This is a genomic window from Bacillus sp. AFS053548, from assembly GCF_002575105.1.
Lineage (GTDB): Bacteria > Bacillota > Bacilli > Bacillales > Bacillaceae_G > Gottfriedia.
Map to the genome: position 1 here is coordinate 1 of NZ_NUHI01000035.1, position 57,671 is coordinate 57,671.

The 57,671-nt window shown below is 33.0% G+C and carries 59 protein-coding genes and 1 pseudogene (1 of these 60 running past the window's edge); 15 read left to right on the plus strand and 45 right to left on the minus strand.

Annotated elements, in window-relative coordinates:
- Positions 1-167: 167 nt before the first annotated feature.
- A complete protein-coding gene (locus CN946_RS18055; RefSeq protein ID WP_098862404.1) occupies positions 168-1,097 on the minus strand; it encodes a DMT family transporter in 930 nt (309 codons plus the stop codon).
- A gap of 187 nt (positions 1,098-1,284) precedes the next feature.
- Here CN946_RS18055 and CN946_RS18060 point away from each other — a divergent pair, with 187 nt between their 5' ends.
- On the plus strand, positions 1,285-2,202 hold the full coding sequence (locus CN946_RS18060) for an NAD(P)/FAD-dependent oxidoreductase (RefSeq protein ID WP_098862405.1): 918 nt from the start codon (positions 1,285-1,287) through the stop codon (positions 2,200-2,202).
- A 131-nt stretch (positions 2,203-2,333) separates the two neighbouring features.
- Here CN946_RS18060 and CN946_RS18065 read toward each other — a convergent pair whose 3' ends face one another.
- The 3 genes from CN946_RS18065 to CN946_RS18075 all read right to left on the minus strand — a co-directional run bounded on the left by CN946_RS18065 (position 2,334) and on the right by CN946_RS18075 (position 4,885).
- Positions 2,334-2,711 carry a hypothetical protein gene (locus CN946_RS18065; protein WP_098429367.1) on the minus strand — a complete coding sequence of 126 codons (378 nt, stop codon included), beginning with the start codon at positions 2,709-2,711 and terminating at the stop codon, positions 2,334-2,336.
- 666 nt (positions 2,712-3,377) lie between these two features.
- Positions 3,378-4,142 carry a MerR family transcriptional regulator gene (locus CN946_RS18070; RefSeq protein WP_098862406.1) on the minus strand — a complete coding sequence of 255 codons (765 nt, stop codon included), beginning with the start codon at positions 4,140-4,142 and terminating at the stop codon, positions 3,378-3,380.
- Between the two features lie 242 nt (positions 4,143-4,384).
- Positions 4,385-4,885, minus strand: coding sequence for a hypothetical protein (locus CN946_RS18075; RefSeq protein WP_098862407.1), 501 nt, complete (start codon positions 4,883-4,885; stop codon positions 4,385-4,387).
- A 249-nt stretch (positions 4,886-5,134) separates the two neighbouring features.
- Between CN946_RS18075 and CN946_RS18080 the strand changes: the two genes are divergently transcribed.
- Positions 5,135-5,569: an SET domain-containing protein gene (locus CN946_RS18080; RefSeq protein WP_098862408.1), complete on the plus strand. Its 435-nt coding sequence runs from the start codon at positions 5,135-5,137 to the stop codon at positions 5,567-5,569.
- 36 nt (positions 5,570-5,605) lie between these two features.
- Here CN946_RS18080 and CN946_RS18085 read toward each other — a convergent pair whose 3' ends face one another.
- Genes CN946_RS18085 through ggt form a run of 3 tightly spaced genes read right to left on the minus strand, consistent with a single transcriptional unit; the run spans position 5,606 to position 8,349 of the window.
- Entirely contained in the window at positions 5,606-6,133 is a 528-nt protein-coding gene (locus tag CN946_RS18085; RefSeq protein ID WP_098862409.1) for a chromate transporter, read from the minus strand.
- Positions 6,130-6,711: a chromate transporter gene (locus CN946_RS18090; RefSeq protein ID WP_098862410.1), complete on the minus strand. Its 582-nt coding sequence runs from the start codon at positions 6,709-6,711 to the stop codon at positions 6,130-6,132. Before CN946_RS18090 ends, CN946_RS18085 begins: the two co-directional genes overlap by 4 nt.
- 21 nt (positions 6,712-6,732) lie before the next feature.
- The gene (ggt, locus tag CN946_RS18095; RefSeq protein WP_286133975.1) at positions 6,733-8,349 is read right to left on the minus strand and encodes a gamma-glutamyltransferase; all 1,617 of its coding nucleotides are present in this window, start codon (positions 8,347-8,349) and stop codon (positions 6,733-6,735) included.
- A 235-nt stretch (positions 8,350-8,584) separates the two neighbouring features.
- On the opposite strand from ggt, the gene CN946_RS18100 reads away from it, so the two are divergent.
- The gene (locus CN946_RS18100) at positions 8,585-9,265 is read left to right on the plus strand and encodes an N-acetylmuramoyl-L-alanine amidase family protein (protein ID WP_176525980.1); all 681 of its coding nucleotides are present in this window, start codon (positions 8,585-8,587) and stop codon (positions 9,263-9,265) included.
- Positions 9,266-9,373: 108 nt separating this feature from the next.
- On the opposite strand, the gene CN946_RS18105 is transcribed toward CN946_RS18100, so the two are convergent.
- The gene (locus CN946_RS18105) at positions 9,374-10,612 is read right to left on the minus strand and encodes a DNA polymerase IV (RefSeq protein ID WP_098862411.1); all 1,239 of its coding nucleotides are present in this window, start codon (positions 10,610-10,612) and stop codon (positions 9,374-9,376) included.
- Positions 10,613-10,765: 153 nt separating this feature from the next.
- On the opposite strand from CN946_RS18105, the gene CN946_RS18110 reads away from it, so the two are divergent.
- The 3 genes from CN946_RS18110 to CN946_RS18120 all read left to right on the plus strand — a co-directional run bounded on the left by CN946_RS18110 (position 10,766) and on the right by CN946_RS18120 (position 12,202).
- Positions 10,766-11,284, plus strand: a complete 519-nt coding sequence (locus tag CN946_RS18110; RefSeq protein ID WP_098862412.1) for a VOC family protein — start codon at positions 10,766-10,768, stop codon at positions 11,282-11,284.
- Between the two features lie 124 nt (positions 11,285-11,408).
- On the plus strand, positions 11,409-11,786 hold the full coding sequence (locus CN946_RS18115; protein ID WP_025672250.1) for a globin domain-containing protein: 378 nt from the start codon (positions 11,409-11,411) through the stop codon (positions 11,784-11,786).
- A 17-nt stretch (positions 11,787-11,803) separates the two neighbouring features.
- A complete protein-coding gene (locus tag CN946_RS18120) occupies positions 11,804-12,202 on the plus strand; it encodes a thiol-disulfide oxidoreductase DCC family protein (RefSeq protein ID WP_098862413.1) in 399 nt (132 codons plus the stop codon).
- A gap of 68 nt (positions 12,203-12,270) precedes the next feature.
- On the opposite strand, the gene CN946_RS23575 is transcribed toward CN946_RS18120, so the two are convergent.
- Positions 12,271-12,435, minus strand: coding sequence for a hypothetical protein (locus tag CN946_RS23575; RefSeq protein ID WP_175403474.1), 165 nt, complete (start codon positions 12,433-12,435; stop codon positions 12,271-12,273).
- Positions 12,436-12,696: 261 nt separating this feature from the next.
- Here CN946_RS23575 and CN946_RS18125 point away from each other — a divergent pair, with 261 nt between their 5' ends.
- Positions 12,697-12,981, plus strand: coding sequence for a YiaA/YiaB family inner membrane protein (locus tag CN946_RS18125; protein ID WP_098847085.1), 285 nt, complete (start codon positions 12,697-12,699; stop codon positions 12,979-12,981).
- A gap of 66 nt (positions 12,982-13,047) precedes the next feature.
- On the opposite strand, the gene CN946_RS18130 is transcribed toward CN946_RS18125, so the two are convergent.
- The 3 genes from CN946_RS18130 to CN946_RS18140 all read right to left on the minus strand — a co-directional run bounded on the left by CN946_RS18130 (position 13,048) and on the right by CN946_RS18140 (position 15,151).
- The gene (locus CN946_RS18130; RefSeq protein WP_098862414.1) at positions 13,048-14,388 is read right to left on the minus strand and encodes a glycosyltransferase family 2 protein; all 1,341 of its coding nucleotides are present in this window, start codon (positions 14,386-14,388) and stop codon (positions 13,048-13,050) included.
- Positions 14,389-14,562: 174 nt separating this feature from the next.
- Positions 14,563-14,757, minus strand: coding sequence for a helix-hairpin-helix domain-containing protein (locus tag CN946_RS18135; RefSeq protein WP_098862415.1), 195 nt, complete (start codon positions 14,755-14,757; stop codon positions 14,563-14,565).
- A 196-nt stretch (positions 14,758-14,953) separates the two neighbouring features.
- Positions 14,954-15,151 carry a hypothetical protein gene (locus tag CN946_RS18140; RefSeq protein WP_098862416.1) on the minus strand — a complete coding sequence of 66 codons (198 nt, stop codon included), beginning with the start codon at positions 15,149-15,151 and terminating at the stop codon, positions 14,954-14,956.
- A gap of 208 nt (positions 15,152-15,359) precedes the next feature.
- Between CN946_RS18140 and CN946_RS18145 the strand changes: the two genes are divergently transcribed.
- Positions 15,360-15,956, plus strand: a complete 597-nt coding sequence (locus tag CN946_RS18145) for a DedA family protein (RefSeq protein ID WP_098862417.1) — start codon at positions 15,360-15,362, stop codon at positions 15,954-15,956.
- A gap of 356 nt (positions 15,957-16,312) precedes the next feature.
- On the opposite strand, the gene CN946_RS18150 is transcribed toward CN946_RS18145, so the two are convergent.
- Genes CN946_RS18150 through mce form a run of 3 tightly spaced genes read right to left on the minus strand, consistent with a single transcriptional unit; the run spans position 16,313 to position 19,417 of the window.
- Positions 16,313-17,431 carry a M20/M25/M40 family metallo-hydrolase gene (locus tag CN946_RS18150; RefSeq protein WP_098862418.1) on the minus strand — a complete coding sequence of 373 codons (1,119 nt, stop codon included), beginning with the start codon at positions 17,429-17,431 and terminating at the stop codon, positions 16,313-16,315.
- Positions 17,432-17,469: 38 nt separating this feature from the next.
- Complete coding sequence (locus CN946_RS18155) at positions 17,470-19,011, minus strand: acyl-CoA carboxylase subunit beta (protein WP_098862419.1); 1,542 nt, start codon at positions 19,009-19,011, stop codon at positions 17,470-17,472.
- The gene (mce, locus tag CN946_RS18160; RefSeq protein WP_098862420.1) at positions 18,998-19,417 is read right to left on the minus strand and encodes a methylmalonyl-CoA epimerase; all 420 of its coding nucleotides are present in this window, start codon (positions 19,415-19,417) and stop codon (positions 18,998-19,000) included. Before mce ends, CN946_RS18155 begins: the two co-directional genes overlap by 14 nt.
- 424 nt (positions 19,418-19,841) lie before the next feature.
- Between mce and CN946_RS18165 the strand changes: the two genes are divergently transcribed.
- Positions 19,842-21,503, plus strand: coding sequence for a M4 family metallopeptidase (locus tag CN946_RS18165; RefSeq protein ID WP_098862421.1), 1,662 nt, complete (start codon positions 19,842-19,844; stop codon positions 21,501-21,503).
- 250 nt (positions 21,504-21,753) lie between these two features.
- Entirely contained in the window at positions 21,754-21,846 is a 93-nt protein-coding gene (gene prli42, locus CN946_RS23580; RefSeq protein WP_176547375.1) for a stressosome-associated protein Prli42, read from the plus strand.
- Positions 21,847-21,900: 54 nt separating this feature from the next.
- Here the strand turns inward: prli42 and CN946_RS18170 are convergent, their stop codons facing one another.
- Both CN946_RS18170 and CN946_RS18175 read right to left on the minus strand, forming a co-directional pair.
- Entirely contained in the window at positions 21,901-22,416 is a 516-nt protein-coding gene (locus CN946_RS18170; protein ID WP_098862422.1) for a L,D-transpeptidase, read from the minus strand.
- Positions 22,417-22,428: 12 nt separating this feature from the next.
- Positions 22,429-23,388 (minus strand): aromatic acid exporter family protein, encoded by a 960-nt coding sequence (locus tag CN946_RS18175; RefSeq protein WP_098862423.1) that lies wholly within the window; start codon positions 23,386-23,388, stop codon positions 22,429-22,431.
- Between the two features lie 213 nt (positions 23,389-23,601).
- Between CN946_RS18175 and CN946_RS18180 the strand changes: the two genes are divergently transcribed.
- Positions 23,602-24,126, plus strand: a complete 525-nt coding sequence (locus CN946_RS18180; protein ID WP_098862424.1) for an acyl-CoA thioesterase — start codon at positions 23,602-23,604, stop codon at positions 24,124-24,126.
- A gap of 69 nt (positions 24,127-24,195) precedes the next feature.
- On the opposite strand, the gene CN946_RS18185 is transcribed toward CN946_RS18180, so the two are convergent.
- From CN946_RS18185 to CN946_RS18215, 7 genes are all read right to left on the minus strand, one after another.
- A complete protein-coding gene (locus tag CN946_RS18185) occupies positions 24,196-25,746 on the minus strand; it encodes a solute symporter family protein (RefSeq protein WP_098862425.1) in 1,551 nt (516 codons plus the stop codon).
- Entirely contained in the window at positions 25,743-26,087 is a 345-nt protein-coding gene (locus CN946_RS18190) for a DUF485 domain-containing protein (RefSeq protein ID WP_098862426.1), read from the minus strand. The genes CN946_RS18185 and CN946_RS18190 overlap by 4 nt, the downstream gene beginning before the upstream one ends.
- Before the next feature lie 343 nt (positions 26,088-26,430).
- Positions 26,431-27,153 (minus strand): amino acid ABC transporter ATP-binding protein, encoded by a 723-nt coding sequence (locus tag CN946_RS18195; protein ID WP_098428771.1) that lies wholly within the window; start codon positions 27,151-27,153, stop codon positions 26,431-26,433.
- On the minus strand, positions 27,146-27,805 hold the full coding sequence (locus tag CN946_RS18200) for an amino acid ABC transporter permease (RefSeq protein ID WP_069034049.1): 660 nt from the start codon (positions 27,803-27,805) through the stop codon (positions 27,146-27,148). Before CN946_RS18200 ends, CN946_RS18195 begins: the two co-directional genes overlap by 8 nt.
- A gap of 77 nt (positions 27,806-27,882) precedes the next feature.
- A complete protein-coding gene (locus CN946_RS18205) occupies positions 27,883-29,223 on the minus strand; it encodes an aspartate aminotransferase family protein (protein ID WP_098862427.1) in 1,341 nt (446 codons plus the stop codon).
- A gap of 97 nt (positions 29,224-29,320) precedes the next feature.
- Positions 29,321-30,076 (minus strand): transporter substrate-binding domain-containing protein, encoded by a 756-nt coding sequence (locus CN946_RS18210; RefSeq protein ID WP_098862428.1) that lies wholly within the window; start codon positions 30,074-30,076, stop codon positions 29,321-29,323.
- A gap of 452 nt (positions 30,077-30,528) precedes the next feature.
- Positions 30,529-31,011 carry an NUDIX hydrolase gene (locus tag CN946_RS18215; protein ID WP_286133976.1) on the minus strand — a complete coding sequence of 161 codons (483 nt, stop codon included), beginning with the start codon at positions 31,009-31,011 and terminating at the stop codon, positions 30,529-30,531.
- Between the two features lie 155 nt (positions 31,012-31,166).
- Between CN946_RS18215 and CN946_RS18220 the strand changes: the two genes are divergently transcribed.
- Entirely contained in the window at positions 31,167-31,361 is a 195-nt protein-coding gene (locus CN946_RS18220) for a hypothetical protein (RefSeq protein WP_098862429.1), read from the plus strand.
- A 104-nt stretch (positions 31,362-31,465) separates the two neighbouring features.
- Here the strand turns inward: CN946_RS18220 and CN946_RS18225 are convergent, their stop codons facing one another.
- The 13 genes from CN946_RS18225 to CN946_RS18285 form a co-directional block, all read right to left on the minus strand.
- Entirely contained in the window at positions 31,466-31,903 is a 438-nt protein-coding gene (locus tag CN946_RS18225) for a BrxA/BrxB family bacilliredoxin (RefSeq protein WP_098862430.1), read from the minus strand.
- Between the two features lie 110 nt (positions 31,904-32,013).
- On the minus strand, positions 32,014-32,325 hold the full coding sequence (locus CN946_RS18230; RefSeq protein ID WP_098862431.1) for a hypothetical protein: 312 nt from the start codon (positions 32,323-32,325) through the stop codon (positions 32,014-32,016).
- Positions 32,326-32,416: 91 nt separating this feature from the next.
- Complete coding sequence (locus CN946_RS18235; protein WP_098862432.1) at positions 32,417-32,665, minus strand: hypothetical protein; 249 nt, start codon at positions 32,663-32,665, stop codon at positions 32,417-32,419.
- Between the two features lie 131 nt (positions 32,666-32,796).
- Complete coding sequence (locus CN946_RS18240; RefSeq protein WP_098862433.1) at positions 32,797-34,047, minus strand: MDR family MFS transporter; 1,251 nt, start codon at positions 34,045-34,047, stop codon at positions 32,797-32,799.
- 172 nt (positions 34,048-34,219) lie between these two features.
- Positions 34,220-34,696 (minus strand): GNAT family N-acetyltransferase, encoded by a 477-nt coding sequence (locus CN946_RS18245; RefSeq protein ID WP_098862434.1) that lies wholly within the window; start codon positions 34,694-34,696, stop codon positions 34,220-34,222.
- A gap of 509 nt (positions 34,697-35,205) precedes the next feature.
- Complete coding sequence (locus tag CN946_RS18250; protein WP_098862435.1) at positions 35,206-36,513, minus strand: dihydrolipoamide acetyltransferase family protein; 1,308 nt, start codon at positions 36,511-36,513, stop codon at positions 35,206-35,208.
- 27 nt (positions 36,514-36,540) lie between these two features.
- The gene (locus CN946_RS18255) at positions 36,541-37,524 is read right to left on the minus strand and encodes an alpha-ketoacid dehydrogenase subunit beta (protein WP_025671106.1); all 984 of its coding nucleotides are present in this window, start codon (positions 37,522-37,524) and stop codon (positions 36,541-36,543) included.
- Positions 37,525-37,540: 16 nt separating this feature from the next.
- Positions 37,541-38,545, minus strand: coding sequence for a thiamine pyrophosphate-dependent dehydrogenase E1 component subunit alpha (locus CN946_RS18260; protein WP_098428781.1), 1,005 nt, complete (start codon positions 38,543-38,545; stop codon positions 37,541-37,543).
- A 97-nt stretch (positions 38,546-38,642) separates the two neighbouring features.
- Complete coding sequence (gene lpdA, locus CN946_RS18265; RefSeq protein WP_098862436.1) at positions 38,643-40,064, minus strand: dihydrolipoyl dehydrogenase; 1,422 nt, start codon at positions 40,062-40,064, stop codon at positions 38,643-38,645.
- 19 nt (positions 40,065-40,083) lie between these two features.
- Positions 40,084-41,184, minus strand: a complete 1,101-nt coding sequence (gene buk / locus CN946_RS18270; protein WP_176547376.1) for a butyrate kinase — start codon at positions 41,182-41,184, stop codon at positions 40,084-40,086.
- A 118-nt stretch (positions 41,185-41,302) separates the two neighbouring features.
- Complete coding sequence (gene bcd / locus CN946_RS18275) at positions 41,303-42,397, minus strand: branched-chain amino acid dehydrogenase (RefSeq protein WP_098428784.1); 1,095 nt, start codon at positions 42,395-42,397, stop codon at positions 41,303-41,305.
- A 30-nt stretch (positions 42,398-42,427) separates the two neighbouring features.
- Positions 42,428-43,333: a phosphate butyryltransferase gene (yqiS, locus tag CN946_RS18280; protein ID WP_098862438.1), complete on the minus strand. Its 906-nt coding sequence runs from the start codon at positions 43,331-43,333 to the stop codon at positions 42,428-42,430.
- A gap of 209 nt (positions 43,334-43,542) precedes the next feature.
- Complete coding sequence (locus CN946_RS18285) at positions 43,543-45,615, minus strand: sigma-54 interaction domain-containing protein (protein WP_098862439.1); 2,073 nt, start codon at positions 45,613-45,615, stop codon at positions 43,543-43,545.
- Between the two features lie 188 nt (positions 45,616-45,803).
- Here CN946_RS18285 and CN946_RS18290 point away from each other — a divergent pair, with 188 nt between their 5' ends.
- A complete protein-coding gene (locus CN946_RS18290; protein ID WP_069034062.1) occupies positions 45,804-46,052 on the plus strand; it encodes a DUF2627 domain-containing protein in 249 nt (82 codons plus the stop codon).
- An 84-nt stretch (positions 46,053-46,136) separates the two neighbouring features.
- On the opposite strand, the gene CN946_RS18295 is transcribed toward CN946_RS18290, so the two are convergent.
- Positions 46,137-46,871: a glycerophosphodiester phosphodiesterase gene (locus tag CN946_RS18295; protein ID WP_286133978.1), complete on the minus strand. Its 735-nt coding sequence runs from the start codon at positions 46,869-46,871 to the stop codon at positions 46,137-46,139.
- Positions 46,872-46,954: 83 nt separating this feature from the next.
- On the opposite strand from CN946_RS18295, the gene CN946_RS18300 reads away from it, so the two are divergent.
- Both CN946_RS18300 and bacA read left to right on the plus strand, forming a co-directional pair.
- On the plus strand, positions 46,955-47,122 hold the full coding sequence (locus tag CN946_RS18300) for a YycC family protein (RefSeq protein WP_098862440.1): 168 nt from the start codon (positions 46,955-46,957) through the stop codon (positions 47,120-47,122).
- A 229-nt stretch (positions 47,123-47,351) separates the two neighbouring features.
- Positions 47,352-48,152 (plus strand): undecaprenyl-diphosphate phosphatase, encoded by an 801-nt coding sequence (bacA, locus tag CN946_RS18305; protein ID WP_098862441.1) that lies wholly within the window; start codon positions 47,352-47,354, stop codon positions 48,150-48,152.
- 929 nt (positions 48,153-49,081) lie between these two features.
- Here the strand turns inward: bacA and spo0A are convergent.
- The 7 genes and pseudogenes from spo0A to CN946_RS18340 all read right to left on the minus strand — a co-directional run.
- The gene (gene spo0A, locus CN946_RS18310) at positions 49,082-49,870 is read right to left on the minus strand and encodes a sporulation transcription factor Spo0A (protein ID WP_098862442.1); all 789 of its coding nucleotides are present in this window, start codon (positions 49,868-49,870) and stop codon (positions 49,082-49,084) included.
- A 643-nt stretch (positions 49,871-50,513) separates the two neighbouring features.
- Positions 50,514-51,623: pseudogene (gene spoIVB / locus CN946_RS18315) on the minus strand (SpoIVB peptidase); the annotation flags it as partial.
- Positions 51,624-51,934: 311 nt separating this feature from the next.
- Positions 51,935-53,665 carry a DNA repair protein RecN gene (gene recN / locus CN946_RS18320; protein WP_098862444.1) on the minus strand — a complete coding sequence of 577 codons (1,731 nt, stop codon included), beginning with the start codon at positions 53,663-53,665 and terminating at the stop codon, positions 51,935-51,937.
- A 32-nt stretch (positions 53,666-53,697) separates the two neighbouring features.
- Positions 53,698-54,150 carry a transcriptional regulator AhrC/ArgR gene (gene ahrC / locus CN946_RS18325; RefSeq protein ID WP_069034068.1) on the minus strand — a complete coding sequence of 151 codons (453 nt, stop codon included), beginning with the start codon at positions 54,148-54,150 and terminating at the stop codon, positions 53,698-53,700.
- Between the two features lie 180 nt (positions 54,151-54,330).
- Entirely contained in the window at positions 54,331-55,158 is an 828-nt protein-coding gene (locus CN946_RS18330; RefSeq protein WP_098862445.1) for a TlyA family RNA methyltransferase, read from the minus strand.
- A 15-nt stretch (positions 55,159-55,173) separates the two neighbouring features.
- Positions 55,174-57,054 carry a 1-deoxy-D-xylulose-5-phosphate synthase gene (gene dxs, locus CN946_RS18335; RefSeq protein WP_098862446.1) on the minus strand — a complete coding sequence of 627 codons (1,881 nt, stop codon included), beginning with the start codon at positions 57,052-57,054 and terminating at the stop codon, positions 55,174-55,176.
- Between the two features lie 560 nt (positions 57,055-57,614).
- On the minus strand, positions 57,615-57,671 hold the 3' portion of the coding sequence (locus CN946_RS18340; protein ID WP_098862447.1) for a polyprenyl synthetase family protein. The gene runs 831 nt beyond the window's last position; only the last 57 of its 888 coding nucleotides appear in the window; the start codon falls outside the window, past its right edge; its stop codon occupies positions 57,615-57,617.

Below are 57,671 nucleotides of genomic sequence, written 5' to 3' on the forward strand. Positions count from 1 at the left end.
CTCTTTTTGCAAGTATCAATGGTTTATTCATATTATTAAGAGTTTGTTCAGTTCCACCGATCGAATTAACTTTCAAATTACTCACCTCATGTATTCTATATAAACACAATGAGTGATTTGCATTTATAACAAATTGTGATGTTTTTATAAACTTTTATAAATTTAAATTAACAGTTGTTAACCTCTTTTCGATCAGCCATTGGTAAAATGACAATCGTACTTATAATACATAGGCTACCTATCCAGTCTAGTATTTCAAAATTTACTCTTAGCCAAATGGTGGATAGTACCGCTGCTGATAATGGTTCCACACATGCAAGTAAGCTAGATTCGGAAGCATTAATATACTTTAAACTCTCTAAATAGCAATAAAAGGCAATTAACGTTCCAAAAATAACAATAAAAATTACTACGAAATATGCTCTCATCGACCAATGACCTTGGAAATTAAAAGGTGAATGTATGAAGCTAAAACAAATTCCACCGATTAGCATTCCCCAACCTACTACGATTGTCGACCCAAATTTTTTCAAAAGATTTTGAGGCTGTATTGAATAAAATGCTAAAGCAAAAGCTGACGCTAGCCCCCAAAATAATGCCCATCCAGTAATAGACAATCCTTTAATCGTTCCATGGGTTACCAATAAAAATGTCCCTGCAAGCGCTAAAATGACAGCCAGTACTTCTTTTCTAGTTGGTACTTTTTTGTAAAGCATTGCTAAATAGCATGTAATAATGACGGGTGCCAAATATTGTAAAATTGTCGCTGTAGCAGCATTTGAAGCTTTTATTGCGGCGAAGTATGTATATTGAACTGCTAAGATCCCAAGAATACTAAATAACAACAAACTTAAGACATCCTTCTTATCCTTCCATATTTTTGATAGATTTCTTTTTTCTTTCAGACTAGCAAAAATTAATAGGATGACTCCAGAAAACAATAATCGAATAACGACTAACCATTCTGGACTAAAATGATTTCTTTGAAATACAAATTGTGTAACAGTTCCAGATATGCCCCATAATATTGCCGCAGTTAATACGAGAATAATTCCCTTCATTCTAGAATTTGTTAAGGCAATCTTATCTGCACTCATTCTTACTCCCTCCACAAAAAACAACAAATTAAAATATGCTAATAGAAAAATCGTACCTAAGTATTCAGAATATATCAATCAAAAATCTCTTAATTTTCAACAATAAGAGAAATTGTGATTAGAAATTGCTTAATTGGAAAAATTGAACATATACGATTTTGTATTAAATGATTTAGGAGACAAGTCTATGGATGAGTTATATGAATGTATCATAGTAGGGGGAGGTTTCGCAGGTTTACAGGCATCAATTCAGCTTGGTCGATACCAAAGAAATGTACTCGTAATTGACTCAAATTATGGGCGCTCAACATTATGTAAAACATATCGTAATATTTTAGGTTGGCCGAATAGTATAAGTGGACAAGAGTTAAGACAGCTAGGAAGAAAGCATGCTGAAGTTTATGGTGTATCATTCACCCAAGATAAAGTAATAAGTATACAAAACGTAAACAATCAATTCCTAATAGAGACGAAAGTAGGAAAATCTTATTCTGCTAAAACAGTCTTACTAGCAACTGGACTAATTGATCGAATTCCCCAAATCAAAAATCTAGTCGATTGTCTTGGATCGACAATTTTTGTTTGTCCAGACTGTGATGGATATGAAATTTTAAATAAAAGTGTTTTAATACTTGGATCTGGTAACACTGGTGCAAATCTTGCCATCACATTAGCTTATTGGTCAAAACAAATTACATATATTAATCACGAAGGACATGACCTTGATTCCAAATTAAATGACCAACTACATAAAATTGGAATTCACTATCGAAAAGAAAAAATTAAGGAAGTACTAAAAGAAGACGATTCCACTTTTAAAGGAATTTGTTTACAAAGTGGTGAAATAATTTATGCGGATCGAGCTTTTATTGGTTTTGGTGGAAATGAAGTACAAAACAATCTTGCTATCCAACTAGGAGTAAATCTTTTTAATGATAAGCATGTTATTGTAGACCCACGGACAAAGGAGACGAATGTTCCAAATGTATGGGCAGCCGGCGATCTAGTAGCCCATTCTCAACAAGTCACAATAGCAATGGGCGATGGTACCCAAGCCGCTGTTTGGATTCAAAAAAGATTATTAGAAATGAGTGTAAAAGATTGATAAACAACTTTAAGCGATTTGCCCCTCACCCTATCCATTCTCTAACTAAGTTACTATTTAAGCTCAAAAAAAAGTATTACATCATTTAATGAAGTAATACTTTTTTACTGTTTTCATCTTATCAAATCGTTTTAGAAAAATACTTTTAATAAAGTATACATGGTGACGATTGCTAAAATAAACACTAAAATTGGTATTAATATTCGGATGAAAGTTGAAGGCATTCGATATCTTCTATAAGTATCCTCAATACAAATAATACATAGTAAATAGATTAATCCTGATATGATAGCTCTAGCTAAATCAAAATTCCCAAGTGATTTAATGGTGTGATTAACATGCTGAAATATATAAAATTGTACAAGATTAAAAATTAAAAATAATAAGAAATAATAAAATATACTTAATATGTAAGTACTAAATTTTATTTTTTCATGTTCTATATTTTGACGCTTTCTAATAAAACGCTTCTTATGTCGCTCTTTCCTCGGTATAAATTGTTCGTCCATTTTAGTACATCCTTAGTTTAAAAATTGAATTATTTAAATGAAATTCTTACCTATATTGTACATAAACATTCCATTATTTAAAAATTTATAATACTACTCTACAAAATTTACATCAAACTATATAATCATAAGAATAATTATACCAAATTTCATTGAATACATTTACTATTTTTTTCCAAAAAAATATAAAAAAAGTGTACTTAGATTAAATCAGAGTACACTTTTTTACGCTGTTGAAAAACAACCTTGTCAATTAAATTACCAAATTTTCGTAAAAGGAGTAGAGTGATGTTGATTTCCATGGGACATGAGAGTTTGACAACATCTTCTTTTTTTTTATCTCATAAACCTTTTATAAGTAAGGTATATTCTTATTATTGCTGTTTTACTTCCTCATGAACCCTTCATGCGTCACCTTTTTTCTTATTTTTGCTGTCTTACTTACTTATGAACCCTTCATGTGGTACCTTTTTTCTTATTTTTGCTGTTTTACTTCCTCATGAACCCTTCATGAGTCACCTTTTTTCTTATTTTTGCTGTTTTACTTACTCATGAACCACTCATGAGGAACCTTTTTTCTTATTTTCGCTGTTTTACTTCCTCATGACCCTTTCACGAAATATGAGCAGGTGTACTTAGAACTTGCCTAAGTACACCATCCCCGACTTATTTTTTATGTTGCGTGTAAATATGAATTGCATCTCTTAAAAATTCAGCAGTTCCAGGTTGTTCTTTATCGTAATGTGCTCTAAAACGCTCATCGTCTACATACATTTGTGCTAAGCCTGCGTGCGCTTCCTTGCTATATTTGCTCCAATAAAATGTTAACCATTGTTTATGCAAATCAGCTGCTTTTTGGGCAATTTCACTTGATGGATCACCCGTTTTAAATGCTTCAGCTAATGTTTTTGCTAATTCTTCAGCAAGGCGCGTTACTTCTTTATGATTTTCTTCTGTCATATTCATTACTTTTTGATTTGCTTTATTAACTGCTTCATCTCCATATTTTTCACGTGCTTCTTTTCCATATTTCTTTTCATTTTCTTCGATCATATCTTTCTTAAAGCCTTCAAATTTTTCTTTATTTGACATTGTAATTCTCCCCTCTGTTAGAGCAATTGACTTTTCAACGTTTGAAATTAATAAATCCAATTGCTTTCTTTTATCAAGAAGCTGCTCCCGATGCTCAGTTAACGCCTTGGCACTATTAAAATCAGGTGATGTGATAATTTCTTTAATGTTTTCTAAATTCATACCTAGTTCTCTATAAAATAAGATTTGTTGTAAGCGATCTACTTCCGCTTGACCATAAATCCGATATCCTGATGAGTTAATTCTTGCCGGCTTAAGAATCCCAATCTCATCATAATATCTTAAAGTCCTAGTGCTGATTCCTGCTAGAAGTCCAAGCTTTTGTACTGTATATTCCATTGCGACTACCTCCTGACATCTTTACAATACACCTTTACGCAACGTTAAAGTCAATTCTATAATTTTAATCTTTTAAGATTTTTTTCGGAGTAAGCTACATGCCATCCTGTTCAAAAAATATTGCTTGATACAACATACTTTACATTTAATTCCTACCTATCGTTTTGCAACATTCATTACAAGACATAAAAAAATCCCCTCTGCTATAGGGGATTACATCGTGTAGGCAAACTACAAAATAATTATTTACCTGTAAATACTTTCATACCATTTATACCATCAAATGGTTTACCACCAGGAGCGTGCAAATGACGAACTGCTAGTTTAAATCGCTTATTTGAAGGTATTTCTTGTTTAAAGGTTAACAAGAATGAATTGTTATCTCCTTGTACCTTTGTAATTGTAACTTGATTATTCGATAAAGCATTCCTTGCATTAAATTGACTTTTGCTTCCTAGTGATGCAATTCCGGTAGGGATTTTATCAGATAAACTTTGAATCCAATAAAATGAAGCTTTTGTTCCTAAATAAATATCAACTTGTGAATCAAAAGTTACTAGGATCTGATTTGTCGAAACCTGGAAAATATTAGCTAGACTAGGAATTTTGTTTACAGTTTGATTTGGCTTATATCCTTCAATTCGCAGTAATTCCTTTTTGCTAGTTGCATTTACCTGCTTATTTCCTGGAAGAATAGAAGACATTACAATCAATAAAATCATAATCTTATTAAAAAATTTCATTATAATCTGCCTCCCTATATATATATAACAATTTTATAATTTGATGTTTTGGCAAAATATATACTTAGATTTTTTTAATTTTATCAGTTTTAAATCTAATAGTAGACTTGTCCTAGTTATACTACTTCCTTCGATCGAAAAAGAGACGTACTTTTATGTGAATAACGCTAAATAGATAAAAAAATTGATTTATATCTAAAATAGTGGCAAACTATCTATAAGACTTAAGAGAGAATTATAGGTGTAATTATGATTGAAATTAAAACTTCTACGTTAAGTGACGGTGAATTTAATCGTGGTGTCTTTGCAACACGTGATATTGCAAAAGGTGAGCTATTACATGAGGCGCCAGTTATTTCTTACCCGAACGAGGAACATGAGCATATCGAGAAAACTTTATTAGCAGATTATGCATTTGAATATGGTATTAATCATTCAGCTATTCTTCTAGGATACGGAATGCTATTCAACCATTCTTATGATGCAAATGCAACTTACGATATTAACTTTGATAATCACACATTTGATTTTTTCGCTTACAAAGACATTAAAGCTGGCGAAGAAATTTTGATTAATTATAATGGTGAAGTTGATAATATGGATCCACTTTGGTTTAATAAAGATTATGAAGAAGTTATGAGCAAACGAAAAGAAGAAGAAGAAAAAGAAAAAGAAACCAATTAATTCAATTGAATTAGTTGGTTTCTTTTCTTTTTTATATTAAAGATTAATGGCCCCATAAATTAATGTACCAAGAACTACAAAAGCAGGATGAATTTTAAATTTTTCCATTAAGAAAAATGTACAAACTGCAATAAAAATAACTTGGAATGTTCCAATATCATGAAACGAATCAGAAAAAGATTGATATGTAAGCTGGCCTAAAAGGACAACAATTGTCGGTTTTACATATGCTGTCATTCTCTTCACTCGAATTGAGTCACGATTTTTATAAAGTAACCCAATTAATAGTATCATTAGCAATAATGAAGGAAATACCGTTGCAAATACTGCTATAAAGGAACCAAAGATTCCTCCGATTTTGTATCCTATATAACCAGCCATTTTAGTTGCGATAGGACCTGGTAAGGCATTCCCCATTGCAAACGCTTCATGAAATTCTTGCCCTGTTAACCAATGATTTTGTGTAACAACATCATTTTGAATTAATGGGATCGTAGCAGGTCCCCCACCATATCCTAAAAGATTCGTTATTAGAAATGAAAGAAATAATTTCCAATAAATCATTCGTTTGTACTCCCCTTCCTCGTCTGATGATCATTTGAGGAAGTTGCTTTTACTGGTTGGAAGATTGCAAATATTAGTAAACCACCAATTATAATCGCTGGGTGTATGTGTAAAAATTGAATTAGAAGCAAACCGACAACTAAATGAATTAATATTGTTGGTGTTTTCAATCCTTTTTTTGAACTTTGATAAAATTGCCATGTTAATACACCTAACATTACCCCTACAACAGGCACAATTGATTCCTTCATCCCATTAACCCATTTAATATCTTTAAAAGAAGATAATGAAGTTAAAAGTATAATCATTAAAAGGATTGTCGGTAAGATCGATGCAATGATCGCATTAAGCATTCCGATAATGCCACCAATACGATAACCGATATAACCTGCTAATTTTGTATTGATTGGACCTGGGAGCATATTTCCTATTGCTAAAATTTCAGAAAACTCTTCGTCTTTCATCCATTTATACGTATCGACGACTTCTTTATAAACTAGAGGAATCGTTGATGGTCCTCCTCCATATCCTAAAATACTACTTCGAAAAAAAGCGATGAATATTTCTAATTGTTTCATTAAATCAATTCCTTTTCATATTTACCAACTTGCTATACAACCGTCCGTTCTTGATTCTGTACCACCCATTAAAACGCCAGAATCTTCATTTCTCCAAATAATTTGGCCACGCCCGAAACTTCCAGTATCCTTTGCAACCTTAATTTCATGACCTTTAGCCTGCAACTCTTTTATAATCTCTTGAGGAAAACTAGGTTCGACTTCAACTATTTTCCCTTCAATCCATTGCCATCTAGGAGCATCTAAGGCTTCTTGTGGATTTAAATGAAAATCGATGCTATTCATGATTACTTGAACATGTCCTTGAGGCTGCATATAACCACCCATTACACCGAATGGTCCAATTGCTTTATTATTTTTTGTTAAAAATGCCGGAATAATCGTATGATATGATTTTTTTCCACCAATTAAAGCGTTGGCATGTTTTTCATTTAAGCTAAAATCACAACCCCTATTTTGCAATCCAATTCCAGTTCCAGGAATCACTATACCTGACCCAAAACCCATATAATTACTTTGAATAAAAGAGACCATGTTTCCATCTCCATCAGCTGTCGCTAAATAAACAGTGCCTCCACTAGCCGGTCTTCCTGGTAATGGTGTATGAGCAGTTTCCTTGATCCCTGAAAAGCGTTCTTTTCCATATTGATCACTTAATAGACTTTCAACCGAAGTCTTCATAAACTTTCGATCTGTTACATATTCCTTTCCGCAAGCAAACGCTAACTTCATTGCTTCAAATTGTTTATGATATGTAGTTATGTTCTCTTTGTCATCAAACTGATCATTTTTTAATATATTTAAAGCCATCAGTGCGACAATTCCTTGACCATTAGGTGGAATTTCCCACACATCAAAGCCTCTGTAATTTATACTAATTGGATTTACCCATTCCGGTTTAAAAGACTCTAAATCTTCTTGTGTTAAAAAACCACCATATTGATTTGAAGAAGCAATAATTTTATCTGCAATTTCACCTTTATAGAAATCTTTTCCATTTGTTTCGGCTATTTTTTCTAAAGTTATTGCATGATCTAGTGAAGACCAAATTTCTCCTACTTCAGGAGCTCTTCCATTTGGAGCAAATGTATCAAACCAAGCAACAAACTCCTCAGAGTTTAACTCCTTTTTGTATATTTCATAAGCCTTCTTCCAAAACTTACCTAATGTTGGTGAAATCGGAAAACCTTCACGAGCATATTCAATTGCCGGTTGTAGCACTTCCTTTAACGAAAGTCTCCCAAACCGATTCGATAATTCTACCCAAGCAGCCGGAGCACCAGGGACAGTTATTGGAATCCAACCATATTTAGGCATTTTTTCATACCCTAAATTTTTTAATTTTTCAATCGATATATTTTTAGGTGCTGGTCCACTCGAATCTAAACCGTATAACTTTTCGTTCATCCAAACTAATGCAAAAGCATCTCCACCTATACCGTTTGAAGTAGGCTCTACTACTGTAAGGCAAGCAGCTGTAGCGATCGCAGCATCTACTGCATTACCACCCTTTTTTAAAATATCTAGGCCCGCTTGTGCAGCCAATGGTTGGGAAGTAGCGACCATTCCATTTCTAGCATACACCACATTACGATGTGATGAATAAACATGTTCATTCGCTTTCATTTTTGTATACATACACTTTCCTCCTTGGCTTTTTGCAATAGTTACATTGGATAACAAAAACACTTAATCTTTAAATTCGACAATATTTTAGTATTCCCCTACTTAACTATCAATCTAAATAAAAGAATCTATTAGAATGAATGTCTAATTCAACTAAATATCTTAAATTTGGTTATATACATTAGATGCTTGTCCATTTCAACTAAAGGCTACTTTGAATACTTTATCATTAGGAGGGATTAGTTTAATGTTGAAACTATATTTAGATCCAGGGCATGGTGGCTCTGATTCAGGTGCAGTAGGAAATGGTTTAAAGGAAAAAGACCTAACTTTGGATATCGCATTAAGAATAAGAGATTTATTGAATAACTATAATGACGTTGAGGTTAGAATGAGCAGATCTACCGACACTGATCGTTCTTTATCTGAACGTACTAACGATGCAAACTCATGGGGTGCCAGCTACTTTTTATCTGTTCATATCAATTCATTTAATACATCAGCGTCTGGTTACGAGGATTATATACATGATAGTTTGTCAGATACATCTACTTCAGCACAATATCGAAACGATTTACATCCAGAAATCGTTAAGCTTAATGGTCTAACTGATCGTGGTAAAAAGAAAGCTAATTTTCATGTATTACGAGAATCAAATATGCCAGCAATCCTGACTGAAAATGGATTCATTGATAATGCAAGTGATGCTGCAAAACTAAAAGATCCAAATTGGCGTCAAAAAGTAGCTCAAGGGCATGTAAATGGATTAGTAAAAGCATTTAACTTAACAGCTAAGACTAAGTCTGAAATGCATAGAGTAATCGTAGACGGAGTACAAGTCGGTGCATATCAAGATGATCAAAATGTACTGAATGCAGTGGAACAATATCTTCCAACAGCAACTAAAATTATTATTGAGAAAGTTTAAACGATTATATTAACTATTTTAAGACTGTCTAATGAATAGACCGTCTTTTTTTCGTAAAAAAATGAAGGCAACTTAAAAAGGACCTTCGATTGAAAGCCCAGCAGCTATTTACTCTGTAGATTTCAATATATCTAATATATTGTTTGAGTCAATTTTCTTTTTTTGTCTTCCTAAACTAATAACTTGTTCTCCATATTTATTTTGCAATTTATGTAGTGTTTCAAACAATGGTTCTTGTTTGGCATCCTTTTCAAAAGAAAATAGGTCCAATTGCTTTGATATTTCATCTTTTGGATTTAATTGTGATGCAGTTACTCCGATTAAACGTAATGGTTCTCCGTTCCAATTTCTTTTCCATAGATCAAATGCCTCTTTAAAGATTTCATTAGCTTGTTGTACAGGTGTAGAAAGTTTTTTACTTCGATTAATTGTTTTTCGGTCACTAAATCGAAGTGTAATTGTCACAGTATCAGCAACTAAACCCTTCTTAATTAATCGTTCAGCTACCCGTTTTGATAGAGCTTCAAATTTTTCTGCAATCATTGGTTCCTCAAAAACATCAAATGAAAATGTCGTTGATTGGCCAATTGTCTTATGTGAAAGCATACGACTAGGATCGACTTCTCTCTCATCTATTCCATTCGCCTTATTTCTTAAAGAATTACCATTTACACCTAATAATTCTTGTACTTGTTTCTCATTACTTTTTGCCAAATCTTCTATTGTAATGATGCCAATTTCATTTAATTTTTCTTCAGTTTTCTTACCAACACCATGCATCTCTCCTACTTTTCTAGGCCATAAAATAGTAGGAACATCCCTCTTACGAAGAACAGTAATTCCAAGTGGTTTCTTCATATCTGAAGCTGTTTTCGCAAGAAATTTATTTGGACCAATACCGATACTGCATGGCATATCAAGATCTTCTAACAATATTGACTGGATCAATTCAGCTATTTTAATTGGATGACCTAGTTTTTCATCACAATCAGTTATATCAATATATCCTTCATCAATTGATGCCACTTCAATTTTAGGACTTATTGCACCTAATTTTTCAAATATTTGTCTTGAGACTTTTCGGTAAGCTTCAAAATTTGGAGTTTTCACAATCATCTCAGGACATTTTTTTCGCGCTTCCCATAATGGCATTGTTGCCCGAATTCCATAAGCTCGAGCTTCATAACTAGCAGTTACAATAATTCCCCTGCGCTCTTTTTCATTGCCGGCCACAACTACTGGTTTACCTTTTAATGATGGATCATTCGCTATTTCAACCGAAGCAAAAAATGAATTCATATCAACATGTAAAATAACTCTTCCGCTCTTTGGTGCCCATTGATTCATTGACTCACCTCCTATGCTAGTATAATTTCATTTTTTTATATTTCCTATTAACGTGTATTAATGTTGAATATAGTTAAAACTTATAAAGTTTGAATCATATCTAAAACCAATATCTAATTATTATAAACGTTTTTGGATTAAAGGAGAAAAGCTATGCAAAGTAAAATTCAAAAAATATCAACGAATTTATGGTTTGATACACAAGCCGAAGAAGCCGTAAATTATTACACTTCTATATTTAAGAATTCAAAAATTGAAAGAATCACACGATACGGAAAAGAAAGACATGATCCAAACAGTATGGAAGAAGGTGCGGTTATGACCATTCAATTTAGCTTAGAAGGGCTAGATTTTGTTGCGTTAAACGGTGGACCTCACTTTAAATTTACAGAAGCAATTTCATTCATCGTTCATTGTGACTCCCAAGAAGAAATAAATTATTATTGGGAAAAATTATCAAAGGATGGAGATAAAAAAGCTCAAGCATGTGGTTGGTTAAAAGATCAATTTGGTGTCTCATGGCAAATTGTTCCGACCATTTTACCTGAACTATTAAATGACTCTAATCTAGAAAAATCTGAACGAGTAATGAAAGCTATTCTCCAAACTAAGAATAAAATCAATATAAACAACTTAATTGAAGCTTATGAAGGAAACCCCTCTTCTAATTAGAATAGGGGTTTTAATAATAAATTACATTAACCTAATGTTCCTATTTACTTCTCATAAAGTCCAAAAAGAGATAAAATAAACCTATCTAAATTGTATTTTTTGAAATTAATGGAGGTATTTTCTTTTGAGTAACGAAAATCAATCAATGTATGATTATATAGGGAAAGAAAAATTAGAAGAGCTAGTGGATACTTTTTATTCTTATGTTTCAAAGCATGAGAGACTTTCACCAATATTTCCAGGTGACTGGGAAGAAACAGCACGTAAACAAAAACTATTTTTAACACAATTTTTAGGTGGACCACAATATTATAGTATGGAACGTGGTCATCCAAGAATGCGCGCGCGTCATTTGCCTTTTCCAATTACAATTGAATTAGCTCATGATTGGTTGGATTGCATGGGAAAAGCTATGGATGATGTCGATTTAGATGAAGAAATTAAAGAACCATTATTACAGCATTTAAGAAATGTTGCTTACCATATGGTGAACCAAGAATAGTCTTTAGGGGATATATTATGAGTGAGAGGCCAATTATTTTATTTGATGGTGAATGTATTTTGTGCAATGGAGCCGTTCAATTTATTATTAAACATGACCAAAAAGGATTTTTTCATTTTGCCGCATTACAATCTACATTTGGCGAAAAGCTTAAGAAGGATCACCCCGAACTTTGTTCAATTGATTCAATTATTCTTGTACAAAATGGAAAAATAAAAATTGAATCTTCAGCTGCACTTTCTATTGCAAAAAATTTAGAAGGTTGGCCAAAATTTTTCTATGCCTTTATCATAATCCCAACAACAATACGAGACTATTTATATAGACTGATCGCAAGAAATCGTTTTAAATTTTTTGGAAAAAACGAATCGTGTATGATTCCATCAAAAGAAATTAGGGATCGATTTTATTTATAAAAGTCCTCTTCAATTGAAAGAGCCACAAGGTTATCATTTCCCCTTGTGGTTCTTTTTTAGTTCCCGAATTAACTTTTTATTAGAAATCTTGTTAAAGCGAGCCCTAAAAATCCAACACCCATTCCAATTAGCCAACCAGAATGTGGTTCATGTAATAAACTTCCAATTCCTCCGCCTAGAAACATACATCCTACAAACACGATTCCTCCAATACCAGCACCTCTATTACTCAAAATCTGACCATCCTCTCCAAATAAATATTTTCTATCTATTTGTGATTAGATACCTTTTAGTATTTCTCTATTTTTTATTTAGCTTTTTCCTAAAAAATTCCAGTAATATTTTCCAATTAACTAATTTATTAGAATTTTATTACTATTTAATAACAAATTTTATATAATGATAATAGACGTTAAGAATTTTTTTGAAATCATATATACCTTCTTAATTGTATTTTTTAACGTCAAACAATTATGTCCGGAGCGTGATTAAATTTGCAGAAGCACAGACGTAGAAACACACCAGCGTTTACTGTTTTAGCTTACTTTACTTTAGTAGCAGGAGTATTTTTGTTTTGTATCGGACTTTATAATGCAGATATGGAGTTAAACGAAAAAGGTTATTATATTGCAGTTATGCTATTAGTAGCAGTAGGCTCAATTTTAACCCAAAAGGTTGTTCGTGATAATGCCGAAGATGATGATATTATCGCGGATCAAGAAGTTCAATTAAAGATGAAGTTAGATAGCTCAACAAAGAAAGAAACAAATAATTTATAAAAACATAAAGGGGATCACAAAAAGTATTTTTACTTTTGTGATCCCCTTTTTATGAAAATAAAGTTTTTATTCCCAAACTCGTTTTAATTTAAAGAATTCTTGAAGATAGCCATAAAGTGAAACTGGCGACATAATCATTTGATAGCATAATAGGAAGAATAGAAATCCTATACGATTATTTCTTATTCTTAAATTTAAATTACGGAAAACATAGTTTTTCTGGTAAAAATAAAGGATTGAATAGCTAATGAATGTTAATGGGAGAACTAATAAAGTCATTGGTCCAACAATAAAGTTGATTCCAAAAAACGCTAAAATCAATCCAGGAATCCAACATAAAGTGTAAATAAGATCTAAGTAAACCATCAATAGGTTAATACCAGTTAAATACTTTGTATAAACTTGTGGTTGTTGCCAAGGTTTTATTTCAATTAGTCCTTCAACCATCCCTCTTGCCCACCTTGATCTTTGTTTAGCAAAATGACCAAAGGTAGTAGGTGCATCAGTAAATGCTACTGCTAAAGGTTCGAAATATACCTTCCATTGCTTTTGTAAAAGTCTCCATGTTAGAACGATATCTTCTCCAATTGCATCTGGCCAACCATTTACTTCCTTAACACAATCAGTTTTATATAAACTAAACGCCCCTTGTGCAACTAGTGTTCCTTGATATAATCCCTGAAGTCTTTTTATAGAAGCAATTCCTAAAAAATAGTCCCATTCTTGGATCTTAGTCCAAAATGTTTCACGACTATTACGAACTAACATTGAGCCAGCAACAGCACAAACATCGGTAGGGCTACTTTTTATTCTTGAAACTAAGTATCTTACTGCGGAAGGATGAATTAATGTATCTGCATCTAATGTAATGACATATGTTGTTTTTACATACTCCAAACCTAAATTAAGTGCATGAAACTTACCTGGTTTTGATTGATGTAATAAACTAATATTTGAACTTAACTCTTTTTTCGCCCTCATTACTTCACGATCTGTACCATCAGTTGAGTTATTATTAATAACGATAACGGTTATTTCACCAGTATAGTCTTGATCTGAAATATATTTTAACGTATTAAAAATAGCGCCTTCTTCATTATAAGCAGCTACTAATACAGTTACCGAATCATTTGGGAATTCATTTTTAAAATTCGGTTGTTTATCAAGTAGTAAACTTATGACTAAAAAAGTGCTCATATAGCCCGGTATATAGGCAATACCACCTATTATGATGATTGCTACTGGCGTAGTAACAACGTCAGATAAGTCCTTTACCCAAGGAATTGATAAATAAATTGAAAAAAGTAACCAAGAAAATGAAATAAAATGGCTAAACCAAAATTTTCTATTTACAGTAAAATAATATCGGGTTCCTTTTTTTTGTATAGGAGACAAGTTTGGTTTCAATAGTCTCCCCCCTTTTTTATGAAATTTAGACGATAAGAATCATTATATCACTATAATATACATTGATATCCTAGCAACTTTTGGTAAAAATAAACGAACTAGAAACACTTTAATAACATAAAAATACCCAAATAAAAAAGAACTGAAATTAGATCAGTTCTTTTCATATAAGTATTAATTTTTAAATGATAAACCTTTCACTTCCAATGCATTTTTAATTGTCGTAATTGCCTTAGGTCCCATCCCATGTAATTTTAATACTTCCGCTTCACTTAATTGTGTGAATTGCTCCAAATGTAAGTAACCTGCTGAAGTTAATGCTCTAATAGCTGGTTTTGCTAATCCATTTGGTAATGAATTTTCACTCATATAATATCCCCTCCTTTTTAAAATTTTTATCAAGCCAATTGATTATGCCGTTTTTCATACTACCTGTGAACATATGATTTACAGCCTTATATTATTTCCACTTGCAATAAAACCACCCATTGAACTACCTAACAGAATCGTATTTTCTTTTTGTAAATTAAGCTGATGTATCATTTCATCTTCTTCATCAATTGTTTCAAATATTGACTTCCAAAAAATATGATTGTAAAATCTCTTGATCGAAATGGTTATTTAGAGCTTGTCTCGAATCATGGTATTTAATTTCGGGAATAACTACTTTAAATCCTAATTCAGATAGCTGCGATTCAATCGTTGAACCCCAACCATGAAACATGATGATTGTTTCTTTCCTACTAATTGGGGTTTTTTTCATAATAATTAATCATTTTCCCCACCTAAATTTCTTTATTTTCTATAGTAGTATTAAATCATTCTAATAATAACAAAATTATTTGAATTTTGAATTGCCATATTTAAGAAAATGCTATAAAATACTTTTGTTTGTATACAATGATATTATCTTTAAAATAAATTTTTGCCTATTTACTTCACGCGGAAAAAATCGAGGATGTGTATGATCAATGGTTCAACATTTAAACTTAATAATTAGTCACTATGGTTATTTAGGCATCATTATAGCATTAATAGGAGGAATTATTGGGTTACCACTACCAGATGAAATTCTTTTAGTATACATAGGTTATAATGTATTTATAGGTAGATTGTTATATTTACCTTCAATAGCTTGTGCGATTATTGGAATCATTTGTGGAATCTCATTAAGTTATTTACTTGGATACATATTTGGTTTACCTTTACTTAATAAATATGGACCAAAAGTGCATATTACAGAGAAAAAAATTGAAATGACAAAAAGCTTATTTACAAAATTTGGACCATATATTCTTATAATAGGATTTTTTATACCAGGAGTCAGGCATTTAACTGCTTATTTTGCTGCCATTAATAAATATTCTTATAGAAAATTTGCAACGTTTGCATTTATTGGAGCAATCCTTTGGGGATTCACTTTTATAACATTAGGAAAAATTTTTGGTGAAGAATGGGATAAAGTGGCGTCTATTTTTGCAAAGTATAGTTTAGTCATATTTCCATCTGCCTTATTGATTGCGATTGTTTTCTTTTTCCTATATAGAAAACGTTTAACTACAAATTAGCGTTAGTTTTTAGATTTCTTAACTATTAAAAAGACGAAGCATTGTGTTTCGTCTTTTTTTGTTGAAAATGAGTATGTCAAAAGCTGATTTCCACTGCAGGGTGCTCCTTTTTATAGGGCATGAGCTAAAGTCTTGTCGTTCCTGAGGGGTTATTCGTCATCCCGAAGTGGCTTGCACATAAATTCTGAAAATCGCAATTAAAATTGGCAAAACTGCAATTAAAATCTGAGAATCTGTTCTGTTTAGATACCCTTCTCATTACACGATAGTACGTTGTTTATATTATTTTACAATATAAAAAGAGGGCGCCTATTCATCAGTTAATCTGACAGATAGTACAGCCCTTTTTTACTTAATTATTTTGCAACTTCTTCTACAATTGCAATGACCATTTCAGCAGTTTTTACTAACTCTTTAATTGGCATTCTTTCATTTGTAGTGTGGATTTCTTCATAACCAATCGCTAAGTTTACAATTGGGAAACCATGACCTGCGAATACGTTCGCATCAGATCCTCCACCACTTTGTTTTAATGCAGGAGTACGTCCAATTTTTTCTGCTGCACGTTTTGCAACTTCAACAACGTGGTCTCCTTCACCAAATTTAAATCCTGGGTACATAATTTGAACTTCTACTTCAGCACGTCCACCCATTTCAGTAGCTGCTTCTTCAAAAGCAGCTTTCATTTTAGCTACTTGAGCTTCCATTTTTTCACCGATTAATGAACGAGCTTCAGCTAAAATATTCACTTGATCGCATACGATATTTGTTGCACTTCCACCTTCGAAACGTCCGATATTAGCAGTCGTTTCTTCGTCGATTCGCCCAAGTGGCATTCTTGCAATTGCTTTAGAAGCAATCGTAATCGCTGAAACGCCTTTTTCAGGTGCAACACCTGCATGTGCTGTTTTACCAAAAATAGTAGCAATTACTTTAGCTTGAGTTGGAGCTGCTACGATAATGTTACCTACTTCTTCATCGCTATCTAATGCATATCCAAATTTAGTAGTGATTAATTTTGGATCCATTGCTTTAGCACCATGTAATCCAGATTCTTCACCAACTGAGATAATAAATTGGATTTCACCATGCTCAATATTTTGTTCTTTAATGATTTTTACTGCTTCTAAAAATGCTGCTATACCAGCTTTATCATCTGCACCTAGAATTGTAGTTCCGTCAGTAACGATATAACCATCTTTGATTGATGGCTTGATTCCTTTACCTGGAGTTACTGTATCCATATGACAAGAGAAGAAAATACCGTCAACGCCGTCTTTAGTAGCAGGAATTGTAGCAACAATATTTCCAGCACCGTGACCTGTAACACCCATCGTGTCATCTTCAAAAACATTCATTCCAAGAGCTTCTAATTTTTGTTTTAAAACCTTTGCAATTTCAGCTTCAAACTTAGTTTCAGAGTCTACTTGTATTAATTCTAAAAATTCTTCGACTATACGTTGTTCATTAATCATTTCTGTCATGCCTCCAAATTGTATATGTAAAAAAATGTCTACAAAGGTATATTACCATGTTTTTTTGCTGGGCGCTTTTCATTTTTGTATTTTAATACTTCTAAAGATTGAATAAGCTTTTTTCTAGTCAACCTTGGATCAATAACATCATCAACTAGACCGTATTTTGCAGCAACATAGGGATTAGAAAATTTCTCTTTATATGTATTCATCCATTCTGATCTTAACTCATCTGGTCGATTACTTTGAGAGATTTCTTTTCCGTATAAAATATTTACAGCACCTGCAGCACCCATTACAGCGATTTCAGCGTTTGGCCATGCAAATACTAAATCCGCTCCAATCGATTTACTATTTAATGCAACATATGCTCCACCAAATGCTTTTCTCGTAATGACTGTAACCTTTGGAACTGTTGCCTCAGAATACGCGTATAAAAGCTTAGCACCATGCCTTATTATACCTCCATGCTCCTGTTTTACACCAGGGAAAAACCCTGTCACATCAACAAAAGTGATGATTGGTATATTAAAACTATCACAAAAACGTATAAATCTTGCCCCTTTATCAGCTGAATGTAAATCTAATCCTCCAGCCATAAATTTAGGTTGATTACAAACGAGTCCTACTACTTCACCATTTAATCTAGCAAATCCTACAACTAAATTTTTAGCAAAATCTTTTTGAACCTCAAAAAATGAATCATCATCTACAATCATTTCTACTATTTTTTTCACATCATAAGGACGACTACTTTCATCAGGTATTAGCTCCATTAAATCATCTAGATCTTTTTCAGTTTTCATTTTAGTAGGTGCTTTTTCTTCCCAATTAGCCGGTAAATACTCCATTAAATTTCTAACGAGCTTAAGGGCTTCTTCTTCCGACTCAGCTTGAAAATGAGCATTTCCACTTATCTCATTATGGACTTTAGCTCCACCTAAATCCTCTGCAGAGATTTTTTCACCTGTTACACTTTCGATTACTTTTGGTCCAGTAATAAACATTTGGCTAGTTCCATTGACCATGATAACGAAGTCAGTAATTGCTGGAGAATAAACTGCACCACCTGCGCAAGGCCCCATAATAACTGAAATTTGTGGTACGACTCCAGAATAAATCGTATTTCGGTAAAAAACATGTCCATAACCATCTAATGAAAGGACACCTTCTTGGATTCTCGCACCACCTGAATCATTTAAACCAATAATCGGAGCCTTACACTGTACTGCCATGTCCATTAATTGACTAATTTTTTTCGCATGCATTTCACCTAAAGCACCGCCGAACACAGTAAAATCTTGCGAAAAAACAAACACCGTTCGATCGTTAATTTTTCCATAACCTGTGACAACTCCATCACATGCACCATTTTGTTCATCCATTCCAAAATCTGTACAACGATGCTGAACAAAACTAAATAACTCAACAAAACTTCCTTCATCTAATAGCATGTCTATTCTTTCTCGTGCTGTAAACTTTCCACGTTCATGTTGTTTCTCAATCCGTTCAAATCCTCCACCTTGCTCTATTTCAGATTTTTTTTCGTATAGTTTATAAAGATCATCATACTTGCTCATTAAACTCCCCCCTTTTTTGAACAATTTCGATTAATACTCCGAATTGTTTAGGGTGTATAAAGGCAACTTTCGACCCCTCACTCCCATTACGTGGTGAATGATGGATTAAATTGAACTGGCGTTTTTTTAGCTCTAATAGAGATTTTTCGATGTCATCTACTTGAAAAGCAATATGATGCAATCCTTCACCTTTTTTTTCAATATATTTATGTACAGGATTCGTTGATGTAAGTGGTTGGATTAATTCAATATTAATTTTATTTGTTTTAAAAAATGCGACTTCTACACCTTGGTCATCTACTATTTCTCGATATGAGTATGATAGACCTAAATCATCCTCATACTTTTTAATACTATCGTTTAAATTTTTTACACAGATTGCCATATGATCTATATTTGTGAACATTTTTTTGCCCTCTCCTTCAAATCAATGCTTTTTTTAGAAACAAGTGCGATTTTTTAAGTACTGTAATCTGTTCAAATGTACATAAGCTATTATTTAAACAATATTCAAGAAAGTGGACAAACATGATTAAAAACCGTAGCTATTTACAACCGTATTTTAAGAGATAACAATGAAAATGAAGATATGATTTTGTTTCATAGAACAACAAGAAATTAAAAAAGTTCGACGGCATTCCCCTCTTTTTTCTCTTTTAATAAAACAATATGACTACTTATCAATCGTGTAGTTAAATAGACTCGATATAAAAGACTTATTTTTCCAAAAAAAAATGCAATTATTGCAGTTTTTTGTAGTTTGTAAATCTACTAGATTGCATGATAATATTAGCTCGTTATCACTATTTGTTAACTAGGGAGGAATTTATGTGAACAAAAAAGTTTTAGCAGTTGGGTTATCTTTAGGATTAGCAGCAAGTAGTTTTTCTGTAACAAATACATATGCGGCACCAAAAAATGTTTTATCAAGCTACAAATATAATGAAACTGTAGGATCGCCTGAGTTTGTTTCAGGACAGTTGACAAAGTCATCAACTAAAAGTCCTGAGGGGATTGTATTTGGTTACGTCAATGCTAACAAAGATAAATTCAAACTCGGTTCGAAATCCTCTGAAGAATCATTCATCATTAAGTCAAGCAATAAAGATATGTTAGGTACCGCTCTTCGACTACAACAAGTATATAATGGTGTACCTGTTTGGGGTTCTACTCAAACTGCATTGGTTGCGGACGATGGAGTTCTAACAACTTTCTCTGGTACCGTATCTCCTAATCTAGATACGAAAAAAGGACTTAAATCTGAAAAGAAAGTAAATGCTAACAAATCAATTAAAATTGCACAAGCTGACCTTGGTTATACTCCTATCTATGAAAAAGACCCTACAGCAGATCTAGTAGTTTACACGAATGGTGATGAAGCAACTTACGCTTACCTTGTAAACTTAAACTTCCTTTCTCCTAAACCTGGAAACTTTAATTATTTCATTGATGCATCAACAGGAAAAATCTTAAATAGCTATAACAATTTAGATGAAGCAGATAGTAGTGCCCCTGCTGCTAAACCAGGTGGTACAGCAAGTAGTACGAATACAACTGGAACAGGAGTTGGCGTACTTGGTGATACCAAAACCCTAAACATGACCTTATCAGGTTCAACTTATTACTTACAAGATAATACGAGAGCATCAGGTGGTATTTTCACTTATGATGCGGCTAACAAACAACGTCTTGCTGGTACACTTTGGACAAGTCCTGATAATCTTCTAAATAGCACTTATGATGCGGCTGCAGTTGATGCACATTATTTTGCAGGATTAACATTTGATTATTATAAAAATGTTTTTGGACGCAATTCCTATGATAATAAAGGCGGTGCACTAAAATCGAGTGTCCATTATAGCCGTAATTACAACAATGCGTTTTGGAACGGTACGCAAATGGTTTATGGCGATGGTGATGGTACAACATTTATTCCATTATCAGGTGGAATTGACGTAGTAGCACATGAGTTAACTCACGCTGTAACAGAAACTAGTTCAAATTTAACTTATCAGAATGAATCTGGTGCACTTAACGAAGCAATTTCTGATATTTTTGGAACATTAATAGAGTTCTATAATAATAAAAATCCTGATTACCTGATTGGTGAAGATATTTATACGCCAAAAGTTGCTGGTGATGCACTTCGTTCGATGAGTGATCCAACTAAATATGGAGATCCAGATAACTATGCAAATCGTTACACTGGAACATCTGATAATGGTGGAGTTCATACGAATAGCGGTATTATTAATAAAGCTGCTTATTTAATGGCTCAAGGTGGAACTGCTTACGGCGTGACTGTTACAGGAATCGGAAATGATAAACTAGCTAAAATTTTCTATCGTGCAAATACTGTATACTTAACAGCTTCCTCTACTTTCAGTCAAGCTCGTGCAGCATGTGTGAAAGCAGCTTCTGACCTTTTCGGTACCAGCTCCGCTGAAGTAACTACAGTAAATAAAGCATTTGATGCGGTTGGAGTTAAGTAAAATTTCAATTACATTTTGAGTAAAAAAGAGTGTCTCTTAAGCTAAAAATGCTTATGAGGCCCTTTTTTTTATTTAGGTAAAAGACAGCATATTTATTAGAATCTGATGAATCACGTATAATCAAGACAGTTTCAAAAAAGAAGCTTAGACTGTTAAAATTATCCTACTTATGCTAAAATAGGACAACACTTGTATTATTCTTAAATAATAATTAATAATTTGTAATTCTTTAATATAAGGTGGTAATCACATGAGAAAAAAAACACAAAAAGTAGTCGTTATGATTATGTTAATTTCAATGCTTGCTACTACATTACTTGCAGGTATCGCTGCTATGTTTTAATAGGAAAACTAAAAGAGGATTCACCATGAAGATCTTGATGGTGAATCCTCTTTTTTATCTAATCGCACCTTGTTCACGAGCTAGTTGTTCAAATGAACTTGAAGATGTTGTTATGTACACTTTTGTTCCAAATGGGATTTTATCATAAAGTTCATTTACATCATTTGTGTACATTCTTACACATCCATTTGATATATATTTACCAATCGTAGATGGGTCATTATTTCCATGAATACCATAAATCGAACCATCCGTACCTAATGCGTCAAAACCAATCCATCTAGTTCCTAGAGGATTTTTAGGATCCCCTCCCGGAATATTCTTTTTTCGCCAATATGGATCTTTGGCTTTATATGTAATATTAAAAATTCCTTCAGGAGTTAAATCTGCTGTTTTTCCGGTAGCAATTCGATAAATCCTTAGGACTTTACCATCTTCTATATATGCCAAATTATTTACTTCTTTATTAATAATAATAAATGGTTCGCCTACCCTTGGATTTTGTCCAAGTGGCCATACTGGACCAATTACTAAAATTAGTGATAGAACTAGTTTAAGCAAATAAAGCAACTCCTTTTTATTTCACTTAGCGTATTTTCCCTTAAACTTTGATTTCATAATCAAAAAACTTTCCATTTCATTGATGATCGTTAATATCGACGCTCTAGTTTCAAAATCCTCAGATGTTTGTGGTAGTGGCATTGCACGAAACATATGATAGATTTCTTCTAGCTGATATAAACATATCGCTCCACTTATGATCGGGTTTATTGAAAAGCTCAGATCATTAAAAAATTTGGATAAAATATGAGATTGTTCGTTACTCACTTTAATGTCACAAACCGCTTCAATAATACGGAGAATAATTTCAAGTTGTCGCTCTCTTAATAAAAAATATTCATAATCTTCCTCATTGGAAGATTTAAAATAATGATTATCGATTTCTAATTTAGAAGTTCTTTTCGCTTCTTGAAGCAATTTTACTGTTTCATCATATTCTTCTAAAAAACACTTATTAGCTGGTTCTTTTAAATAAATAGAAATCTTCTCAAAAATAAAACAAAATTTAGAATCAATTTGTACTTTATAGTTTTTTATTTGATCATCTAAACTAGGCATATATAAATTACAAAGTAAAGCTACACCAATTCCTATTACAATAACAGTTAATTCATCTGTAATTATTGAAACCGTAATTTTTTTCAGACCATATAGATGTAGCATGATCACCGCACTAGAAATGACTCCTTCTTGAATTTTAAGTTTTACTAGGCCTGGAATAAAAAATAAGAGTAATAATCCAATCGCTAAAGGTGTATAACCAAATATATCAAAGAAAAAAATACAAAAAAGTATGATTAGTACACATGCAGAAAACCTTCTCAAAGCTGTATCTAATGAACGCTTTTTCGTTGTTTGTATACATAATATTGTTAATGTTCCAGCAGACGAGTAAAAATGAACTCCCACAGATTGTGCGATAAAAATGGCAACTGCACTCCCTAACGCTGTTTTAACAATCCTTGAACCAATTCTATACATAATATCACCTATTATTTATGTTTTACTTTATGAGGTATTTGATTCATTGAAAGGATAAAGTTAAGAAAATATAAAATTGATTAGGATTGGAAAAAAAATGTCCTTATGCTCCAAGAAGTCATACTTTTAATGAAAATAAATTCATCTCATAATAATGCTTAATAATAAATAGATTGGTAAAAATATCATTATTCTAATAAAAGGTGTGAATTTATGAGTTCAAAATACTGCCATGAATCACGTTCAGCTTTAACTGTTCGAGTTTTCCCTACTGACTTAAACAATCACCAAACTTTATTTGGTGGAAAAATTCTTGCGGACATGGATATGACTGCTTCAATTACTGCTTCTAAACATTCAAGATTGAAATGTGTAACTGCTTCGATCGACCATGTAGACTTCTTACATCCTGTTACTGAAGAGGATTGTATCTCTTATGAATCCTTTGTCGTCGTTACAGGAACTTCATCTATGGTAATTTTCGTAAAAGCAATTGCAGAGAACTTGATTACAGGCAATCGCCGAGTTGCTGCTGCTTCATTTTTAACATTTGTTGGAATGAAAGATAATAAAACGGTACCAGTTCCATCTATCATTCTTGAAACCGAAGAAGAACGTGAACTTGCTGAAATAGCAAAAGCAAGAATCGCAAATCGTAAAAATAATAAATTAATCAGTAAAAACATTGAAACGATTATCTCTACAAAACCTTTAAAATTAAAACAAAGTGATGATTAAATTAATTTGATTCCTAAATAAAAAAGAAACTGAGGAATTTTTCTTCAGTTTCTTTTTTTCTGGTTCTGATTAATGCGTTGAAATACTAGATACACCATGGCCAGTATTAGACTTCACAAGAATTTCATCAAATTTAGCTTCATTTTCTTTTTTACTTGAAAGAATTGTACCTAAATAAGCAGCTATAAATCCTAAAGGAATCGATATAATCCCCGGATTCGTTAAATTAATTAATGGATCTCCAACAAAAATGGCTTTTCCTTCTATTGGACTCCAAATATTTGGACTTATTGCTACTAGTATGATTGCAGATATTAATCCAGTTAACATACCAGTAATTGCACCAGTCGTATTAAAACGTTTCCAATAGATTGTAAAGAGTATAACTGGTAAATTCGCACTTGCTGCAACTGCAAATGCTAAAGAGACTAAAAAGGCAACATTTAATGTTTGTGCAAATATTGCAAGTAAGATTGAAATTAAAGCAACGCCAATCGAAGCATATCTGGCCATTGAAACTTGCTCTTTTTCAGTTGCTTTACCTTGTTTTAATATTTCATTGTAAAAATCATGTGCAAAGGCAGATGCAGCAGTTAATACTAGCCCTGCTACTACTGCAAGTATAGTTGCAAATGCTACAGCTGAAACAAAAGCAAATAAAAAGTTACCACCCAATACTTCAGCTAAAAGTGGCGCAGCCATATTTCCTGCTGGATTTGCTTTTATAATCTCAGAATTTCCAACAAATGCAGCTGCCCCAAATCCAAGGAAAATCGTCATAATATAAAATGCTCCGATTAACCAAGTTGCATAAACGACTGATTTTCGTGCCGTTTTCGCATCACGCACTGTAAAGAAGCGGACCAATATATGAGGTAATCCGGCAGTTCCAAGAACAAGTGCTAAATTTAATGAAATTGTATCTAATCCATTTGTGTATTTTACACCTGGATTTAAAAACGAGTCCTTTAGAGGAGTTGCTGTTCTCATTTGACTAAACATTTCATTAATGTTGAAATTAAATTTAGCAAAAACGATGATTGAAATGACTAATGTTCCGAGCATAAGAAGGATTGCCTTTACGATTTGCACCCAACTAGTAGCCCTCATACCTCCAAATATTACATAAACAGTCATTAAAATACCTACTATTAATACAGCAGTCGTATAATCAATTCCTAGTAATAATTTAATCAGTGCACCAGCACCAACTAGTTGTGCAATCATATAAAAGATTGAAATCGTCATTGTGTTTAACGCGGCTACCCCTCTTACTTTTCTTTGATCAAATCGCGCAGCAATCATATCTGCTAACGTGTATTTTCCAAGATTTCGTAAAGGTTCTGCTACTAAATATAAAACGACTAAATATGCAACTAAAAATCCGATGCTATAGAAAAATCCATCGAATCCAGTTAAAGCAATCGCACCTGCAATTCCTAAAAAGGATGCTGCTGACATATAGTCACCTGCAATTGCAAATCCATTTTGCCATCCAGTCAATCCACCACCTGCTGTATAAAAATCTTTCGCATCTTTTGTTTTTTTAGATGCGTAATATGTAATAACTAGCGTTCCTAATACGATTATTAAAAATAATGTAAATGCCGTCGTATTCAAATTTCCTCCCCTCCTTTATTTAACTTTTCCAATACTCCATCTGCCATTTTGTCAAAGGATTCAGCTTTTTTACTGTAAATCATACATAATACCCATGTCATAAGAAATTGAGCAAATGCAAACATCCAAGCCCATGTTACCTCCCCAATTGCTTTTGTATTAAGTGCTTTAGAATAAGAAGTCATTAAAGGTAATGCAATGTAAAAACAAAAAAAGAATACAGACATTGGTAGAATAAACTTTCTTTTTGCTTTCAGTAACTGTTTAAACTCATGAGATTTTGCAACTTCCGAGTATGTGCTAGGACTTATACTCGTACTAAAATTTTTGTCCAATTCCATCATCATACTCTCCTTTCAATTTTTTATTTCTTGAAAAATTTGAAGATAATATTGCTAAAATAAATGAAAGAATATTCAGAAACTAAGATAATTGTATTTCATTTAGAAACACTTTAATAAATGTTTTCGATAGACAAGAATTAACAAGTTCTAATTATTAAAATTTTTTTTGTAAAATTTGAGAACGAGCTGAAGTTGAAATACAAGAAACTCTCGCTGACTTACAAACCTAAAACATATTTAGACATTTTTAAGGTAATTTAATGAACTTTTTGTCAATAAAAAAAATCCCTCTTTTCAGATGAAAAGTAGGGATTCTTCACAATATAAATGATTAAATGACTTACAAAACTTTCTCAAGGAATAACTTTGCGCGATTTGTTTTTGGTCTTGTGAATAACTCGATTGGAGTTGCATCCTCAACTAGATTTCCTTCGTCTAAGAATAGAATTCGATCTGCAACTTCCTTTGCAAAACCCATTTCATGTGTAACGATGACCATTGTCATACCAGTATGAGCTAATGATTTCATTACTTCCAGTACTTCTTTTACCATCTCTGGATCTAAAGCTGAAGTTGGTTCATCAAATAGCATTACTTTAGGTTCCATTGCAAGTGCTCTTGCTATAGCTACACGTTGTTTTTGACCACCTGAAAGTTTAGGAGGATATACATTTGCTTTTTCGAGAAGTCCAACTTTCTCAAGAAGTGCCTTTGCATTTTCTTCTGCTTTAGCCTTACTCATACCTTTTACATTAATCGGGGCATACGTAATATTTTCTAAAACTGTCATATGTGGGAACAAATGAAAATGCTGGAATACCATACCTACATCTTCACGAATTTTCATTATATTACTTTTAGGATTTGTAATTTCAATATCATCCATCCAAATTTCACCATTTGAAGGAGTTTCTAATAAATTCATACAACGTAAAAATGTAGACTTTCCAGAACCTGATGGACCAATAACAGCAACAACAGATCCATGATCAATTGTAGTTGTTATTCCTTTTAATACATGAACATTTCCAAAGCTTTTATTTAAATTAGTAATTCTAATCATTTGTACGCATTCTCCTTTCAACTGATTTACCTAGAAGTGATAGGATCATAATGATAATGTAATAGATTGCTGCTACAAAAATAAGTGGCTCCATAAATGAGTACGTCTCTCCACCTACTAAGAATGCTCTTCTCATTAAATCAGATGCACCAATTACTGTTACCATTGCTGATTCCTTTGTTAATGTAATAAACTCATTCATCAAAGCTGGTAAAATATTTTTAAATGCTTGAGGTAAAATAATTTTTGACATCATTTTACGGTAAGGAATACCTAAAGCTGAAGCAGCTTCTTGTTGACCTTTATCTACTGCTAGTATACCTGCACGGATGATTTCTGATACATAAGCTCCTGAATTCAAACCAAATGCCAATACCGCTGCTGGAAACTTTTCGATATCGAAACCAATTAATTGTGGTAAACCATAATAAATGATCATTAATTGCAAAACCATCGGTGTTCCACGAAAAATTGAAGTATAAAAATCAGCTATTACAACTAACCATTTTGCACGGCTAATTTTCATTAATGCAAGTAAAATTGCTAAAACAAGACCTAATAAAATTGAACACACAACTACTAATAGTGTTAATTTTAATCCGGCCAATATATATGGAATTGAAGGGACAATTTGAGAAAAATCTAAGTTCATATTGTAGTACTCCTTTACTATTTGTCTTTAAATTGAAAGTTTATTCGACAATGCCTGTTTAGATAAAGAGCACTGGTTTAGAAACCAATGCCCTTTGTTTCATATAATTCATATCCAATGGATTGCTCATATTCTGTTAATGCTTCATCTAAGATTGCTAACCCATCATCGATTTGATTCTTCGTAACTGTTAATGGTGGAATCATTCGAATTACTTCACTGTTATTACCACAGAAGTAGAATAAAACACCTTTTTCCAAAGCAAGATCAAGAATTTTAAATAAACCATCACCGTTTGGTTCTTTTGTAGCTGGATTAATGATTTCAATGCCGATCATTAAACCAATTGAGCGAATGCTTCCAATTACCGAATGCTTTTCTTTTAATGCATTCAGTTTTTCTACTGCGTAAGCTCCAACTTCTCTCGTATTTTCTAAAAGCTTTTCTTCTTTAATAATTTCTAAAACAGCCAATGCAGCTGAACAAGCAATTGGATTTCCTCCAAATGTTGTTCCATGACTACCTAGTGGCCACTGTTTCATCAGTTCATTTGATGCTACAGTAGCACTTAAAGGAATACCATTTGCAATGCCTTTTGCTATTGCCATAATATCTGGCGTTACATCAAAAGTATGTGCAGCAAACCAATCTCCTGTACGTCCAAATCCAGTTTGAACTTCATCAAAAATTAGTAAAATATTATTTTCATCACAGATTTCTCGTATTTTCTTTAACCATGCCTTGGGTGGTACTACATATCCACCCTCACCTAGAACTGGCTCTACAATAACTGCAGCTACTTCTTCTGGAGTTACTTGATGATTAAATAAACGTTTAAAATCTTTTTCTAATTGCTCTACTACATATGATTCTTCATCATAACCTTCAGGGCATTCGGAAACATTTGCATAAGGTATTTGATAAGAGCCTGTTGGTTGTAAAAATTTTCGATACTTACTTTTTGAAGTCGTAACGCTTAGAGCTCCCATAGAACGGCCATGGAAACAACCAATAAATGAAACAATATATGGACGTTTAGTAGCATGTTTAGCTAACTTAATAGCACCTTCAATCGCTTCAGTTCCACTATTACCAAAAAAGAAAGTATCTAAGTTACCAGGAAGAATTTCAGCCAACTCATCTGCTAGCTTTAAAATCGATTCGTAAATAATAACACCCGATGGACCATGTGCTAAAGAATCTGCGCCATCTTTAATTGCCTGTACTACTTTTGGATGACGATGTCCAACATTTGTAGTAGCAATTCCAGATGTAAAGTCTAAGTACTCTTTACCATCTACACCATAGTAGTAACAGCCTTCTTCCTTTACAACTGGTAAATTAGGATGATCCTTTGCCATGCTTGGTGCAAGACGTAAAGGCATTTTTTCTAATAAGTGACTCCAATCTATCTCCATCAATAATTCCTCCCCTGATTACAACAAAAACTTATCATTTCTATATCTTTCGCCATACCATATTGGTTTATCTTTTAAACTACTAAAATCTAACGTATTACTTCAATTCACCGAACCATTTTTTAATTAATTTATCAACAGTTCCATCAGCTTTTAATTCTTTTAGTGCTTTATCAAATTTAGGAGTTAATTTACTACCTTTTGGAAGAGCTACAGCTGAACCAGATTGTTCAAAGAAATCTTGCATTAATTCACCTTGCATTTCAGGTAATTTATTTAGATAGCCACTTGCTACAGATTGTTCGATCACAACAGCATCAAATCTTCCAGCTTTTAATTCTTCTACCATCTCAGGAATACGGTTACGGTTTTCAACTTTAAATCCAACTTTTTTAGAAACTTCAATTGCTTTTGTTTCTTGAATTGAACCAGCTTGTACTCCGACTGTTTTTCCCTTTAAATCTTCAACACTTTTAATGTTTGAATCTTTATTTACAACTATTTCATTTTGATCAGTGAAATATGGTTCAGTGAAATCTGCATTTTTCGCACGCTCAGGAGTCTTTTTCATACCGGCCATTATAAAATCTACTTTATCTGCATTCATCGCAGTAATTAATGAGGTAAAATCAATATCTTTTACTTTAATTGTGTATCCAGTTTTTTTACCAAGCGCTTTAGCTAAGTCAACATCAAACCCAACTATTTTGTCATTTTTTGTGTCAATAAATTCATAAGGCTTATAATCCGCACTTGTTCCTAAGATTAAGGTTTTATCATCTGACTTGTTACAAGCAGATAACATTCCAATTGATAATGCTGATGCAGCTAAAACTCCGACTATTTTTTTCATAAATGCTTCCCCCTAATTTTTGTAAAATTCAAACTTATTATTTATATTATCTTTTTTAGTATTCTATTAAACAACCATTTTTTTCGAATGAATAATTATTCCACAAAATGAATTTTAACACATACTAATAAATATGCAACTATATTTTTCAGTAATTCGACAAAAAAATTAGTCATAGCTTAATTTTACAGGGATATTATGATAAATTTTTTTTATTAATATTCATTATGTTTATATATTTATTCATCCAAGTGAATGAGGGTCTTGTTATTAGACTTTTCAAATCTTTCAAAAAGTTTTCGACAATTCTCGCAAATCACTACATTTTTTATTACCGAATACTTGAATCCCCCCAAATTTAAGCGTTTTCATACTTATTCATAAAAAAAATACCATTGTTGAAATGGTATTTTCATAAAAATGATTACATTATTCATTTATAAATTATTTTATTATATTAAAACTTCCTCTTCTATTACTACATTAACAACCTTATTCTCCTTATAATAAAAGGAATAATGGTGATTTCGCTCATTATTTAATAGTATTGGAAGAAAATAAGGAATACACTCTCCTACTCCTTGATTTTTTTCATCTATTACCCAATCAATTTTTTTCCAATCTAAAATTCCTTCATCTGTTTTTAAAGGCGTATCATATTTTAAGCTATTAGAAACCTCGGCCAGAAATACATACATACCTCCAAAATCCACATCTTCTTCATGCCAGGTTACTTTACCTTTATAAGTTATATCTTTCAACTCAATCTGTATTCCGGTTTCTTCTGCAATCTCTCTTTGAACTGACCTTTCGATTGTTTCCCCTTTTTCTATTTTTCCACCAACACCATTCCAAATTCCCATTGTAGGAGCATTTATACGATTTAACATTAATAGTTCATCATTTCGTTTGATAAAACATAAAGTATATTTCACAAATTCCCACTTACCTTTCAAGCATTTTAGTAAATTTTATTTCTATTAATTATGGCATAATTTACTATTAATTTGTTTGCAAAACAACTTTACTAATTATTTAGAATATTTTAAAATTTAATTAATATATTAGTACTACAAAGGAGAGGTGTGTTGTGGATCAATCAAATATTATCGATTTAAACCAGTACAGAAAATTAAGAAAACACAGATCAGAATCCTTCGCTTTTCGCGTAAAATACGATGAAACAGCATATAAAGATGCATTAATGTTATTAATTTTCACATGTTCTCTAGCTGCATTATCTTTCTTTTTTATCTTTTATTTCATTTACAAAATAATTAACTAAAACACTTCATTTTAAAAACAGTTTACATAATAATAATAATATTATGCACAAAAAAAGTACAAAAATTTATGGAATTCCCCTCATAAATTTTTGTACTTTTTTATTTACATTTCTTCACAAAATTGATCGAAGTAATTTTGAAGTTTTTGAATGACTTGCATTGGATCATGACCTTCTATTTCATGACGCTCAACCATCGCAACAAGCTCACCGTCTTTTAAAAGTGCAAATGACGGAGATGATGGTGCTTTACCAGTAAAATATTCACGAGCTTTCGCAGTAGCTTCTTTATCTTGCCCAGCAAACACAGTTACTAATTGGTCAGGTCTTGCATCATAGTGCACTGAGTGTGCTGCTGCAGGACGAGCAATACCACCAGCACAACCACATACTGAGTTTACCATTACAAGTGTAGTGCCTTTCTTTACTAGAGCTTGCTCTACATCCTCAGGTGTCTTTAACTCTGCATAACCAGCCGCTACGATTTCTTGACGTGCAGTATGGACAACATCATTCATAAAAAAATTAAAATTCATATTCATTTCATCTACTCCTTACATGCTTTTTTTCATCTTACCAATTTAGCGGCTATTAATTCAAGCTTTTGAACCTGCTAGTTTTATTATTTTTAATGAATCTTTTAACGCCTTAATTATTCATCCACTAACTCTACAATTACATTCGGTAAATGAGCTAATGTAGATATGGCGTATTGGTAATCTTCATTTAATTCTTCAACAACACGAATGACAGTTACGAATGGATTTTTTACGACAAACTGATCAATCTTTTCCACATTTCCTGCAATGAATAAAACTTTTGCATCAATTTTATTTTTTAATCCGATTGAATGTAATGTGGATAATACATTTTTCATTAGCTCTTCTTCTTGCTCACTAGCACCTTCTAATATTATACAGTCCCAACTTAATAACTTAAGCTGATCAAAAAGAAGTTCGTCCATATCTCTCCCCCCATATCGTTTGTTTATACAAATATATGAGGAAATGAACGAAAGCATACTTTTTTAGTATGAGATGAAAAAACTCTAATATTTAAACTTCTCCAATACCGAACGCCAATACTAGAAAGAAGAAGAAAATAAATGTGACAATATTTAAGACTACGCCAAGAATAATATTTGTAAGTTTTTTTGAGAGGAATGCAAAAATGACCCCTGCTATTGATAGGATTAAGAAACCTAAAAGGAATATGCCCAGTTGTTTAGTGTGAGCATTGATAAAAAGAGCTATAACTATACTGATACCAACCATCATTAAAGAAAGCCTACCATATTTATTCAAATAACTCCCCATCCTCGCTATTTTTATTCTTACTTTAAATGTATCACAATTAATTACTGGAAATGAATGGAAAAATAAAAATGACAACTTAACGCTCTGAAAGAAAAAAAGAACGCTTTAAAAGCGTTCTTTTAAGAATTAACTGTTAATTTTGTATCCGATTCAACCTTGACTGCATTTCTTTTTTGAAAAAGTCGATTTACAAAAAACATCATTGGAAAACTTATAAAAGCGATTGCACTAATAATAACAAATCCACGGCCCCCATTTTCATATCCGAAGTAAGCTAATAAACTACCACCTAGCGCTGGACCGAAAACAAAACCGAGTTTTGAAAATCCCATTGCCCCAAAATAAGTTCCCTTTAATTCTTCAGGAGCAAGCTGATCGACAAATACATCTGTAAATGTAAATGCAAATATTTCTCCTACAGTTAACACAATCATTACGAGTGCTAATAAGAAAAAGTTAGTAAATAACCCAAATCCAGCAACAGCTAAACTAACAATAACATTACCAATCATCATAGATACAGTAGGTGAAAAATTCTTCATTCTACTTACAATTGGGAATTGAAGTATTACTACAGTTACTGCATTGATTGTTGTTAAATACGCATACAGTTTAATGCCATTATGAAACTGTGGTGCATTCGCAAAATATTGAGACATTGTTGAAAAGCTTTGTGAATAACCAAGACCATAAAAACAGATTGTTAGAATCGTCAATGCAAAGATGATATCCTTACGTAAAATTGAAAACGATGCCTTCATCGAAACTTTGTTAGTTGCTGAAGCAGACTTTCCTTCTCCAATTTTATACTTTGATAACATAAACAATAATGTTAAACCATAAAAAAAGTACACAATTCCAGATAATACGAATGGCAATGTGCTTTTTGAGCTTCCTAGATATAAACCAACTAAAGGACCTACTGCAACTCCAACATTAATAGCAGCATACCGCAAGTTAAAGACTAACAGTTTTGATTTCTCGTCTGTTAGATCAGAAAGTAATGCTCTTGAAGAAGGTTCGAAAAATGATGAACAAATATTTAAAATCGAGTTCAGCACAAAAAACCAGACAAATGAATTTCCTAGTCCAAAACCAACTAATGTAATAGACCATAAGAAAATACTCGATAATAAAATAGTTTTCCTTCCAATACGATCAGAAAGAGTTCCTCCAATAAAACTGAAAAACACCCCTAAAAAAGATGAAACCGTTAACATGAGCCCAACCATTGCAGGTGAGATATGTTTAACTGAAGTTAAATAAATAGCTAAAAACGGCATACTTACTGTGCTAGCAAACCTAACGAATAAAGTTCCAATAACGATATTCCAAGCAACAGGATGTACGGCAGATAAATTTTTAAACATCTTATCCCCCCTATTTCTCTAAGATGTCACATATTTGTAAATTATCTTACAAATGTTACAGTTTGTAAAGGTTTTAGTTTAGGGATCTAAAAGTGAACTGGAGGTTAAGTAAAGGAACATAGTATAGCATGGAGGCAAAGAAAAAAGGGTTATAGAGAAAAGGAATGGTAACCTATTCCCTGTTGTTTTTCATATTCCGATAAAGATTGTCTTTTAATATAGCCATGAATCGGTTTTTACTATTATCAATCACTTCGAATCCGTATTTGCGGTATAAGTTGTGAGCATCTCTTGTGCCAAGCATGAATGTCCGTACAGTTGATAGTTTTTCATAACGCATGATTTCTCCCATTAGCCATTTTGATAGGCCTTGTTTACGATATTCTGGGAGAATAAATACGTCTGCTAAATAAGCAAATGTGACGCCATCTGATACTACTCTAGCGAAGCCTACTTGGATTGGTTCACTTTCATCAGGATTCCCCTTGTAAACTCCAAAACAAAAAGATCCTTTAATAAATCGATCAATATATTCATAAGGAATTTCATTTGCCCAATATGAATCTTTGTCTAAAAAGTTATAAATAACTTCTCTGTTTAATAATTCTTTATTCGATGATATGTAATAGCCATTTTGTTCAACTAGCATTAATTCCACCCCTTATTTAGAAAAAATACAGAATTTTATAATTATTTAATTTTATCACATGTCACTAATAAAGGGCTATTATAATTCAGGATGGAGGACACACATATACTCCTTTTAATTACCTGTAACATGATTGAGGGGGTACCTAGGTGGCGTTTTTCGTTTTGCGTGAGTTTATTTTTCCTTTTTTATAGATCACTAGCGTAATTCATCACTGTTTTTGTACATAGAAGAAAGAATTTAGAATAAACTTGCTAGTTTTCTATATTGAATGGGTCTATTTTAATTATTATTAAGTTAAAATACTATAATCGGTATGGGTAATTTCTTATTTTATTTGGGATACTATGGGGCTTAATTGCAGTTTTGCTATTTTTATTTGCACCTAGAATTTTAAATGCAGATCCTCTATCTTTATTTGCACCCCGCACGACGAATTTTAATTTCTCATTTTACAAAATATCATAAAAAAGAGGCTGCCCTTAAGGACAACCTCATCGTTTAAAAAATTAATATACGTTCGTATTTTCTTTTGTTGTATTTTCTAGGATTTCTTTTACTCTTCCTAAGAATTTACCACAAATGAATCCGTCAAGTACACGGTGATCAAGTGATAAGCATAGATTAACCATATCGCGAACACCAATCATTCCGTTTACAACAGCTGGACGTTTTACGATGCTTTCAATTTGTAAAATTGCAGCTTGTGGGTAGTTAATGATACCTGCGCTTTGAATACTACCAAATGATCCAGTGTTATTTACTGTGAATGTGCCACCTTGCATTTCGTCTGATTTTAATTTACCAGTACGAACTTTTGTAGCTAATTCAGTAATTTCACGTGCGATACCTTTGATTGTTTTCTCATCAGCATTTTTAATTACTGGAACAAATAATGCATCATCTGTTGCAACAGCGATCGATAAGTTAATATCTTTCTTTTGGATGATTTTGTCTCCAGCCCACATTGAATTAATCATTGGGTATTCTTTAAGTGCTTGCGCTACAGCTTTAACAAAGAATGCGAAGAATGTTAAAGAGAAACCTTCTTTTTTCTTGAAAGAATCTTTAAGGCTGTTTCTGTAATTAACTAAGTTTGTAACATCTACTTCGATCATCATCCAAGCATGTGGAGCTTCATGTTTACTACGTAACATATTTGAAGCAATTGCTTTACGTACACCTGTAACTGGAATTTCAATATCACCAACTGCTGTTGGAATAACAGGTGCTGGTGCTGCAGCAGGAGCAGTTTGTGCTACAACTGGTTGAGCAGGAGTTTCAACTGCAACAGGTGCTGGTGCCGCTTGAGGTACACCATTTGCGATTGCATTTAAAACGTCTTTTCGAGTAACTCGACCATTATTTCCTGTACCAGGAATTAATGAAAGATCAAGATTATTTTCTTGTGCTAAACGAAGGACAGCTGGAGAAAAACGTGCTTTACCAGACTCATCAGTTTTAGCAATAGTTTGAACCGGAGCAGCAGCTACAGGAGTTTGTGCCGGTGCTACAGGTGCAGCTTTTTCAACTGGTTTTTCTTCGATTGTTGTAGCAGCTACTTCACCAGAAGCTCCTTCAACTTCAATCGTACAAATGATTTCACCAACAGCTAAAGTTTCCCCTTCACCTGCGATTAATTCTTTAATCACACCAGAAAATGAAGATGGTACTTCAGCATTAACTTTATCTGTCATAACTTCAGCAAGAGGATCGTATTTATTTACACGGTCTCCTACTTTTACTAACCAAGTACTGATTGTACCCTCAGTTACACTTTCACCTAATTGAGGCATTTTAATATTTTCGATCATCATTATGTCCCCCTTTTTCAAACAGTGCCATTAAAATGCTGCAAGTTCTCTAGCCGCTTTTTCTACTTTATCTGGATTAACCATGAAGAATTTTTCCATTGTTGGAGAATAAGGCATTGCCGGAACATCAGGGCCAGCAAGGCGTGCGATTGGCGCATCTAATTCAAACAAGCAATTTTCAGCAATAATTGCTGCAACTTCGCTCATTATACTTCCTTCTTTATTATCTTCCGTTACTAATAAAACTTTTCCTGTTTTAGAAGCAGCTTCGATAATAGATTCTTTATCTAATGGATAAATTGTACGTAAGTCTAAAACATGTACAGAAATACCATCTTGAGCTAATTTTTCAGCAGCTTGAAGAGCAAAATGTACACATAATCCGTAAGTGATGATTGTGATATCTTCACCTTCACGTTTTACATCAGCTTTTCCAATTGGAAGTACATAATCAGTTTCAGGTACTTCACCTTTGATTAAACGATAAGCACGTTTATGCTCAAAGAAAATTACTGGGTCATTATCACGAATTGCTGCTTTTAATAAACCTTTCACATCATAAGGAGTAGAAGGCATTACAATTTTTAAACCTGGTTGACCTGCAAATACCTTCTCAACAGATTGAGAGTGATAAAGTGCACCGTGTACACCGCCTCCATAAGGAGCACGAATCGTAATAGGACAAGTCCAGTCATTGTTTGAACGATAACGAATTCTTGATGCCTCAGAAATAATTTGGTTTACTGCAGGCATAATGAAATCAGCAAATTGCATTTCAGCTACTGGTCTAAGTCCGTACATTGCAGCACCAATACCAACACCCGCAATTGCAGATTCTGCAAGTGGTGTATCTAATACACGATCCTCACCAAATTGATCATACAGACCATGAGTCGCTTTAAATACTCCGCCTTTTAATCCAACGTCTTCCCCTAATACAAATACCTTTGGATCGCGTTCCATTTCCTCTTTTAACGCTAAAGTTACTGCATCTATATAAGACATTACTGCCATATTGTCCTACCCCCTCTTATTCTTCGTAAACAAACTTCAATGCATGCTCAGGTGCTGCATATGGAGCGTTTTCTGCGTAATCAGTTGCTTCATCAACAATCGCACGAATTTTTGTATCTAATTCTTTTTCTATTTCTTCTGTTAACACACCAACTTCATGAAGGTATTTTGCAAATGTAAATAAGCAATCTTTGCTTTTTGCTTCTTCTACTTCTTCACGAGAACGGTAAATACGATCGTCATCATCACTTGAGTGTGCAGTTAATCGATAAGATACAGCTTCGATTAATGTTGGACCTTCTCCGCGACGAGCACGGTCAACTGCTTCTTTTGTTACACGATAAACTTCTAATGGATCATTACCATCAACAGTGAAACCAGGCATGCCGTATCCAATTGCACGATCCGATACTTTTTCACATGCTAATTGCTTCTCAATCGGTACTGAGATAGCATATTTGTTATTTTCACACATGAAAATTACTGGTAACTTATGTACACCAGCAAAGTTTGCGCCTTCATGGAAATCACCTTGGTTAGAAGAACCTTCACCAAATGAAACCCAAGAAACGATATCTTTACCTTCCATTTTTGCAGCTAAAGAAACACCAACAGCGTGAGGAACTTGAGTTGTAACTGGAGATGAACCTGTAACGATACGATTTTTCTTTTGTCCAAAATGACCTGGCATTTGACGTCCACCAGAGTTTGGATCTTCTGCTTTTGCAAAACCAGAAAGCATTAATTCTTTTGCTGTCATTCCGAATTGTAAAACTACACCCATATCACGGTAGTATGGTAATACGTAATCTTTTGTATTGTCTAATGCATACACTGAACCAACTTGAGCTGCTTCTTGACCTTGACAAGAAATAACGAACGGAATTTTACCAGCACGATTTAATAACCACATACGCTCATCAATACGACGTGCCATTAGCATTGTTTCATACATACTAAGAACGTCATCATTTGATAGACCAAGCTGTTCATGACGGTTTGAAGTTGTAACCTTTTCCATAAATATCCCCCTTTTACCACATACATGTGTGGAAGCGTTTTAAATCATTATAGTGATGAAATGTAGAGATTTGCTCTCTACATTTCAATTTTTTAAATTAAGAGTGAATTGCTAATCCTTCTACAGCAAGTGCTGCTTCACCAATAGCTTCTGATAATGAAGGATGTGGATGAATTGTATGAGAAATTTCCCATGCAGTTGCATCTAATACTCGAGCTAAACCTGCTTCAGAGATCATATCAGTTACATGAGGTCCAATCATATGGACACCAAGAAGATCATTGGTCTCTTCATCAACAATTATTTTAACAAATCCATCATGCTCACCGTAAACTAACGCTTTACCGATTGCACGGAATGAGAATTTTCCTTTTTTAACGGTATAACCTTTTTCTTTTGCTTCACGCTCAGTTAAACCAACAGATGCAACTTCTGGATTACTATAAACACATTTACTTACCATTGTTGGATCTAATGGAAGTGGTGAATTACCTGCAATATGCTCAACTGCAATTGTACCTTCTCTTGAAGCAACATGTGCTAATTGTAAGCCACCAATTACATCACCAATTGCATAAATATGTGACTCTTTAGTTTGGTAATTAGCATTTGTTTGGATAAAACCATTTTCAACTACGATGTCAGTATTTTCTAATCCGATTCCTTCAACATTCGCTTGACGGCCAACAGATACTAACATTTTTTCAGCAGTGAAAGATTTCTCAGTATCTTTATGAAGCGCATTAATTCTAACACCATTATCAATTACTAAAGTTTCAGCTAAAACCTTCGCATCAGTAACTAATTTAATACCTTTTTTCTTTAATAATCTAGTCATTTCTTTAGAAATTTCTTCGTCTTCTAAAGGTAAAATAGTTTTACTGTACTCGATTACTGTTACCTCAACACCAAAATCTGCTAACATTGAAGCCCACTCAATACCGATTACACCGCCACCAACGATAATAATTGACGCAGGAAGTGACTCCATTTTTAACGCCTCATCAGATGATATTACATGCTCACCATCAATAGTTAATCCAGGTAAAGACTTTGGTCTTGAACCAGTTGCGACTAAAACGTTCTTAGGAATTAGCATTTCGTTCTCGCTACCATCGTTCATTTCTACTGAAATTGTACCTGGCATTGGAGAGAAGATTGAAGGACCTAAAATACGTCCTAAACCGTCGTATACATCAATTTTCCCTTGTTTCATTAAGTGTTCAACACCTTTATGAAGCCCGGCAACGATATTTTCTTTTCTTTGTTGTACTTTGCTAAAATTTAATGTTACGCCTGATGTTTCAACACCAAACTCTTCACTTTTCTTAGCAGTTGAAAAAACTTCTGCACTACGTAATAATGCTTTACTTGGGATACAGCCTGCATGTAAGCATGTTCCACCTAGTTTATTTTTTTCTACTACCGCTACTTTTAATCCTAATTGAGAAGCACGAATAGCAGCTACATAGCCGCCTGTACCGCCACCGAGTACGACTAAATCATATTCTGTTGCCATGATGAAATTCTCCTCACATTTATACTAAAGATTTAACTGCAAATTCTCCAGGATAGATTTTTGCTTCTTCTTCTTCTCGAAGTACGCGAAGTGCACCTTCACAAAGAGCTTGAAGTTCATTTTCACCTGGTAAAACAATTACACGTGTCATCCACTTAACTCTTTTTGTTATTTCATTAACAATAAAATCACTATAAGCAATTCCACCTGTTAATATAATTGCATCAATATTGCCTTCAAGAACAGCTGCCGCACTTCCAATTTCTTTTGCGACTTGGTAAGCCATTGCTTCATATACTAATGCAGCTTTTTCGTCACCATCTTCAATCATGTTTTCAACTTTAATTGCATCTGCTGTTCCAAGATAGCTAACTAATCCACCTTGACCAACCATCATTTTTTGAACTTCGTTAATATAGTAGTCACCAGAGTAACAAAGTTTTATTAAGTCACCAATTGGTACAGTTCCAGCTCGCTCTGGACTGAAAGGTCCTTCACCATCTAAACCGTTATTTACGTCAATTACGCGTCCTTTTTTATGAGCACCAACACTCACACCTCCACCCATATGGGCGATAATAAGGTTTAAATCGTTATATGACTGTTCTAACTGTTTTGACACTTTACGTGCTACAGCTTTTTGGTTTAAAGCATGGAAAACACTTCTTCTTTCCATAAGTGATTGTCCGCTGATTCTTGCAACCGGATCTAATTCATCAACAACTACTGGATCAACGATAAATGCTGGGATGTTTAATCCTTGTGCAATCTCATTAGCAATGATTCCACCAAGATTTGAAGCATGCTGGCCACTATAACCAATTTTCAAATCTTCTAACATGATTTCATTTACTGCATAAGTTCCACCTTCGATTGGTCTAAGTAGTCCACCTCGACCACATACAGCACTTAATTTAGAAATGTTAATGCCTTCTTTGTGTAATACCTCTAAAATAACATTTTTTCTAAATTCATATTGATCAATTATTGTTTTGTATTTATTTAATTCTTCATCGTCATGGCGTATTGTTTGTTCAAAAATTGGTTTTTCATCATCAAATACACCAACCTTTGTGGATGTGCTGCCAGGATTAATTACTAAAATACGATGCATTGTCAACACTCTCCCTTCTAAGTTTACCTTACCTTTATAACTAGAAAGAAAGAGGTACTATTACTTCACTCTTTCTTTCCATCTAAAAAATAAAGGAATTTTTAATTAAAATTTATTTAGTCAATTATCTTCTGCTTAAGATGTTGTGACCATTTGATAAGAATTGGCTACGAGATTTTGCCATTGTAGCAATACGCTCTTCAGCTAAACGGTCTGCAGCTAAATAAGTTGGAATACCGTCACGTTTTGAAATTTCGATAACTTTTGCAATGTTATCGTATAAGCCTTCAACTTTTTTCATTGCACGGTCGTAGTTGTATCCGTATAACTCATCTGCAACGTTGATTACTCCACCAGAATTGATTACATAGTCAGGAGCATAAACGATACCTAATTCATGGATTAAATCACCATGACGAGTTTCTTTTAATTGGTTATTTGCAGACCCTGCAATAACTCGCGCTTTTAATAGTGGGATAGTTTTATCGTTAATTGTTGCACCTAATGCACATGGTGCATAAATATCACATTCTACTCCATAAATATCATCTGGATCTACTGCTGTAGCACCAAATGCTTCTACTGCACGTTGTACAGCTTCTTTATTAATATCCGTTACGATTAATTGAGCACCTTCTTCATGTAAGTACTCGCAAAGGCTGTATGCAACATTACCAACACCTTGGATTGCAATTTTTTTACCTTCTAAGCTGTCAGTTCCAAATGCTTCTTTTGCAGCAGCTTTCATACCACGGTAAACACCAAATGCAGTAACTGGAGATGGGTTACCTGAAGAACCGAATGATGGTGAGATACCAGTTACATAATCAGTTTCTTCGTGGATTAAATCCATATCTGCAACAGTAGTACCTACGTCCTCAGCAGTAATATATCGACCATTTAAGCCTTGGATATAACGACCAAATGCACGGAACATTGCTTCGTTTTTATCTTTACGTGGATCACCGATGATTACAGTTTTTCCTCCACCTAAGTTTAAGCCAGCAGCAGCATTTTTATAAGTCATACCTTTTGCTAAACGTAGAGCATCTTCAATTGCAGCTTCTTCTGATTCGTAAGTCCACATTCTTGTTCCACCTAAAGCTGGACCTAATGTAGTATCGTGGATCGCAATAATTGCTTTTAATCCTGATTCTTTATCTTGGCAGAAAACAACTTGCTCATAGTCATAAGTTTCTAAGTATTTGAAGATTTCCATGTAATAACAGCTCCCTTAAAATGTGTAAGTTTAGTTTTTAGAATTACATATAGCTAATGCTAATGAATATAATTTTGTCATTGCAGAGTCAGAACGCGATGTTAAAACAATCGGTGCCTTTGCTCCAGCAATAAGTGCAGCCACTTCTGAGTTAGCCATAAAGACTAATGATTTATATAAAATATTTCCAGTTTCTATTGTAGGTACTAATAAAATATCAGCTTGCCCAGCAACTTCTCCAGTTAAGCCTTTATGTTTAGCTGCTTCAACAGAAATGGCATTATCAAGCGCTAATGGTCCATCAACAATACAATTTTTAATTTGTCCTCTTGTATTCATGACAGTTAATGATGCTGCATCTAGTGTTGCTTGCATTGCAGGATTTACTACTTCAACAGCTGCCAGTACAGCAACTTTAGGGGTTTCTATTCCTACTTTCCTTGCAATTTCAACACTGTTTTCAATAATTTTCACCTTTTGATCTAACGTAGGTGCTATGTTCATCGCAGCATCTGTTACGATTACAGCATTTTCTCTTCCAGGTACGTCGAATATTGCAACATGTGATAAAACACTTTTATCTCTTAAACCATATTCTTTGTTCAATACTTCTTTTAGAAGAACTGAAGATGAAAGATTACCTTTCATTACAATTGAAGCTTCACCAGAGCGAACAGCTACAACTGCATTTTTAGCAGCCTCTTTGTTTGAATGAGAATGAACAATTTTAAGTCTTTCTGCAAATTGTTCGTTTTTTAATAAATCTTCATACATTTCATAGATAGCTTGCTCGTTTCCGAAAAGTAAAAAGTTTGCTAAATCATTATCTAACGCAATTGAAACTGCTTCTTTTACTTCGAAGTCCTCAGCAACAGCTACAGCAACAGTTTGCCTAGAATGATTTTTCGCACGTAACATTATATCTGTTAAATTCATTGAAAGCCCTTCCTTTCATCCCCTTGCACTATATAAAGCAATTTGCGTGCCAACTTTCGAAAAAGGATAAAACTATTTTAAAAATAGTTGAAAAGCCTTACATTACCAGTATTCTAGTACCAGGTACTAGTAACACCAATAAATCTATTCTACAACAATATTTTGAAAAATGACAGTAATTGTATGCAAAAATATTCATAGCACGCAAATTATTGCGTGCTATTTTTTGCAGTGTGGTATTTTTCCAATTTATAATACAAATTCCTTACTGATATTCCAAGCTCTTTTGCTGACCTTGTTTTATTGCCATTATTTTTCATTAATATCTTTTCAATAATTTCACCTTCATAATTTGTAACCATTTCATCAAGAGAGCTTATTTCTTCAGTATGAACTTCGTTTTGATGAACAGATTGTTCTTGCTTAACTTGTACAATCGCTGATAAATGTTCAGGTAGGATTTGTTTTTCATTAAATTTCATAAATATAACAGCTCTACCTAGCACATTTTCCAATTCCCTAACATTACCAGGCCAATTGTAACTTTTTAATTTATTTAATGCTGATAATGAGATTCCCTCAACATTTCGACCGTAATCTTGATTAATTTTGGCTAATAATCTTTCGCCAATCGGTAAAATATCTTCAATTCGTTCCTTTAGTGCAGGAATAATAATAGGAAGTTTATTTAATCGATAATAAAGATCTTCTCGAAACTTTCCTTCAATGATTGCTTCCTCCAGATGAACATGCGTCGCAGCAATGACTCGCACATTTATAGGAATAGACTTTGTCCCACCAACACGTCTAATTTCTTTCTCTTGTAGGACCCTTAATAGTTTGGCTTGCATCGCAGGTGATAATTCTCCAATTTCATCTAAGAAAATACTACCATTATTAGCTTCCTCAAAAAGCCCTCTTTTCCCACCACGTTTTGCGCCAGAAAATGCACCTTCTTCATAACCAAATAATTCACTTTCCAATAAAGTTTCAGAAATCGCAGCACAATTCACTCGAACAAATTTATTATATTTGCGATCGCTTTCATTATGAATCGCATGAGCAAACAATTCTTTACCTGTTCCAGATTCCCCACGTAGTAATACCGTAGCAGGAGTGCTCGCAGCTAATTTAGCCTGCATGATCGCTAAACTGATTCCTTCAGATTCACCAGCTATATCCTCGAATGAATATTTTGCTTCTAATGTTCTAATAATTTGACGTGCTCTATGTAGTTCATTCGTTAACTGTGAAATTTCAGAAACATCATGGATTACTCCAACACTACCTTTTAATTTTCCGTCTACGATTACAGGGGCCACATTCACTAGTACATCACGATTTTGCTTCCCGACTTTCATTCGATGTCCACGAACAGCTTGTTTTGTTTTCAAAACTTTTAAATGCACACTTTCACCTTCAGCAATATCAATTGTTGCATGTTTACCAATAACTTGTTCACTTGATAGTCCGGTCAGTCTTGTGTATGCCGGATTAATAATAATTCCATTACCTTTTTCATCAACAACTGAAATTGCTTCATCCGAACTTTGAATGACTGCTTCAAGCATGCTATAAACTTCTTTTAAATTTGTAACCTCTTCTGCTAAATCTATTACCTCAGTATCATCTTTAAAAACAGAAATTGCACCTTCAAGTTCACCATCTTCTCGAAAGATTGGAATTCGAGTCGTAAAAATCTTACTTCCATTAATTAAAATATGCTCTTGATTAATTTCCTTCTTTTTCGTTTGAAGAACTCGAGGTAATTTACTAGTCGGGACAACATCCAATATATACCTACCAATCGCAGCATCTTTATCAGTATGTAACATTCTTTCTGCTGAGCGATTAAATAAAAGAACTTTTCCCCATTTATCAACCACAATCATCCCATCGTGAGTGTTGTCCAAAATGAGTTCTTGTTGTCTTTTTTTATTATTGATTAAATTAAAAAGTGATTCTTTTTCTTGAACAAGATCAGATATCATTTTTGCAACAGAACCTGGGATCACTAAAGTATGCATAGCTTTATACTCGATTAATTCCTGGTATATGGTTTCATCTCCAGTAGTATTTATGACAACATCAATCTCTTCGTTTAAATTAGACTTCCAATCCTTAAGTATTGGAATGTGTAAGCTTTTAGCAAATTCTAATCCTTTAGCCTCTTTTATCATATCTACTACTGCAACAACATGAAATAAATCAGAATGTGATAGAAGCTTTAATACTGCCGTGCCTCCTGTTCCCATTCCAACGATCATTACGTTTTGTTTCATCTTAGTTCACCTACTAATTTCAACAAATTATTAAACACATTAGACTATTATATATAAAAAGTTATTCTTTCGTCTATTTCAAATGTTTTATAAAGGCTTGACAACACTATCCTTGTATAAGATTATGAAGAAAGAGAATTACGTAATTTTATACTTTATTGTTACTTTTAACGGAGGAATTAATAAACATGAAAGAATCATTTACACGTATGTTAGCATTCGTTGTGATTGTTGTACCAATAGCTTTAGCAGTTATCGGAATTAAATTACTTCGTGATACGGTATTTCTAATCCATTCTTTTGGCATTCCAAATCTTCCATTGCAATTATTAATCGGACTTGTTTCATTAGGAGTCGGTTTTTATTTAGTCGGAAGCTTTGTATTATTTAGAGATCGTAAACGAAACAAAGTTCAAGGTAGATTTTTAAAAAGATAATTTTTGTGGGAGTATAACCTAGGTTCTAAATTAAAACCAAAAGATAAATAACAAAACAAAAAAGTGCTGATAAGAGCACTTTTTTTATTTACTAAGTAGTTGACTTCTGACTTGGAAAGCTAGCTCTGGATAGTCAGTAATAATCGCTGTACATTTAACTTCAAATAATCCTTTCATAACAGCTGGTTCATTGATTGTATAAGGTCTTACGGCTATGTGATGTTCCATAGTTTCTTCTATTTGTTCATCAGTAATTATACGATAATTAGGATGAATTGCATTTGCTTTATAATCTTCAGCAATCTTCCACGGTTCTTTACTTCTTCTATTAAATAGAACTGCTGTTTCAATATCCGGTGCCATTAAGTGGAATTTAAGCATACTTTTATGGTTAAAGGAAGATAAAACAATTCTTTTTTCATATTCATATGAACGGATTAAATTTATAACTCGTTCCTCTAGTCCATGGTATTCGATTTTATCATTTTTTAATTCAACATTGATACTAAAGTTATTTCCTTTTGCCCATTCAAATACTTCTTTTAAGGTTGGTATCGTGCATCCCTTAAATTGTCGTTTAAATCGATAACTAGCATCAAATTGCTTTAATTCAGCTAACGTATAATCTTTAACGAAACCTTTACCGTTAGTTGTACGATTTATTGTTTCATCATGAATAACAACGATTTCACCATCTTTTGATAAGTGTACATCTAACTCTATTCCGTCTGCCCCTAAATCTTCACATGCCTTAAAAGAAACCATTGTATTTTCTGGGTAGGTTCCTGCAGCACCTCTATGACCAATAATATCAACCACTCAAATTCCCCCCATGTGAGAAAATATGTACTTTCTTCTATTTCTTATTGTATACTAATTTTACGAAACTAAGGAGGATTATTATGCGACCATTGCAAATTTCGCCTGAAACGGCAATTTTACTTTCTAAGAAATTAAACGTTCCTTTAGAACAAATTATGCATATGCCACAGCATATATTAATGAAAAAGTTGATGGAATTAGATTTACCTAAAAGCGAAGAAGCTTCTGAGGATAATGAATCTAAATAGTAAATAAGCTTTAAACAAGAAAGCAGAAGTAGTATTTCTACTTCTTTTTTTATGGACCTTTTTAATTTATTCTAATCTTAAATTACATTTTTATGTAAAATTGTACAAATAATTAACAATTATGAGCTAATTTTAATTTAAACTTCCTTTCATATTAATTCGTTTTCAAGTAAAATGTAATGTATTGTGTATATTTTATAACGAAAAGTATTTATGGAGGTATTTTTAAATGTTACCTGATTGGTTAATTGGTTTGATCATGGGGATGGTAGAAGGATTAACAGAATTTTTACCGGTATCTTCTACTGGTCATATGATTTTAGTTGCTGATTTATTAAATTTCACAGGTGAGAAGGCTTCATTTTTTGAAGTAATTGTTCAACTTGGTTCAATTCTAGCGGTAGTTGTTGTTTTTTGGAAACGACTATGGTCAGTACTAGGAGTTAAATCAGATGGGTATAGACAAACGAACCTCAACTTAATTCATATTATTATCGGTGCTATTCCAGCCGGGATTGTAGGGCTTATATTCCATGATTTCATTAAAGATGTTTTATTCTCACCTAAAACTGTTGTAATCGGATTAGTAGCTGGCGGTATTTTATTAATTGTTGCTGAAAAAGTCTCTAAACATCCTAAATCATCTGATTTAGATCACATCTCATATAAACAAGCTTTTATTATTGGTTGTTTCCAAATGCTAGCTTTATGGCCAGGATTTTCACGATCAGGCTCTACAATAGCTGGGGGATTATTATTTGGTTTAGATCGAAAAACTTCTGCAGAATTTACTTTTATTTTAGCAGTACCAATGATGATTGCTGCTAGTGGATTAGATTTGATTAAAAATATCGATATTTTGAGTGCTTCAGATTTACCATTATTCGCAACAGGATTCATCACAGCATTCGTAGTTGCATTACTTGCGATCGTTTCCTTCTTAAAATTATTAGAGAAAGTAAAACTAACAGGTTTTGCAGTTTATCGTTTTATAGTAGCGATTGTTTTCACGATTGTGTTTATATTTTAATTAAAACTACAAAAGATAGGACAACCATATTGGGTATGTCCTATCTTTTTTATTTCTATATACAATTTATCGTTATTTTACAAATGGAAAAAGGCTATTCGTACAACGTATACGAATAGCCTTTGTAATATATATGTTAGTTATTTAAATTTTAAAATTGTTGTCTATTGGCGAAAGCCCTACCTCTCTTTCGCAATTCGGCTCCAGGGCCGTTCCATTAGGCAGCTTGTTTCACAACAATCTTCACTAACAGACACTACTACTAATATATAAACAAGGTTGAAATAGCTGACGCGTCATGGAATACGTCCAATTTTCTCCCAAATTTCGTAGTAATAATATCGTTTTTCTATATGTTACAGTGGCGCAATAAATATTATAGCATACTACAAATTATTAGGCAAACTAATTTTTATTTAATATAAATCAACGGACTAGCACTTACATTGTTCCTAAGTAAAATTTAAATTTCGTTGTTATAGATTTGATTATTGGTTGAATTACGTAATTTTTTCTTCAGAACAGTAGTTATAAAAATCTACTTTTTCAGAAAAAAAAGTTCCAATTAGAAACCAAGTGAATGTTTGTTCCTAATCGACATACTTATATTGATGAATTAGTTGATTGGAACTAAAGGGATGCTCGACTCCTATGGGATATGAGGGAAGCCTGAGACCCCGCAGGCTTGCCNNGGAAATCAACATCACTCTACTCCTTTTACGAAAATTTGGTAATATATTGATAAACTCATTATTCAACAACAAAAGAAAACGTTGTCTACTATAGACAACGTTTTCAGATTACAAATATAATTGCTAATGCGAAAAAGTACCGAAGATCTCATAAGAAGTTATTCGCTAAGAGAAATGTCTGTGGAATCACTACCAGGAAGTTAATCGGATTCTTGGGTAATTAGTACTAAAAATAAATTAAGAAGCTTTATGTTCTAAACGTAATTTATCAGCTACCATTGCAATAAATTCTGAATTTGTTGGTTTTGCCTTTGACATTGAAATTGTATAACCAAATAATGTAGAAATACTATCGATATTGCCACGGCTCCATGCTACTTCAATCGCATGTCGAATTGCACGTTCAACTCGGCTAGCTGTTGTATTAAACTTTTTAGCGATATCTGGATATAAAACTTTTGTAATTGAACCTAAAAGCTCAATATCGTTGTATACCATCGAAATCGCTTCACGTAAGTACATATATCCTTTAATATGTGCAGGTACTCCAATTTCATGGATGATACTTGTGATACTAGCATCTAAGTTACGTGGCTTACTTTCGTAATTTGATACTAAAGAAGGTGCATTACGTTTAGTTACCGAACTACCCTTTCCAACTACTTGACGGATATTGCTGATTAGATGCTCCATATCAAATGGTTTTAAGATAAAATATGATGCACCAAGGTCAACAGCTTTTTTAGTAACATCCTCTTGACCAAATGCTGTTAGCATAATAACGTTTGGAATTTTTTCAACTAAGCCAGCGCGTAAACGATCTAAAACCGCTAATCCATCTAAATGAGGCATAATAATATCTAAGACTAGTACGTCTGGCTTTTTATCCTTCACTAGAGGTAAGCAGTCTTGTCCATTAAACGCAACCCCAACCACTTCCATATCTGTTTGTGCGTTAATGTAGTTCTCTAACATAATAACAAGTTCTTTATTATCATCAACTAATAATACTTTAATTTTCTCCACGCCCGTTCCTCCCTACATCCTCTATAGTGAATTTTCATTACTTATTACCGATAATTTCGACAATAAAAATTTATTTCCTGTTTTTATTATAAATTCTGAATATTTTTATTAATATAGATAGTTTTCTTCAATTTCTTCTAGCATTCGACGATTGGGTTAAAAACTACTATGTATTAAGTCGAATTATACATATAATTCATTATATAAAAAATTAAATAGTATGTAAATTTATAATTTTTAATATAAATTTACAATTCTGTAACATTAACAGTCATATCAACCATCCTCTATATTAAAATTTTTTTAATCTTTCGATGTTGCTAATATTATATTACCATTTTTTTCCTATTTTGACTTATTTTTAACAAAATACACTACAAAATAATTAATAAGTGTATTTTTCAATGTTGAAACCAATTCATAAAAGGAAAGGGTATTTTAGATTATTTTTATGTGCTATTTCATTTAATGAGAGTTCCTTTGAAAGGGATCCTTAACACTTATGAGAGATGCAGTGTAGGCCTTTGAGCCCTTACACAGAAGTGACGGGTAGGAAGAATATTGCTTTACAGAAATCGAGCATTCTTAATGGAAATAAACATAAAAAATACACCTACATAATTTGATAGGTGTATTTTTTAAATCAAGAAGCCTTTTTATCTTGATAATCATAAATTGGTACTTTAGCCTCATCAAGCATCCACTCAATATGAACCCCATACCCACTAGTCGAATCATTTACAAAAACATGTGTAACTGCTCCGATTAATTTTCCATTTTGAATGATTGGTGAACCACTCATTCCTTGTACAATCCCGCCAGTTTCTTTAAGTAATCGTTTATCAGTAACCTTTAAAATAATGCCTTTAGTGGAAGGGAATTTTTGTTGAATACTACTTACTATTTCTATGTCAAATGCTTCTACTTTATTATCATGTATTACGGTAAGTATTTTAGCAGGACCTTTTTTCACTTCATTTGATAATGCAATTGGTAATGGTTGTGACATGATCCCATTGTCTATTTTATTGTTAACTTTACCGAATATGCCAAATGGACTATTAGAAGTGATATTACCAATCGTTCCACGATCTAAAGCAAAATGTGCTATTTTTTCTCCTGGTGAACCATCGGCACCTTTTTCAATTGCAGTTACGGTTGAATAGACTATATGCCCATCTTCTACTTCAATGGCTTTTCTCGTATCGCTATCAGAGATCACATGTCCTAGTGCACCATATTTTAATGAATTAGGTTCTATGAATGTCATCGTGCCAATACCAGAAGCTGAGTCTCTTATATATAATCCAATTCGATAGCTATCATGACCTTGGTCACGAATAGGTTGTAACATTTTTGTGTAATACTTACCCTCGCGTTTTACAGTGATTTTTATAGGCTTTCCATACTTCCCTGCTTTTTGAATAAACGGTAATACATCTGACATTTTTTCTATTTGTTTACCATTCATTTTTATAATCATGTCTCCAACTTTAATACCGGCAATTTCACCTGGAGACTTTTGTCCTGAACTAGTATTTACTAAATGATGTCCAACGACTAAGACACCTACTGAGTTAAGTTTTACTCCTATTGACTGTCCCCCTGGTATTATTCTTAAACTGTTTAATACTTTAACATCTACCTTTTTACTTGGTAATTCATTCATACCAAGTGCTACATTAACAATTTCTTGTTGATCCTTATTTTTAATGGTAGATGAAAACACATTATTTTGATTTATATTAAACACGCCAATACCAACTATAAATAAAAGGAGAAGAATTTTTATTATTCGATGAACATTTATATTTTTCACAAGCGAATCACTCTCCTTAGCGCCAAATTTCATTTTTTTTAATTCGTGGCTATGTAGTTAATGTTAGCTTTGCAAAAGCAAAATATGATTGTAAAAATATGATAGATTCTTTAACGTATAATGTTGTATTAGTATGTTTCATTTAGCATTTTCCAATTACTAATTTATCAATAATTCCCATAAAAAAAAAAGAGAATATTTAATGTATAGAAAAAAATTTCCATCATTAAACATTCTCTTTATTTTCATTGAGATTGGTATTTTGCAGAAGCTGCCTGATCGATCAATTCTTTAGCGTGTTGAATCGTTACATCTGTAATTTCAACTCCAGCGATCATCCTTGCAATTTCATTAATTTTTTGATCATTTCGTAATGGTGTAACAGAAGTTTTCGTTCGATTACCATCAATTAATTTGGCGATAAATAAATGCGTATCTGCCATAGAAGCAACTTGTGGTAAGTGAGTAATACATAGAACTTGAGAATCTATAGATACCTTGTGTATTTTTTCCGCTATTGCTTGCGCTACTCTTCCACTAACCCCTGTATCAACTTCATCAAATATAATTGATGTAATCCCCTGATGCTTCGTGAAAATGCTCTTTAATGCCAGGAACATCCTTGAAAGTTCTCCACCGGATGCAACCTTTGCTAATGGCTTTAAAGGCTCACCTGGGTTTGTTGAAATATAAAACTCAACAAAATCAAATCCATCTTTTTTAAACTTTATATGTTGTTCATCTAGTATTGGATCAGATTCTTGTCCCTCTTCAACATCAAACATAATTTCAAAGGTTGTTTTATCCATATAAAGCTCTTTTAATTCTTTATGTATATCAGCAGTCAATTTGATGGCTAATTCTTTTCTTTTATTTGAAAGAGTCTTACCAGCACTAACTAGCTTGATTGTTACATTATCTAAGTCTTTTTGTAACTTCTCGATATGCATATCTTTATGTTGAATAGTATCCAACTCTTGTTCGATATCTTCTGCGTATTTTAAGATATCAGCAACACTGTGCCCATACTTCTTTTTTAACATAGAGATCTCACTTAAACGAGTTTCAATTTCGTTTAATCTATTTGGATCATATTCCATTTGTTCAATGGAATCACGTAATCGATACGATATATCCTCTAATAAGTAATAGCTGCTACTGATTCCTTCATGCATTTCTTTAATGTCATTATCAATATTCGTTACTGACTCTAAAGAATACATACTTGACCTGACCGAATCTAATCCTGAACCATCCTGCGATAAACTTTGATATGCTTCAACTAAAGACTTATAAATGCGTTCAAAATTAGAAATTTTGAGTCTTTCTTCCATCAACTGATCGTCTTCATTTTCTTGCAGATTCGCATTTTGTATTTCAGTTAGCTGAAATTGAATTAAATCCAATCTATGAGCCATTTGTTGTTCATTTTCAGTTAATTGCTTTAACTGTTTTTTTAAGTCTGTATAGTTATTAAATATATTTAAATATTCAGTATACAAAGGAGCAATTGCTTTTGCATCATATTGTTGTAACATCGGTAAATGATGTTCTTGGTCCATCAAATCTTGGCTCTCATGTTGCCCATGAATATCAACAAGTAAACCACCAATTTCCTTAAGTATAGAAGTTGTCACTAATTTCCCATTGATACGGCATACACTTTTACCAGATGAAGTAATATCTCTTTTTAAAATAATCATTTCATCTTCAATGTCAAAGCCTAATTCTCTGCATCTTGAATAAATTAGATGATTCTCATTTTCGATATGAAATAAGCCTTCAATTTCTGCTTTTTCAGTATCATATCTTACGAATTCTGCAGATCCACGACCACCAAGTAACAGGCCGATAGCGTCAATAATAATCGACTTCCCCGCTCCTGTTTCACCACTTAGTACAGTTAAACCCTTTTCAAATGAAATGGAAACTTCCTCAATGATTGCAAAATTTTTAATGATAATTTCAGATAACAATGAGTTTCTCTCCTCTTTTTAAAACCATTCTCCTATTGAAGCATGTCAATAAATTTTTCTTTTAAATCCTCAGCATCTACAGGTGTACGACAAATGATTAAGATTGTATCATCACCACAGATTGTACCCATAATTTCTGACCAATCTAAATGATCAATTAATGCACCAACTGCATTTGCATTACCTGGCAAAGTTTTCATTACAATTAAATGACTTGAACTATCAATTTTAATAAATGAATCAATTAAAAGTCTTTTTAATTTTTGTAATGGATTAAATCGTTGATCTGCAGGTAAGCTATATTTATATCGCCCATCAGATAACGGTACTTTTACTAAATGTAGTTCTTTTATATCACGTGAAATCGTTGCTTGGGTTACTTTAAACCCTAAGTCTCTTAGTGATTGTACTAATTCATCTTGTGTTTCGACTTCATTTTTTGCGATAATTTCTCGTATTTTAATATGACGCTGACCTTTATTCATAATACACCTCTTTGCAAATTCCGACAAATATCTTACTTAAAGAATATCTTATCTAATCTACTCGTTATTGTATATATTTTTTTAAACGTTTTCATAAAATGCATTTTCCAGCATAATTTTTTTCTTTTTACCTTAATTTTAAAAAAGGAGAAAAAGGAAACCTATTTGGTTTCCTTTTTATTATTTTACCTTCTTTAATTCACTATGTGCTTCATTTACAATTTCCATTGGTAATCGATTTAACTCGCTATTTCCAATTTCCTTTGAACCTTCCCAATGAAGATGAATTAAAAATTCAATATTACCGTCTCCACCAGTTATAGGAGAAAAAGTTAAAGCTTTTATATCATATCCTTGGCGAAGCGCAAAATCAATCATCATTTCGATAACTTGTTCATGCACCTTTGGATCACGTACAATACCCTTTTTACCAACTTGCTCTCTACCAGCTTCAAATTGCGGTTTAATTAACGCTACAACATCGCTTGAAGGTACTAATAATGTTTTTAAGACTGGTAAAATCAAACGTAACGAAATAAAGGAAACGTCAATCGAAGCAAATTGAGGTAACCCTTCAATTAAATCTTCTGGTTTAACATAACGAAAATTTGTTCGTTCCATTACAATAACACGTTCATCTTGCCTTAATTTCCAAGCAAGTTGATTGTATCCAACATCAAGTGCATATGATTTTTTTGCTCCATTTTGGAGTGCACAATCCGTAAATCCACCTGTCGAAGATCCAATATCAATCATAATTTTATCTTTAACTGATAGATCAAATGTGTTTATAGCTTTTTCTAATTTGTACCCTCCACGGCTCACATAAGGCATAACGTCACCTTTAATTTGTATAGGGAGTTCGATATCTATTTTTTCTCCAGGCTTATCTAATCTTTGTTCGTTGGTATAGACAAGTCCTGCCATAATTGCTCGTTTAGCTTTTTCACGTGTTTCGATTAAACCACGATCTACTAAAAGTACGTCTACTCGTTCCTTTTTTGCCATTTAATTGTCATCCTCTTATTTATTACAAACCATTTCACGGATTTTCTTAACCGATTCATCTTTTGTTAAATGAATTTCATCAAGTAATTTATCAACATCACCATGTTCAACGAATAAATCCGGTATACCTATACGTTCTACGCGGACGTTTTGAAAATTATTTGAACTTGCAAATTCTAAAACAGCACTTCCAAAACCACCTTGTAATACTGCTTCTTCAATCGTTAAAATCGGTTTTCCGTCCTTAAAGATATCATTTAACATTGCAGTATCCATTGGTTTAATAAATCTTGCGTTTACTACTTTAACCGTAATATTTTCCTTCTCTAACTCATCCGCTGCATCTAATGCCATTTTAATTGTTGTACCAAAAGTTAAGATAACTGCATCAGAGCCTTCTCTTAATACTTCCCATGATCCAATCGGAATTTCTTTTAATTGCTCATCCATTGGTACGCCTATACCATTTCCCCTAGGGAAACGCAGCGCAATTGGACCATCTTCGTATTGAATTGCAGTGTTTACCATATGTTGGCCTTCATTCTCATCTTTAGGCATCATTAAAACTAAGTTTGGTATATGTCGTAGGAAGGAAATATCAAACACACCTTGATGAGTTTCACCGTCAGCACCTACTAATCCTGCACGATCGATTCCAATGAATACATTTAAATTTTGTCTACAAATATCATGTAATACTTGGTCATATGCTCTTTGAAGGAATGTCGAATAAATTGCTAAAAACGGCTTCATTCCTTGCGTTGCTAAACCTGCTGCTACTGTTGCTGCATGTTGTTCTGCGATACCGACATCAAAAATTCGGTCAGGCAATTGAGCTTGGAAATTTTCCAATTTTGAACCGACTGGCATTGCAGGAGTAATCGCAACGATTCGCTCATCTTTTAAAGCTAATTTTAATACAGTATCACTAACAAGTTTACTCCATGCTGGTGGTGCTTTATCCGGCTTAATTAACTTCCCAGATTCTACTTTATAAGGACCTGTACCATGCCAAGTTCCAATATCATCACTTTCTGCTGGCTTATATCCTTTTCCTTTTTTCGTTAGTACATGTACTAATACCGGGCCTTTAGTTTTTTTAGCATATTCAAGAGATTCAAATAAGTCTTCAAAATTATGACCATCAACTGGTCCAAAATAAGTGAATCCCATTTCCTCAAAAAACATTCCTTGTGTAACTAAGTATTTAAGGCTATCTTTTAATTTTTTTGATGTACTTGATAGTTTGTCCCCGATTCCAGGAATTTTTTTGATTACACCCTCAAGTTCACCTTTAGCCCAACGGTATTTCCCAGTTGTTCTCAGTCTTCCTAAAATGCTATGTAAAGCACCTACGTTCGGAGCTATAGACATTTCATTATCATTTAAAATAACGATGACATCTTTTTGTTCATGTCCAATATGATTCATCGCTTCAAGAGCCATCCCACCAGTTAATGCACCATCGCCGATAATTGGAATAATGTATTCACCAGTTTTTTTAATATCTCTAGCAATAGCCATCCCCATTGCGGCAGATAGTGAAGTCGAGCTGTGCCCAGTTTCCCATACATCATGCTCACTTTCATTTCGCTTAGGAAAGCCACATAATCCCTTAAATTGTCTTAGTGTTGTAAATTCTTTTGCACGACCAGTTAATATTTTATGAACATACGATTGATGTCCTACATCCCATAAAAATTTGTCTTTAGGCGAATCAAAGACTTTATGTAATGCAATCGTTAATTCAACAACTCCTAAATTTGGCGCAATATGACCACCTGTCTCAGAAAGCTGTTGAATAAGAAATTTACGAATTTCTTCACTTAATACTTCTAATTCACCGTTCGTTTTATTTTTTAAAAAGCTCGGATTTTCAATTGTCGTAAGATCCATCTTGGATCACTCACCTTCCTAGATGTTAAATCTATATAAATAATTCATTATTATGTAATTTTATCTATAAAATGATTTTACCATACTTGTAGTTAAACGCTAGTTTCTTAAATGACTAACTCTTAACACCATGTATCATAATACCATTTTTATTAAAATCTGTTTAATGTTTTTTATTTTTATAGAACAAAATTATAAATATTTTTTCGCAAAATGAAAAGAAAGCCGCTAGCACAAATGTGTTAACGGCCTACATTTCTGTATATTTTATTAACAACATTAACGGTTTTGAACTACTCATGACTAAAATCACGAGATTCTTGGGAACAAAGCATACTTGCTAGCATATTTCTTTACTAGCAGCGGTTTCTTTTATTTACCAAGCTATCCCCGTAATCCCTACGGTTAAGTTTTCCTAACACTAGGAAAAACAAACTCAGCTTGATTTTATACTGAGGGTATTACGGTTGTTCTCTTTGCGACTTTCGAGAGGTAGTTACATTATACATAAATAAATAAATCTATTCAAATGGACATGGGATTAATTACAAAATCAAAGTTTAAAAGCTGCGATTTTCAACAAAATCACAAATTGAGATTAAGTAGTCATCTTTAAT

Bases quoted from the DNA above. Each gene is read 5' to 3' on its own strand.
- CN946_RS18255 (WP_025671106.1), bottom strand. From the start codon at position 37,524: ATGGCAGTAATGTCTTATATAGATGCAGTAACTTTAGCGTTAAAAGAG.
- CN946_RS18135 (WP_098862415.1), bottom strand. From the start codon at position 14,757: ATGAGTGAAAATTCATTACCAAATGGATTAGCAAAACCAGCTATTAGA.
- CN946_RS18195 (WP_098428771.1), bottom strand. From the start codon at position 27,153: ATGATTAGAATTACTAATTTAAATAAAAGCTTTGGAAATGTTCATGTA.
- CN946_RS18230 (WP_098862431.1), bottom strand. From the start codon at position 32,325: ATGGACGAACTTCTTTTTGATCAGCTTAAGTTATTAAGTTGGGACTGT.
- CN946_RS18090 (WP_098862410.1), bottom strand. From the start codon at position 6,711: ATGAAACAATTAGAAATATTCATCGCTTTTTTTCGAAGTAGTATTTTA.
- CN946_RS18155 (WP_098862419.1), bottom strand. From the start codon at position 19,011: ATGAGCAAGTATGATGATCTTTATAAACTATACGAAAAAAAATCTGAA.
- CN946_RS18140 (WP_098862416.1), bottom strand. From the start codon at position 15,151: ATGAAAAAAACCCCAATTAGTAGGAAAGAAACAATCATCATGTTTCAT.
- CN946_RS18245 (WP_098862434.1), bottom strand. From the start codon at position 34,696: ATGCTAGTTGAACAAAATGGCTATTACATATCATCGAATAAAGAATTA.
- mce (WP_098862420.1), bottom strand. From the start codon at position 19,417: ATGTTCACAAATATAGATCATATGGCAATCTGTGTAAAAAATTTAAAC.
- CN946_RS18285 (WP_098862439.1), bottom strand. From the start codon at position 45,615: ATGAAACAAAACGTAATGATCGTTGGAATGGGAACAGGAGGCACGGCA.
- CN946_RS18145 (WP_098862417.1), top strand. From the start codon at position 15,360: ATGGTTCAACATTTAAACTTAATAATTAGTCACTATGGTTATTTAGGC.
- CN946_RS18120 (WP_098862413.1), top strand. From the start codon at position 11,804: ATGAGTGAGAGGCCAATTATTTTATTTGATGGTGAATGTATTTTGTGC.
- CN946_RS18290 (WP_069034062.1), top strand. From the start codon at position 45,804: ATGAAAGAATCATTTACACGTATGTTAGCATTCGTTGTGATTGTTGTA.
- CN946_RS18330 (WP_098862445.1), bottom strand. From the start codon at position 55,158: ATGGCAAAAAAGGAACGAGTAGACGTACTTTTAGTAGATCGTGGTTTA.
- prli42 (WP_176547375.1), top strand. From the start codon at position 21,754: ATGAGAAAAAAAACACAAAAAGTAGTCGTTATGATTATGTTAATTTCA.
- CN946_RS18055 (WP_098862404.1), bottom strand. From the start codon at position 1,097: ATGAGTGCAGATAAGATTGCCTTAACAAATTCTAGAATGAAGGGAATT.
- CN946_RS18240 (WP_098862433.1), bottom strand. From the start codon at position 34,047: ATGTTTAAAAATTTATCTGCCGTACATCCTGTTGCTTGGAATATCGTT.
- CN946_RS18200 (WP_069034049.1), bottom strand. From the start codon at position 27,805: ATGAACTTAGATTTTTCTCAAATTGTCCCTTCAATTCCATATATATTG.
- CN946_RS18110 (WP_098862412.1), top strand. From the start codon at position 10,766: ATGCAAAGTAAAATTCAAAAAATATCAACGAATTTATGGTTTGATACA.
- bacA (WP_098862441.1), top strand. From the start codon at position 47,352: ATGTTACCTGATTGGTTAATTGGTTTGATCATGGGGATGGTAGAAGGA.
- CN946_RS18105 (WP_098862411.1), bottom strand. From the start codon at position 10,612: ATGAATCAATGGGCACCAAAGAGCGGAAGAGTTATTTTACATGTTGAT.
- ggt (WP_286133975.1), bottom strand. From the start codon at position 8,349: ATGTATACAAAAATGAAAGCGAATGAACATGTTTATTCATCACATCGT.
- ahrC (WP_069034068.1), bottom strand. From the start codon at position 54,150: ATGAATAAAGGTCAGCGTCATATTAAAATACGAGAAATTATCGCAAAA.
- CN946_RS18070 (WP_098862406.1), bottom strand. From the start codon at position 4,142: ATGGAATATACAGTACAAAAGCTTGGACTTCTAGCAGGAATCAGCACT.
- CN946_RS18180 (WP_098862424.1), top strand. From the start codon at position 23,602: ATGAGTTCAAAATACTGCCATGAATCACGTTCAGCTTTAACTGTTCGA.
- CN946_RS18205 (WP_098862427.1), bottom strand. From the start codon at position 29,223: ATGGAGATAGATTGGAGTCACTTATTAGAAAAAATGCCTTTACGTCTT.
- CN946_RS18300 (WP_098862440.1), top strand. From the start codon at position 46,955: ATGCGACCATTGCAAATTTCGCCTGAAACGGCAATTTTACTTTCTAAG.
- CN946_RS18085 (WP_098862409.1), bottom strand. From the start codon at position 6,133: ATGATTTATTGGAAATTATTTCTTTCATTTCTAATAACGAATCTTTTA.
- CN946_RS18175 (WP_098862423.1), bottom strand. From the start codon at position 23,388: ATGTATAGAATTGGTTCAAGGATTGTTAAAACAGCGTTAGGGAGTGCA.
- CN946_RS18075 (WP_098862407.1), bottom strand. From the start codon at position 4,885: ATGAAATTTTTTAATAAGATTATGATTTTATTGATTGTAATGTCTTCT.
- yqiS (WP_098862438.1), bottom strand. From the start codon at position 43,333: ATGAATTTAACAGATATAATGTTACGTGCGAAAAATCATTCTAGGCAA.
- CN946_RS18060 (WP_098862405.1), top strand. From the start codon at position 1,285: ATGGATGAGTTATATGAATGTATCATAGTAGGGGGAGGTTTCGCAGGT.
- CN946_RS18100 (WP_176525980.1), top strand. From the start codon at position 8,585: ATGTTGAAACTATATTTAGATCCAGGGCATGGTGGCTCTGATTCAGGT.
- bcd (WP_098428784.1), bottom strand. From the start codon at position 42,397: ATGGAAATCTTCAAATACTTAGAAACTTATGACTATGAGCAAGTTGTT.
- CN946_RS18260 (WP_098428781.1), bottom strand. From the start codon at position 38,545: ATGGAAAAGGTTACAACTTCAAACCGTCATGAACAGCTTGGTCTATCA.
- CN946_RS18065 (WP_098429367.1), bottom strand. From the start codon at position 2,711: ATGGACGAACAATTTATACCGAGGAAAGAGCGACATAAGAAGCGTTTT.
- CN946_RS18210 (WP_098862428.1), bottom strand. From the start codon at position 30,076: ATGAAAAAAATAGTCGGAGTTTTAGCTGCATCAGCATTATCAATTGGA.
- CN946_RS18190 (WP_098862426.1), bottom strand. From the start codon at position 26,087: ATGGAATTGGACAAAAATTTTAGTACGAGTATAAGTCCTAGCACATAC.
- CN946_RS18225 (WP_098862430.1), bottom strand. From the start codon at position 31,903: ATGAATATGAATTTTAATTTTTTTATGAATGATGTTGTCCATACTGCA.
- CN946_RS18150 (WP_098862418.1), bottom strand. From the start codon at position 17,431: ATGATTAATGAACAACGTATAGTCGAAGAATTTTTAGAATTAATACAA.
- dxs (WP_098862446.1), bottom strand. From the start codon at position 57,054: ATGGATCTTACGACAATTGAAAATCCGAGCTTTTTAAAAAATAAAACG.
- CN946_RS18080 (WP_098862408.1), top strand. From the start codon at position 5,135: ATGATTGAAATTAAAACTTCTACGTTAAGTGACGGTGAATTTAATCGT.
- lpdA (WP_098862436.1), bottom strand. From the start codon at position 40,064: ATGGCAACAGAATATGATTTAGTCGTACTCGGTGGCGGTACAGGCGGC.
- CN946_RS18250 (WP_098862435.1), bottom strand. From the start codon at position 36,513: ATGATGATCGAAAATATTAAAATGCCTCAATTAGGTGAAAGTGTAACT.